This is a genomic window from Catenulispora sp. MAP12-49 (assembly GCF_041262705.1).
Taxonomy (GTDB): Bacteria; Actinomycetota; Actinomycetes; order Streptomycetales; family Catenulisporaceae; genus Catenulispora.
Genome location: NZ_JBGCCP010000017.1, coordinates 171206 through 228876, shown reverse-complemented (window position 1 = coordinate 228876; position 57671 = coordinate 171206). Strand labels below are relative to the sequence as shown.

50 protein-coding genes (2 of these 50 running past the window's edge) are annotated in these 57671 nt (G+C 71.7%); 39 read left to right on the top strand and 11 right to left on the bottom strand.

Going from position 1 to position 57671, the window contains the following annotated elements:
- Nucleotides 1-357: the 3' portion of a histidine phosphatase family protein gene (locus tag ABIA35_RS28560; RefSeq protein WP_370341849.1), read on the top strand. Its footprint begins 150 nt before the window's first position; 357 of the gene's 507 nt are visible here — the last part of the coding sequence; its start codon lies off the left edge, out of view; its stop codon occupies nt 355-357.
- 57 nt (nt 358-414) lie between these two features.
- Here the strand turns inward: ABIA35_RS28560 and serB are convergent, their stop codons facing one another.
- Complete coding sequence (serB, locus tag ABIA35_RS28555; RefSeq protein WP_370359915.1) at nt 415-1686, bottom strand: phosphoserine phosphatase SerB; 1272 nt, start codon at nt 1684-1686, stop codon at nt 415-417.
- 204 nt (nt 1687-1890) lie between these two features.
- Here serB and ABIA35_RS28550 point away from each other — a divergent pair, with 204 nt between their 5' ends.
- Nucleotides 1891-2334 (top strand): DUF3592 domain-containing protein, encoded by a 444-nt coding sequence (locus ABIA35_RS28550; protein ID WP_370341847.1) that lies wholly within the window; start codon nt 1891-1893, stop codon nt 2332-2334.
- Between the two features lie 99 nt (nt 2335-2433).
- Here ABIA35_RS28550 and ABIA35_RS28545 read toward each other — a convergent pair whose 3' ends face one another.
- Nucleotides 2434-3207: a hypothetical protein gene (locus ABIA35_RS28545; RefSeq protein WP_370359914.1), complete on the bottom strand. Its 774-nt coding sequence runs from the start codon at nt 3205-3207 to the stop codon at nt 2434-2436.
- Between the two features lie 142 nt (nt 3208-3349).
- Between ABIA35_RS28545 and ABIA35_RS28540 the strand changes: the two genes are divergently transcribed.
- From ABIA35_RS28540 to ABIA35_RS28530, 3 genes are all read left to right on the top strand, one after another.
- The gene (locus ABIA35_RS28540; RefSeq protein ID WP_370341844.1) at nt 3350-4171 is read left to right on the top strand and encodes an ABC transporter ATP-binding protein; all 822 of its coding nucleotides are present in this window, start codon (nt 3350-3352) and stop codon (nt 4169-4171) included.
- A gap of 42 nt (nt 4172-4213) precedes the next feature.
- The gene (locus ABIA35_RS28535) at nt 4214-4633 is read left to right on the top strand and encodes an NfeD family protein (protein WP_370341843.1); all 420 of its coding nucleotides are present in this window, start codon (nt 4214-4216) and stop codon (nt 4631-4633) included.
- Between the two features lie 173 nt (nt 4634-4806).
- Nucleotides 4807-5853: an SPFH domain-containing protein gene (locus tag ABIA35_RS28530; protein WP_370341842.1), complete on the top strand. Its 1047-nt coding sequence runs from the start codon at nt 4807-4809 to the stop codon at nt 5851-5853.
- A 52-nt stretch (nt 5854-5905) separates the two neighbouring features.
- Here ABIA35_RS28530 and ABIA35_RS28525 read toward each other — a convergent pair whose 3' ends face one another.
- Entirely contained in the window at nt 5906-6781 is an 876-nt protein-coding gene (locus tag ABIA35_RS28525; RefSeq protein WP_370359913.1) for a DMT family transporter, read from the bottom strand.
- A gap of 285 nt (nt 6782-7066) precedes the next feature.
- Here ABIA35_RS28525 and ABIA35_RS28520 point away from each other — a divergent pair, with 285 nt between their 5' ends.
- The 9 genes from ABIA35_RS28520 to ABIA35_RS28480 all read left to right on the top strand — a co-directional run bounded on the left by ABIA35_RS28520 (nt 7067) and on the right by ABIA35_RS28480 (nt 19333).
- Nucleotides 7067-7891: a sulfite exporter TauE/SafE family protein gene (locus ABIA35_RS28520; RefSeq protein ID WP_370359912.1), complete on the top strand. Its 825-nt coding sequence runs from the start codon at nt 7067-7069 to the stop codon at nt 7889-7891.
- Nucleotides 7892-8148: 257 nt separating this feature from the next.
- Nucleotides 8149-8679, top strand: coding sequence for a GNAT family N-acetyltransferase (locus ABIA35_RS28515; protein ID WP_370359911.1), 531 nt, complete (start codon nt 8149-8151; stop codon nt 8677-8679).
- 249 nt (nt 8680-8928) lie between these two features.
- On the top strand, nt 8929-10215 hold the full coding sequence (locus tag ABIA35_RS28510; protein ID WP_370341835.1) for a precorrin-6Y C5,15-methyltransferase (decarboxylating) subunit CbiT: 1287 nt from the start codon (nt 8929-8931) through the stop codon (nt 10213-10215).
- A gap of 185 nt (nt 10216-10400) precedes the next feature.
- On the top strand, nt 10401-14756 hold the full coding sequence (gene cobT, locus ABIA35_RS28505) for a nicotinate-nucleotide--dimethylbenzimidazole phosphoribosyltransferase (RefSeq protein ID WP_370359910.1): 4356 nt from the start codon (nt 10401-10403) through the stop codon (nt 14754-14756).
- A 38-nt stretch (nt 14757-14794) separates the two neighbouring features.
- Nucleotides 14795-16012 carry a uroporphyrinogen-III C-methyltransferase gene (gene cobA / locus ABIA35_RS28500; protein WP_370359909.1) on the top strand — a complete coding sequence of 406 codons (1218 nt, stop codon included), beginning with the start codon at nt 14795-14797 and terminating at the stop codon, nt 16010-16012.
- Between the two features lie 148 nt (nt 16013-16160).
- Complete coding sequence (locus ABIA35_RS28495; RefSeq protein WP_370359908.1) at nt 16161-16805, top strand: hypothetical protein; 645 nt, start codon at nt 16161-16163, stop codon at nt 16803-16805.
- 57 nt (nt 16806-16862) lie between these two features.
- On the top strand, nt 16863-17879 hold the full coding sequence (locus ABIA35_RS28490; protein WP_370359907.1) for an aldo/keto reductase: 1017 nt from the start codon (nt 16863-16865) through the stop codon (nt 17877-17879).
- A 9-nt stretch (nt 17880-17888) separates the two neighbouring features.
- Nucleotides 17889-18494 (top strand): TetR family transcriptional regulator, encoded by a 606-nt coding sequence (locus ABIA35_RS28485; RefSeq protein ID WP_370359906.1) that lies wholly within the window; start codon nt 17889-17891, stop codon nt 18492-18494.
- A 29-nt stretch (nt 18495-18523) separates the two neighbouring features.
- Nucleotides 18524-19333, top strand: a complete 810-nt coding sequence (locus tag ABIA35_RS28480) for a TrmH family RNA methyltransferase (RefSeq protein ID WP_370341829.1) — start codon at nt 18524-18526, stop codon at nt 19331-19333.
- 366 nt (nt 19334-19699) lie between these two features.
- Here ABIA35_RS28480 and ABIA35_RS28475 read toward each other — a convergent pair whose 3' ends face one another.
- Nucleotides 19700-20152, bottom strand: a complete 453-nt coding sequence (locus tag ABIA35_RS28475; protein ID WP_370341828.1) for a WhiB family transcriptional regulator — start codon at nt 20150-20152, stop codon at nt 19700-19702.
- A 1123-nt stretch (nt 20153-21275) separates the two neighbouring features.
- Here ABIA35_RS28475 and ABIA35_RS28470 point away from each other — a divergent pair.
- The 3 genes from ABIA35_RS28470 (at nt 21276) to ABIA35_RS28460 (ending at nt 24959) form a co-directional block, all read left to right on the top strand.
- Nucleotides 21276-22334, top strand: coding sequence for a transcriptional regulator (locus tag ABIA35_RS28470; protein WP_370341827.1), 1059 nt, complete (start codon nt 21276-21278; stop codon nt 22332-22334).
- Nucleotides 22335-22506: 172 nt separating this feature from the next.
- The gene (locus tag ABIA35_RS28465; protein WP_370341826.1) at nt 22507-23961 is read left to right on the top strand and encodes an FAD-dependent monooxygenase; all 1455 of its coding nucleotides are present in this window, start codon (nt 22507-22509) and stop codon (nt 23959-23961) included.
- 53 nt (nt 23962-24014) lie between these two features.
- Nucleotides 24015-24959 (top strand): TIGR03621 family F420-dependent LLM class oxidoreductase, encoded by a 945-nt coding sequence (locus ABIA35_RS28460; RefSeq protein WP_370359905.1) that lies wholly within the window; start codon nt 24015-24017, stop codon nt 24957-24959.
- 90 nt (nt 24960-25049) lie between these two features.
- On the opposite strand, the gene ABIA35_RS28455 is transcribed toward ABIA35_RS28460, so the two are convergent.
- Nucleotides 25050-27242, bottom strand: a complete 2193-nt coding sequence (locus ABIA35_RS28455) for an MMPL family transporter (protein WP_370359904.1) — start codon at nt 27240-27242, stop codon at nt 25050-25052.
- 226 nt (nt 27243-27468) lie between these two features.
- Here ABIA35_RS28455 and ABIA35_RS28450 point away from each other — a divergent pair, with 226 nt between their 5' ends.
- The 3 genes from ABIA35_RS28450 to ABIA35_RS28440 all read left to right on the top strand — a co-directional run bounded on the left by ABIA35_RS28450 (nt 27469) and on the right by ABIA35_RS28440 (nt 31502).
- Nucleotides 27469-28218 (top strand): class I SAM-dependent methyltransferase, encoded by a 750-nt coding sequence (locus tag ABIA35_RS28450; RefSeq protein ID WP_370341821.1) that lies wholly within the window; start codon nt 27469-27471, stop codon nt 28216-28218.
- A gap of 51 nt (nt 28219-28269) precedes the next feature.
- Nucleotides 28270-28776, top strand: a complete 507-nt coding sequence (locus ABIA35_RS28445) for a nucleoside-diphosphate kinase (protein ID WP_370341820.1) — start codon at nt 28270-28272, stop codon at nt 28774-28776.
- 248 nt (nt 28777-29024) lie between these two features.
- Nucleotides 29025-31502, top strand: a complete 2478-nt coding sequence (locus ABIA35_RS28440; protein WP_370359903.1) for a Tex family protein — start codon at nt 29025-29027, stop codon at nt 31500-31502.
- Nucleotides 31503-31573: 71 nt separating this feature from the next.
- Here the strand turns inward: ABIA35_RS28440 and ABIA35_RS28435 are convergent, their stop codons facing one another.
- Both ABIA35_RS28435 and ABIA35_RS28430 read right to left on the bottom strand, forming a co-directional pair.
- Nucleotides 31574-32419: a site-2 protease family protein gene (locus ABIA35_RS28435; protein WP_370359902.1), complete on the bottom strand. Its 846-nt coding sequence runs from the start codon at nt 32417-32419 to the stop codon at nt 31574-31576.
- Nucleotides 32420-32545: 126 nt separating this feature from the next.
- Nucleotides 32546-35083, bottom strand: coding sequence for a DEAD/DEAH box helicase (locus ABIA35_RS28430; RefSeq protein ID WP_370341816.1), 2538 nt, complete (start codon nt 35081-35083; stop codon nt 32546-32548).
- 102 nt (nt 35084-35185) lie between these two features.
- On the opposite strand from ABIA35_RS28430, the gene ABIA35_RS28425 reads away from it, so the two are divergent.
- Both ABIA35_RS28425 and ABIA35_RS28420 read left to right on the top strand, forming a co-directional pair.
- Nucleotides 35186-35764 (top strand): HIT domain-containing protein, encoded by a 579-nt coding sequence (locus ABIA35_RS28425; RefSeq protein ID WP_370341815.1) that lies wholly within the window; start codon nt 35186-35188, stop codon nt 35762-35764.
- A 4-nt stretch (nt 35765-35768) separates the two neighbouring features.
- The gene (locus ABIA35_RS28420; RefSeq protein WP_370341814.1) at nt 35769-36200 is read left to right on the top strand and encodes a thiol-disulfide oxidoreductase DCC family protein; all 432 of its coding nucleotides are present in this window, start codon (nt 35769-35771) and stop codon (nt 36198-36200) included.
- Between the two features lie 90 nt (nt 36201-36290).
- Here ABIA35_RS28420 and ABIA35_RS28415 read toward each other — a convergent pair whose 3' ends face one another.
- Complete coding sequence (locus ABIA35_RS28415) at nt 36291-38480, bottom strand: elongation factor G-like protein EF-G2 (RefSeq protein WP_370359901.1); 2190 nt, start codon at nt 38478-38480, stop codon at nt 36291-36293.
- A 277-nt stretch (nt 38481-38757) separates the two neighbouring features.
- On the bottom strand, nt 38758-39438 hold the full coding sequence (locus ABIA35_RS28410; RefSeq protein ID WP_370341811.1) for a FadR/GntR family transcriptional regulator: 681 nt from the start codon (nt 39436-39438) through the stop codon (nt 38758-38760).
- Nucleotides 39439-39606: 168 nt separating this feature from the next.
- On the opposite strand from ABIA35_RS28410, the gene leuA reads away from it, so the two are divergent.
- The 4 genes from leuA (at nt 39607) to ABIA35_RS28390 (ending at nt 44345) form a co-directional block, all read left to right on the top strand.
- Nucleotides 39607-41316: a 2-isopropylmalate synthase gene (leuA, locus tag ABIA35_RS28405; RefSeq protein WP_370359920.1), complete on the top strand. Its 1710-nt coding sequence runs from the start codon at nt 39607-39609 to the stop codon at nt 41314-41316.
- Nucleotides 41317-41407: 91 nt separating this feature from the next.
- Nucleotides 41408-42097: a phosphatidylinositol phosphate synthase gene (pgsA, locus tag ABIA35_RS28400; RefSeq protein WP_370359900.1), complete on the top strand. Its 690-nt coding sequence runs from the start codon at nt 41408-41410 to the stop codon at nt 42095-42097.
- A complete protein-coding gene (locus tag ABIA35_RS28395; RefSeq protein ID WP_370359899.1) occupies nt 42094-43182 on the top strand; it encodes a phosphatidylinositol mannoside acyltransferase in 1089 nt (362 codons plus the stop codon). The genes pgsA and ABIA35_RS28395 overlap by 4 nt, the downstream gene beginning before the upstream one ends.
- On the top strand, nt 43179-44345 hold the full coding sequence (locus ABIA35_RS28390) for a glycosyltransferase family 4 protein (RefSeq protein ID WP_370341807.1): 1167 nt from the start codon (nt 43179-43181) through the stop codon (nt 44343-44345). Before ABIA35_RS28395 ends, ABIA35_RS28390 begins: the two co-directional genes overlap by 4 nt.
- Nucleotides 44346-44484: 139 nt before the next feature.
- On the opposite strand, the gene ABIA35_RS28385 is transcribed toward ABIA35_RS28390, so the two are convergent.
- Entirely contained in the window at nt 44485-45192 is a 708-nt protein-coding gene (locus tag ABIA35_RS28385) for a hypothetical protein (RefSeq protein ID WP_370359898.1), read from the bottom strand.
- Between the two features lie 64 nt (nt 45193-45256).
- Between ABIA35_RS28385 and ABIA35_RS28380 the strand changes: the two genes are divergently transcribed.
- Nucleotides 45257-45745 (top strand): CGNR zinc finger domain-containing protein, encoded by a 489-nt coding sequence (locus ABIA35_RS28380; RefSeq protein WP_370341804.1) that lies wholly within the window; start codon nt 45257-45259, stop codon nt 45743-45745.
- Nucleotides 45746-45853: 108 nt separating this feature from the next.
- On the opposite strand, the gene ABIA35_RS28375 is transcribed toward ABIA35_RS28380, so the two are convergent.
- Nucleotides 45854-46243, bottom strand: a complete 390-nt coding sequence (locus tag ABIA35_RS28375; protein ID WP_370359897.1) for a hypothetical protein — start codon at nt 46241-46243, stop codon at nt 45854-45856.
- A gap of 161 nt (nt 46244-46404) precedes the next feature.
- Between ABIA35_RS28375 and ABIA35_RS28370 the strand changes: the two genes are divergently transcribed.
- From ABIA35_RS28370 to ABIA35_RS28315, 12 genes are all read left to right on the top strand, one after another.
- The gene (locus ABIA35_RS28370; protein ID WP_370341802.1) at nt 46405-46947 is read left to right on the top strand and encodes a hypothetical protein; all 543 of its coding nucleotides are present in this window, start codon (nt 46405-46407) and stop codon (nt 46945-46947) included.
- A gap of 208 nt (nt 46948-47155) precedes the next feature.
- Nucleotides 47156-48067 (top strand): pyridoxal 5'-phosphate synthase lyase subunit PdxS, encoded by a 912-nt coding sequence (pdxS, locus tag ABIA35_RS28365; protein WP_370341801.1) that lies wholly within the window; start codon nt 47156-47158, stop codon nt 48065-48067.
- Between the two features lie 4 nt (nt 48068-48071).
- Entirely contained in the window at nt 48072-48734 is a 663-nt protein-coding gene (gene pdxT, locus ABIA35_RS28360; RefSeq protein ID WP_370341800.1) for a pyridoxal 5'-phosphate synthase glutaminase subunit PdxT, read from the top strand.
- 28 nt (nt 48735-48762) lie between these two features.
- The gene (locus ABIA35_RS28355) at nt 48763-49518 is read left to right on the top strand and encodes a YebC/PmpR family DNA-binding transcriptional regulator (protein ID WP_370341799.1); all 756 of its coding nucleotides are present in this window, start codon (nt 48763-48765) and stop codon (nt 49516-49518) included.
- A gap of 123 nt (nt 49519-49641) precedes the next feature.
- Nucleotides 49642-50154, top strand: a complete 513-nt coding sequence (gene ruvC / locus ABIA35_RS28350) for a crossover junction endodeoxyribonuclease RuvC (RefSeq protein ID WP_370341798.1) — start codon at nt 49642-49644, stop codon at nt 50152-50154.
- Between the two features lie 48 nt (nt 50155-50202).
- On the top strand, nt 50203-50829 hold the full coding sequence (ruvA, locus tag ABIA35_RS28345; protein WP_370341797.1) for a Holliday junction branch migration protein RuvA: 627 nt from the start codon (nt 50203-50205) through the stop codon (nt 50827-50829).
- A 75-nt stretch (nt 50830-50904) separates the two neighbouring features.
- Nucleotides 50905-51918, top strand: a complete 1014-nt coding sequence (ruvB, locus tag ABIA35_RS28340) for a Holliday junction branch migration DNA helicase RuvB (RefSeq protein WP_370341796.1) — start codon at nt 50905-50907, stop codon at nt 51916-51918.
- Between the two features lie 294 nt (nt 51919-52212).
- The gene (yajC, locus tag ABIA35_RS28335) at nt 52213-52710 is read left to right on the top strand and encodes a preprotein translocase subunit YajC (RefSeq protein WP_370359896.1); all 498 of its coding nucleotides are present in this window, start codon (nt 52213-52215) and stop codon (nt 52708-52710) included.
- A 172-nt stretch (nt 52711-52882) separates the two neighbouring features.
- Nucleotides 52883-54835, top strand: coding sequence for a protein translocase subunit SecD (gene secD, locus ABIA35_RS28330; protein WP_370341794.1), 1953 nt, complete (start codon nt 52883-52885; stop codon nt 54833-54835).
- Nucleotides 54835-56001: a protein translocase subunit SecF gene (gene secF / locus ABIA35_RS28325; protein ID WP_370341792.1), complete on the top strand. Its 1167-nt coding sequence runs from the start codon at nt 54835-54837 to the stop codon at nt 55999-56001. Before secD ends, secF begins: the two co-directional genes overlap by 1 nt.
- A gap of 90 nt (nt 56002-56091) precedes the next feature.
- On the top strand, nt 56092-56655 hold the full coding sequence (locus ABIA35_RS28320) for an adenine phosphoribosyltransferase (RefSeq protein WP_370359895.1): 564 nt from the start codon (nt 56092-56094) through the stop codon (nt 56653-56655).
- Between the two features lie 803 nt (nt 56656-57458).
- Nucleotides 57459-57671, top strand: partial view of a bifunctional (p)ppGpp synthetase/guanosine-3',5'-bis(diphosphate) 3'-pyrophosphohydrolase gene (locus ABIA35_RS28315; RefSeq protein ID WP_370341790.1) — the 5' portion only. The gene runs 2139 nt beyond the window's last position; the window shows 213 of its 2352 coding nt (coding positions 1-213); the start codon lies at nt 57459-57461; its stop codon lies off the right edge, out of view.

Here is a 57671-nt window from a genome sequence, read left to right as displayed (position 1 = left end):
GCCGCGGTCTCGACCGCGCTGCGCACGCAGGAGACCTACGAGCTGGTCGCCGAGGCGTTCCCGTCCAGCCCCGAGATCCAGCTCACCGACGATCTCTACGCCGCCTCGGCCGGGGAGATGCTGGAAGTGATCCGCCGGACGCCCGAGGGTGTCGGCACCCTGATGGTCGTCTCGCACAACCCCGGGATCCAGTACCTGGCCCTGGCGTTGGCCGACGAGACGCATCCGGAACTCGTGGCCAAGGCGCACGCCGGTTATCCGACCAACACGGTGACCGTGCTGGAGTTCGACGGCGAGTGGGCCGCGCTGGACCCGGCCGCGGCGGCGATCGTGGCGGTGGAGTCCCCGCGCGGTTGAGGTCGAAGTTGAGGCTTTGAGGCTGGGGCCGAGGTCGAGCGGTGCGGGCGCGGTGGCTCAGGCGGCCGGCTGAACGTTCCGCGCACCGTCCGAAGACGACGTCGTCTCGATCGTCTCCTCGGCGGCGTCCGCGGCCTCCACCTCCTCGCGGGTGATCCCGAGCAGGTAGAGGATCGTGTCCAGGAACGGCACGTTCACCGCGGTGTCCGCTTGCTCCCGAACCACCGGCTTGGCGTTGAACGCCACCCCGAGCCCGGCCGCGGCCAGCATGTCCAGGTCGTTGGCGCCGTCGCCGATGGCCACGGTGTCGGTGGCCGGCACCCCGGCCGCCTCGGCGAACTCCCGCAACGCCGTCGCCTTGCCCGCGCGGTCCACTATCGGCCCGACCACGCGGCCGGTCAGCCGGTTGTCCGGGCCGATCTCCAGGGTGTTGGCCAGGGCGAAGTCCAGGCCGAGCTCGTCCCGCAGCGAGTCGGTGACGTGCGTGAATCCGCCGGAGACGATGCCGACCAGGTAGCCGAGCCGCTTCAGGGTGCGGACCAGGGTGCGGGCGCCGGGCATCAGCCGGACCGAGGCGCGCACGTCCTCCAGCGCGCCGGCGTCCAGCCCCTCCAGCAGCGCGACCCGCTCGCGCAGCGACCCGGCGAAGTCCAACTCGCCGCGCATGGCCCGCTGGGTGATCCCGGCGACCGCGTCCAGGCAGCCGGCGCGGGCCGCCAGTTCCTCGATGACCTCGCCCTCGATGAGCGTGGAGTCCACGTCCATCACCACCAGCCGCTTGGCCCGCCGGCTCAGGCCCGCCGGCTGCACCGCGATGTCGGCGTGCTCCTCGGCGGCGACCCGCGCCAGCCGCTCGCGCAGCAGGTCGGGGTCGGCGCCGGAGACGTCCAGCTCGATCGCGGTCACCGGGTACTTGGCCAGCCGCACGATGCGGTCGATGTTGCCGCGGCACTCGGCGATCTGCCGGGCCAGCGCCGCCATCGCGGCCGGCTTGAGCGGGGCGCCCAGGACGGTCACGTGCGTGCGGCCCTCGCGGCGCTTGCGGTTGTCGCCCAGGCCCGTGACGACCTCGACGTCCAGCCGCTCCTCGGCGGCCCACTTGTGCAGCAGCAGCCGCAGCGTCCGCTCGCCGTCCGGCTCCTGCGGCGCGCCGACCAGCACGGCCAGCACCAGGCGGCCGCGCACGACGACCTGCTCCACGTCCACGACCGGGACGTCGAAGGCCTCCAGTGCGGAGAACAGGCTCGCGGTGACACCGGGACGGTCGGCGCCGTACACGGTGACCAGGACGGTTTCGCCGGGCGGCGGCAGAGCGTGCGCGGTGTTCATGGTGTGATCCACGGTACCGTCGCCGGGCCGCACGGCCGAGCAGTGTCCGGGTGGTGAGCCGCAGGAGTTGGTTGAAGCGGCCGGAGCCGGGGGAGTCGGCCGTGCTGTCCAGGACAAGGCGCTGATCAGGCCCTGGTGTCCCATACGGGTGATGTCTGCTCTGTGAACAGGCTCAACGGGGCGAGGCGGCCCTAGCATTGAAGTATGGCCGCGGACGACACGTCCTTCGTCGCCGGGTTCCTCGCCGCGTCCGGCCTGTTCTGGATCGGGGGCGGGGTCCTCTGGCTGAGCGCGTGCGCCCGCAGACTGGCGCGGCTGCGGCTCAGGCTGGTCGGAGTACCGACCCACGGCGAGGTCATCGGCATGGTCGTGTCCTGCGACGCCTCCGGAGCGGTCCGCAACGCGCCGCGAGTCCGCTACTTCGCCTCGACCGGCCCGCCGGTCGTCACCCGCGCCTACGGCTACCGGCCGCGCCAGAGCGTGGCCACCGGCGCGCAGGTGCGGCTGTGGTACGACCCGCTGCGGCCCGAGCGCATCCTGGTGTCGCGCTTCGACCTGAAGCTGCGCGACTGGCTGGAGCTGGTCGGCGCGCTGGCGGTACTGGCCGTCGGCTTCGCGATGGAGTTCGCGGCGCTGACGATGGGCTGAGGTGGGTCAGGCGGGGCCAGGCTGCGCTGAGTCAGGCTGCGCCGAGCCAGTTCGAGCTGAGCCGGGCCGTGCCGAGCCGAATCCGAGCAAGCCGCCCGCCTATTTCCCCGGCTCCAGGATCGAGTGGTAGGCCGCCAGCTGCGCGCGCCGCGTCACCCGCTCCAGGTCGACCAGGGCCGAGGCGCGGAGGCGGGACTCCATCGCCGTGACGCTGCCGCCCTCGTCCTGCCCGGCCAGGTCGGCGATCGCGGCCAGGCGCTGGGCCTGGGTCAGGACCTTGACCGCGCGCGGCGGGTAGCCCGGTGCCAGCACCGCCTTCGGGGCGCGGCCGTGGCCTCGGATCGCGGCCAGTGACTCGGCCAGTTCCGGACGCCAGCGCGCCACGTCCAGGCGGGCCAGTTCCTCGGCGGCCTCGCGCAGTGCCGCGTTCAGTTCGCGTTCGGCCTCCGACAGGGTCGGGGTCGCGGGCGCGCCGTCGGGGACCGGGGTCACCGTCCAGCGGACCGCGTGGCCGCGGTCGCCGGCCGGGCCGTAGCCGTCCACCGAGGGCACGATGCCCAGGGCCGGTCCGTCGGTCAGGACCGCCTCGCCGGCGGCGATCGCCGCCTGGTTGAAGGCCGCCGGGCCCTTCAGGCCGAGCGGGTCGCCGGGCCGGGGCAGCGCCAGGCGCAGGCCCGTGACCCCGGCGGCGCGCAGCCGGCCCAGCGCCACGGTCCAGCCCACATCGCCGTCCTCGCCAGGCACGCCGGCCACCCGGTGCGGCTCGTCGCCGTCCGCCCGGACCTGCTCGGCGGCCGAGTCCAGACTGGTGTGCCCGGCGAGCCACGCGTTGCCCCAGGCGACCAGGCGCCCCGACCGGTGTTCGCTCAGCATGAGGACCAGGGTACGTGGCGGTACCGACGCGGGGCCGGGTGAACAGCCGGGGCGCGATGCTGCGACGAGGTGTCCACATGCGTCCTCTAAGCTAGGCGCGCGAAGATCGAGGCCTGCCCGCGTGAGGAAACTGGTGCCGAACATGACCACCGAAGCCCTGTCCGTCGACCCCGACAGCGTCCTCGACCTCGTCGACGTCTCCGTGGTCCGCGAGGGCCGCAAGCTGCTCGACGCCGTGAACTGGACGGTGGGCGAGGGCGAGCGCTGGGTGGTGCTCGGGCCGAACGGGGCCGGCAAGACCACGGTCCTGAACATCGCGGCCACCTCGCTGTTCCCGACCGCCGGCGCGGTCGGCGTGCTCGGCGAGCGGCTCGGCGCGGTCGACGTCTTCGAGCTGCGGCCGCGCATCGGCTACTCCTCGGCCGCGGTCTCCGAGAAGCTGCCGCGCGGCGAGACGGTCCGCGACGTGGTGATGACCGCCTCCTACGGCATGGTCGGCCGCTGGCGCGAGAAGTACGACGAGGCCGACGCGCAGCGCGCCGACGAGCTGCTGGCCTGGTGGGGCATGCACGCGTTCGGCAAGCGCACCTTCGGCACGCTGTCCGAGGGCGAGCGCAAGCGCGCGCTGATCGCCCGGGCGCTGATGGCCGACCCGGAGCTGCTGCTGCTCGACGAGCCGGCCGCGGGCCTGGACCTGGGCGGCCGCGAGGATCTGGTGCACCGGCTGGCCCGGCTGGCCTCCGACCCCTACGCGCCGGTCACCATCCTGGTCACGCACCACGTCGAGGAGATCCCGCCGGGCTTCTCGCACATCCTGCTGGTGCGGGCCGGCGCCGTGGTCGCGGCCGGGCCGATCGAGGCCGCGCTGACCTCGGAGAACCTGACCACGACGTTCGGCCTGCCGCTGAGCGTGGAGCGGTATCAGACCGCGTCGGGCGACCGCTGGTACGCGCGCGCCGTCTGACAGAGGTTTGATAGCCGCTCCGCCTTCCGTAGCATGGGTTCCATGCACGCCATGGTGTGGGCGGTCGTCGCGGCCGTGCTGGTCCTGCTGGAACTGACCACGACCGCGTTGGTGTTCGTGATGCTCGGCATCGGAGCGGCGGCCGCAGCGGTCGCCGCCGGAGCGGGCGGCGGCGTCGTGGTGCAGTTCGCGGCGTTCGGCGCGGTCTCCATAGCGACTTTGGTCTTCGCCCGCCCGACCGCGATGAAGCGGCTGCACGGCGGGCCCGAGCACCGCCAGGGCATCGACACGCTGATCGGCCGCGAGGCGCTGGTCGTCGAGAAGGTCGACGGGCACGACGGCAGAGTCCGGATATCCGGTGAGATCTGGAGTGCCCGCGCGTATGACGGGCAGACTGAATATGAGGTCGGAGACCGCGTGGACGTCGCCCAGATCGAGGGTGCGACCGCGCTGGTCCTGTAGGCCTGTTCTCTAAGCGCCGCCAGGGATTCCGCAACCCGTAACGCGGGCAGGACAATCCTCGACGGAACGGTGTGTGCGCTATGCGTTCCCGGCCTTAAGATCGAGCACTGTCACCGGGGGGTGCCTGCCGCCTCCTGACCGCCGGACATCGAAGTGTTGGAGGAGGAGTCGACATGGTCGCCACGATCGTCGTCCTCATCTTGATCGCCGCCGCGATCGCGGTGAGCCTGTTTCAGTCCGTGCGCATCGTCGGGCAGGGGACCGTCGCCGTCATCGAGCGCTTCGGCCGCTACACCCGCACGCTGACGCCGGGACTGCGGATCCTGATGCCGGTGGTGGACCGCGTGCGCGCGATCATCGACGTGCGCGAGCAGGTCGTGCCCTTCCCGCCGCAGCCGGTGATCACCCAGGACAACCTGACGGTCTCCATCGACACCGTCATCTACTTCCAGGTCACCGACGCCCGCGCGGCGGTCTACCAGATCACCAACTACATCCAGGCGATCGAACAGCTCACGGTCACCACGCTGCGCAACATCGTCGGCGGCATGGACCTGGAGCGCACGCTGACCAGCCGCGACTACATCAACAACGAGCTGCGCGGGGTCCTGGACCAGGTGACCGGCAACTGGGGCATCCGGGTCTCCCGGGTCGAGCTGAAGGCGGTGGAGCCGCCGGCCTCGATCCAGGACTCGATGGAGAAGCAGATGCGCGCCGACCGGGACCGCCGCGCGGCGATCCTGTCGGCCGAGGGTTTCAAGCAGTCGCAGATCCTCACCGCCGAGGGCGAGAAGCAGGCCGCCGTGCTGCGCGCCGAGGGTGAGGCCAAGGCCCGCGCGCTGCAGGCCGAGGGCGAGGCGGCGGCGATCCGCAAGGTCTTCGACGCCATCCACGAGGGCCGCGCCGACGACCAGGTGATGGCCTACCAGTACCTGCAGCAGCTGCCGAAGATCGCCGAGGGCGGCAGCAACAAGCTCTGGATCATCCCCAGCGAGTTCGGCAAGGCGCTGGAGAACGTCGGCGGGGCGCTGGGCCGGGTCGGCATGCCGGGGATGCCCGTCGCGGCGGCCCCCGAGCCGGTGGCCGCCAACGGCAACGCGCTCGGGCCGAGCGGGGACGCGCCGCCGAAGGGGCCGGCGCCGCGCGCCGACCGGCCGCCGCGCCAGCGCGGGACGTCCAGCCCGGCCGACGACGTGTTCTTCAACCAGGACGAGGACTGAGTTTCAACGGGAAAGGGGCCGGTCGCCAGACCGGCCCCTTTCTTCTGCCCTTCTAGGCTGCGGCCCGGGTCCGGGCCTGCCAGGTCTCGGCGGTCACCGACACCGCGAGCAGTGCCGCGCCGACGGCCCCGATCGCCGTGAGGCGGTCGCCGAGCAGGATGACGGCCAGGGCCGTGCCGGTCAGCGGCTCCAGCAGCGCCGTGACCGTGCCGGTGCTGGCCGCCGCGTGACGCAGGCCGATGAAGTAGCAGCCGTAGGCGACAGCGGTCGGGACGAGCCCCAGAACCAGCAGCAGCCCGACGGCGCCGGGGCGCGGCGTGAATCCGACGCCGGTGGTGGCACCGGCGACGACCATCAACGCCAGGCCGCCGAGGGTGAAGCTGTACCCGGTCATCGCGACCTCGTCCAGGCCCGGGACCGGGGTCTTGCCGAGCAGGCTGATCGCCGAGAACCCGGCGGCGCTGGCGATCGCGCAGCCGGCGCCGGCGGCCAGATGCGCGGCGGTGATGCCGTGCGGCGGCTCGCCGACCAGCAGCCCCAGGCCCATGACCGCCAGGGACACGGTCGCCGCCACCCGGGCGTCCAGGCGCCGCCGCCCGGTGGCCTGCTCGAAGGCGACGACCAGGACGGGAGCCGCCCCGATGGTGAGCAGCGTGGCCAGGCTGACGTCGGTCAGCGCGACCGCGGCGAAGTAGCCGGCCTGGAAGCCCGCCGACAAGGCGCCGACGACCATGATCCGCAGCCACGCCGCGCGTCCTCGCGGGCGGCGGCGGCCCGTGGTCGTCGCGAACAGGATGAGCAGGGTGCCGCCGAGCAGCAGCCGATAGCCGGCCACGGCGGTGGGGGACAGGTGGGTGTGCAGCGACAGCAGTCGGCCGGTGAGGCCGCCGGTGCCCCAGAGCACGCCGGAAAAGACAAGGTAGATCAAGGGATCGCTCCTGCGACAGAGAAGACTGTGCTCGGTGACGAGCGGGGAATCAGTCGCGGGAAGCGGGGTGTGACACATGAACCCGTCGGCTCAACACGCCGACAGGCGGTCCCTGATGATCAGGTCGACCCCGCTTCTAGGATCCCGGCGGCGGGGTGACCGGGAACAACCGGTGCACGTTCGCGATCCTAACCGCCGGACGCGGCGCGGCCAACCGATCTTCCGCCCGCTACGCTCGACCGGAGCGCAGGACAGCGGGAGGCGCGAGCCGGCGGGAGGCAAGCGGTGGGCATCGGCGAGGTGGCGGCGCTGCTGGGCGCGGGCATGGCGGCCGGCACGATCAACACGGTGGTCGGCTCCGGCACGCTGGTGACCTTCCCCACGCTGCTCGCCTTCGGCTACAGCCCGGTGGTCGCGAACGTCACCAACACCGTCGGCCTGGTGCCCGGCTCCCTGTCCGGGATCCACGGCTACCGCGCGGAGATCGCGAAGTTCCGCGCCGTCGGCGGCCGCCGGCTGCTGAGGCTGGTGCTGGCCTCGCTGTGCGGGGCCACGATCGGCGCGCTGCTGTTGTTCCTGCTGCCGGCCAAGGCCTTCAAGGCGATCGTGCCGGTGCTGATCGCCCTGGCGCTGGTGCTGATCGTGCTGCAGCCGCGGCTTTCGAAGCGGGTCGCGGCGCGGCGGGCCGCCCGCGAGGAGGCGGACGGCGCCGAGGCCGAGGGCGCGCACAGCGGCGGCTGGGGCGTCCTGCTGGCCGTGTTCGGCAGCGGGATGTACGGCGGCTACTTCGGCGCCGCGCAGGGCGTGCTGCTGATGGCGATCCTCGGGCTGACCTACGGCGACCACCTGCAGGTGCTCAACGGCGTGAAGAACGTGCTCGCCTGCGTGGTGAACGCGATCGCCGCGGTGGTGTTCATCATCGTCGGCGCGCTGGGGCTCGGCGGGTCGCAGCACCCCTCGGTGCAGTGGGGCGCGGCCCTGGCGATCGCCGCCGGCGCGCTGGTCGGCGGGAAGATCGGCGCGAGCGTGGGACGCCGGCTGCCGCCGCGGGTGCTCAGGGGGCTGATCATCGTGGTGGGCCTGGTCGCCATCGCATCGCTGGTGCTTTGAGGCCGCGCGACTGCTTTGAGGCCGCCCGACTGCTTTGAGGCCGCACGACACCGAGGCATAACCGGACAACAGTCTGCAATCCGGCGCATACGTGATTTTCGCCGAATCGGCAGTGTATCCAGCTGATACTACCTATCCTGGAGGCAGTCCCGGCACCGTGCCGCACGTGCATGGCGTCCGTGCACCCGGGTCAGTATTCTGCCGGTGAAGGGGGTCACGGGTCTGGCGGTCAGGGGCGGGGCACCGGGATCGGCACCTTGATCGGCAGGTTCGACACCACCGGCGCGGCGGCTCGCCGCGTCACCACGACATCCGGCGCACCGGCGCCGGCAGGCCCGTTTCGGAGATTCGTCTTGGGCAAGGTCTCCTATCGCTACGCGCACATCGAGGACCTCGACGCGCCGACCATCTACGCCCTGCTGCGGCTGCGGCAGGAGGTCTTCATCGTCGAGTGGGGCAGCTCGCATCTGGACATCGACGGCCGGGACACCGAGCCGTCCAGCGTGCACCTGTGGGCCGAGCGCGACGGGGACGTGCTGGCCGCCGTGCGCGTGGTCCAGGAATCGGACGACACCCTGCGGATAGAACGGCTCGCCACCCGCTTCGGCGCGCGCGGGCGCGGCATAGCCGGCCGGCTGCTGGACTACGCGGTGAAGATGGCCGGCGAGCGGCGGCTGCTGATCGACGTCCCGACCGCGCTGGAGCCCTGGGCCGAGCGCTTCGGGTTCGCCCGGGCCGGCGACCCCTTCATCGCGGAGGGTGTCCAGCAGGTGACCATGTCCCACTGATGCACGTGCCTTTGCACGTGCGTCCCCGGTCCGCCCGCGCCACCGGCGCGCGAGATGAGATCCGCGCCACGGCCCGACGGGATTGTTCGCTGCCTGATTTACCCGCTTTTGACTGATTCGCCGCCTCACTTGTGGAACAGGCGGTGTTAGTGTGCGTTGAAGTTCCTACAGACGTAACGCGGAGGACCTCTCCATGCCCGATCCACGGCGCGCCCCCGGCTTCGCCGTGGCTTTGTGCGGGGGGCCGGCGTGACCGCCGGCCGGCACGGGGCCGCGGGGCCGGCGATAGCCCAGGCCGCCGCGGCGGTCGCGGTCGTCGGCTACGACGGATCGCTGCCGGGGCCGGTGGTCCGCCGGGTCCTGGAGTCCTCCGAACTTGTCGTGGGGGTGGCGCGCCACCTCGACGGGATCGGCGTGCCCGAGCACGTGCGGCGGATCCTGCTGGGCGATGACAACCGCCTGGCCTACGCCCGGCTCACCGCGCACCTGACCGATCCCAAGGCCGGCCCGGCCGTGGTGGTGACCGCCGGGGACCCGGGGTTCTTCGGCGTGCTGCGCGATCTGCGCGAATCAGGCTTCGAAGTCGTCGGCTACCCCGCGCCGGGCCCGGTCGCGGCCACCCTGGGCCGCCTCGGGCTGCCCTGGGACGACGCGGTCGTGGTCTGCGTCACCGACGACCGCTCGCTGCAGCGCGCCGCCAACACCGCCCGCGCGCACCCGAAGGTCGCCATCGTGGCCGCCCCGGAGTTCCCGCCGCACCGCGTCGCCGCGGCCCTGCGCGGGGCCCAGCGTGCCTTCATCGTGGCCCAGCACCTCGGGGAGCCCGACGAGCGGATCGAGAAGGTCTCGCCGACCGAGGCGGCCGCCCGGGTCGTCTGGGGCGCCGCGGACGCCATCCTGGTGCTGGACGAGGAGCGGCTGAGCCCGGACTCGCCGCACGACCCGCGCTGGGGCTCGGGCTGGGTGTCGGCCTGGGCCGGGCCCTCGGCCGGCTGGGCGGTGCCGGACAACGCGTTCGTGGCCCGCGGGCCGCAGGTGCTCCCCGCCGAAGTCAGGGCCTTGATATTGGCGCGGCTGGCGCCGCGGCTGGGCGCGATGGTGTGGGAGATCGCGGCCGGGGCCGGGGCGCTGGCCGTGGAGTGCGCGCGGCTGGGCGCGGCGGTGATCGCCGTGGAGCGCGATCCGGACGCCTGCGAGCGGATATCGCTGAACGCGGTGATGCACGGCGTGGACGTCGAGGTGGTCAGCGGCCTGGCGCCGGCGGCCCTGGCCACGCTGCCGCGCCCGGACTCGGTGTTCGTGGGGACCGAGCGGGCCGAGATCGTCCGGGCGTGCGCCACCACCGGCGCGCGCACCGTGGTCACCGCGGTCACCGCGCTGGACCGGCTGCCGGCCATCCGGCAGGCGCTGCGGATCGGCGACCGCCGGGTGGACGGCGTGCAGTTGCAGGCCTCGCGCCTGGCCCCCCGCCCGGGGGACGCGCTCCGGCTGGCGCCGGCGGCGCCGGTATTCGTTCTTTGGGGTGAGCTTGGGTGACAGACCCGGCTTTTTAGTCAACCCGATCAGGGGCTGCGTATGCTCTTCCGGGCTCGCGCGTGCCGTCGACAAGCGATACTTGGCAGCGCCCACGCGAACGCGAACCCCCGCTGACAATGGGGGACACGGGGAACGGGAGCGGGATACGAACCATGGTATGGAACGACAGGATCGAGGAACCCACGGTGACCGGTGCCGACGATTTCGGGCGTGACGGCTCCGGGAGGCCGCCGTTCGAGGACGGCTTCCCGCCCGGCGCGGGACCCTACGACGACAGCGCGCCGACCACCGAGTTCAGCAGGCTGGTGTTCGACGACGAAGCCGAGTTCCCGGGGCCGCGCAACGGCTCCGCGGGACCGGGTGGGCCGGGTGGACCCGGCGGACCGAACGGACCGGGTGGACCGGTCGGCGCGCGGATGCGCGACGGCCGGGACCCGCGCGGTGCGTTCGGCGGGCCGGAGCAGCCGGGCCGGCCCGGCTCCGGCGGTCCGGGCGGTCTGGGTGGCCCTGGCGGCCCCGGCGGCATGCCCGGCGGTCCTGGCGGCCAAGGCGGCCCCGGCGGACCTCAGGGCCCGGAGTCGGCGAACCGCCCCACGCGCCCGATCCGTCCGCGTCCGGCCGGCGCGCCCGGCGGCCCCGTGGTGCCGCCCGGCTCGGCGTTCCGCGACCAGCCGCCGGCCGGCGGCCGCGGCCCGGCCGAGGGCGGCCGCGCTCCCGGCGAGCCCGGCCGTGCTCAGCGCCCGATGATGCCGCAGATGCAGCCGCCGCCCGGCCGCGGCCCGCAGCCCGGGCCCCGCAATCAGGGTCCTGACGGCCGCGGCGCCTTCGGCGTGCCGCAGCAGCGCGACGCCAACGCCGACTCCGGCCCCACCCCCCGCCGCTCCCCGGGCGCGCGCGGTGCCGAGGCCCTGCGCCAGGCGCAGCAGTTCGACGTCTTCCGCCGCGACCCGGTGGTCCCGCAGCAGGCGTCCCCGGCCGACGGCAACGACTTCGACGAGGCCGCCGACCGGACCCCGCTCCCGCGTGACGAGCGCGACCCCCGCGAGCAGCGCGACCAGCGCGACCAGCGGGACCCCCGCGAGCAGCGCGGCCAGGTCGACATCAGCGTCTTCGACGCCGCCCCGGAACCGCCCGAGCGCCCCGGCTTCGACCTGCGCGCACCGCTGCGCGGCCCGGCGTCCTACGACCAGCCGACGGACATCATCCCGGCGATCATCGACGAGCCCGGCCAGGACTCTTTCGGCCAGGACTCTTTCGGCCAGAACTCCTTCGGCCAGGACTCCTTCGGCCGGCATCCCGGCGGTCAGAACACCGACAGCCACGGCTTCGGTGCCGAGGAGGCGCAGGGCTTCGGCGCACCGCAGGGCTTCGCGGCGCCGCAGCCCGAGGAGCAGGCGTTCGGGGAGCAGGGTTTCCCGGGCGCGAACAACGTCGGTTTCGGTGCGCCGCAAGGCTTCCCGCCCGCCAGCGGCCCCGGGTTCGGCACGGACAATGCCGACACCGGGTTCGGTGCGCAGGGCTTCGGCCACGAAAGCGCTGAGGCTGGTTTCGGCGCTCCGCAAGGCTTCCCGCCCGCCGGTGCGCCCGGTTTCGGCGCGGACAACCCCGATGCCGGGTTCGGTGCGCACGGCTTCGGTCACGAAGGTGCCGAGGCTGGTTTCGGCGCGCAGCAAGGCTTCCCGCACGCCAATGCACCCGGTTTCGGCGCGGACAACGCGGACGCCGGTTTCGGCGCGCAGGGCTTCGGCCAGGAAGGTGCCGAGCCCGGATTCGGTGCGCCGCAAGGCTTCCCGCCTGTGGGGGGCCCGCAGGGCTTCGGTAGCGAGCGCGAGGATGCTGTCGGGTTCGACGGCCAGCAGCGCTTCGGCGAGCCCGGTTTCGGCGCGCCGCAGAACTTCCCGCCGGCCGGCGGCTTCGGTGCCGACGAGGCGGTCTTCGACAACCAGCAGGGCTTCCCGCCGGCCGGCGAGCCCTCCTTCAATTCCCGGCAGCACTTCCAGGGCGAGGCGCAGGGCTTCCAGGGCGAGGCCCAGGGCTTCCCGCCCGCGGCCCCCGCTCCGCAGCCGTTCGGCGCCGAGAACGCCGAGCCCGTCTTCCCCACCGCGCAGGACGCGCACTCGGCGGGCATCGACCCGCAGGCGACCTTCGGCGGCCCGCAGGCCTTCGCGCCGCAGGCCGGGAACGACCCGTCGTTCGGGGCCCGGCCGGTCGAGGAGACGCCTTTCGGTGCCGCCGAGTCCGCGCCGAGCGCGCCCGCCGCGCCGAGCGCGCCCGCCGGGCCGGCCGCGCCGGCCGCGCCGGCCGCGCCGATCTTCGGCGCGCCGGAGGGCGGGATGCCGTCGTTCGGCGACCGGCCGCTGACCCCGAACACCAGCCCTGACTACGGTCTGGGCGCCGGCAACAACGCCGGCAACAACCCCGGTGCCGCCGAGCCGCAGGCCGAGCCGCCGCTGGCCGCGCACCTGGACCCGCCGCGCTTCGAGCCGGCGCCGCCGGTGTTCGACGACCCGGCCGAGGGCGTCGAGTTCGGCGGGGCCGGGGAGGAGCCGGGGCCGGTGTTCGCGACGCCGACCGTGGCGATCACGCCGGCCGAGGCGGTCGGCGAGTACGACGACTACGACGGTGAGGACGAGCTCGACGAGGACGCCGACGGCGACGCCGAGCCCGAGATGCTCGTCCCGTGGGCCAACGCCGGGTCCGAGAACGCCGACGCCGGCGAGCTGGAGAACCAGGCCGGCGCCGACGACCTCTACGACACCGACGGCGAGCCCTACGACGACGTCCCGCGCGTCCCGCCGTACGACGACGCCGAGCTGGCCGCCGTGCACCGGGTCATCCGCGAGCGCCGCGACGTGCGCTCCACCTTCCTGCCCGACGTGATCCCGGACGAGGTGCTCACCCGCGTCCTGGAGGCCGCGCACACCGCGCCGAGCGTCGGCTTCTCGCAGCCCTGGGACTTCCTGGTGCTGCGCAACCGGGAGACCCGGCAGGCCGTGCACGACCTGGCCGCCCGGCAGCGCGACGCGTACTCCGCCTCGCTGCCCAAGGCGCGCCAGCGGGCGTTCAAGGACCTGAAGATCGAGGCGATCCTGGACACCCCGGTCAACATCGTCGTGACCTGCGACCCGACCCGGGGCGGCCGGCACACGCTGGGCCGGCACTCGCAGCCGCAGATGGCGCCGTACAGCGCCGCGCTGGCGGTGGAGAACCTGTGGCTGGCGGCGCGGGCCGAGGGTCTGGGCGTGGGCTGGGTGTCCTTCTTCGACGAGCGCGAGCTCACCCGCACCCTGGACCTGCCCGACCACCTGTCGGTGGTCGCCTACCTGTGCGTCGGCTACGTCCACGAGTTCCCGGGCGAGCCGGAGCTGTCCGGGGCCGGCTGGGCCAAGCGCCGGCCGCTGGCCTGGGCCGTGCACGACGAGCAGTACGGCCGCCGGGCGCTGCCGGGCAGCAACCCGGTGTCGCTGCTGGAGGAGACCCTGGCCGCGATCGAGCCGCTGGACAAGGCCGCGCGCGACGCGGCGATCGCCCGGCAGGAGGTCATGACCAAGCCGGCCGGGGCGCTGGGCGTCCTGGAGGACGTCTCCGTGCAGCTGGCCGGGCTGGCCGGGGTCTTCCCGCCGCCGATCCCCGAGCCCGCCGCGGTCGCGATCTTCGCCGCCGACCACGGGGTGCACGCGCAGGGCGTCACGCCCTGGCCGCAGGAGGTCACCGCGCAGATGGTGATGAACTTCCTGTCCGGCGGCGCCGTGGTCAACGCCTTCGCGCACCAGATCGGCGCCGAGGTGTGCGTGGTGGACGTCGGCGTGAACGCCGAGCTGCCGCAGCAGACCGGGCTGGTGCCGCGCAAGATCCGGTACGGCACCGCGGACCTGGCCGAGGGGCCGGCGATGACCCGCGAGGAGGCGCTGGCCGCGCTCGAGGTCGGCGTGGAGACCGCGCGGGACCTGGTCGCCGCCGGGAACAAGGTGCTGCTGACCGGCGACATGGGCATCGCGAACACCACCGCGAGCGCCGCGCTGATCGCCGCGTTCACCGGCGCCTCGCCGACCCAGGTCACCGGGTACGGCACCGGGATAGACGAGCAGACCTACGCGCACAAGGTTGACGTGGTGCGCCGGGCCCTGGACCTGCACCGGCCGGACCCCGGCGACCCGCTCGGGGTGCTGGCCGCGGTCGGCGGCCTGGAGCACGCGGCGCTGGCCGGCTTCATCCTGGGCGCGGCGAGCCTGCGGATCCCGGTGATCCTGGACGGCGTGATCGCCGGCGCCGCGGCGCTGGTGGCCCAGGCGCTGGCCCCGGAGGCCACCGACGCCATGGTCGCCGGGCACCGTTCGGCCGAGTCCGGGCACCAGCTCGCGCTGGAGGCCCTGGGCGTGGTCCCGCTGATCGATCTCGAATTGCGGTTGGGGGAGGGCAGCGGCGCGGTGCTGGCCCTACCGTTGGTGCAGGCGGCCGTGCGGGCGCTGCGGGACGTGGCGACCTTCGAGTCGGCCGGCGTCGCCGAGCGCGCGGACGACGACGACGAGAACGCCGCCTAGCCGACGCCCCTGCGAACGACACGGGAACTGACCGACACATGAGCGCCATGACCGACCCCGCCTCCGTCTACCCCGCTGCGCTGCGGCTGGCCGGCAGACGGGTGGTGGTGGTCGGAGCCGGCCCGGTGGCCCAGCGCCGGGTCCTCGGGCTGCTCGACGCCCGCGCCGACGTGCTGGTCGTGGCCCCCGAGGCGACGCCGGCGATCGAGGCGCTGGCCAACGGCGGCGAGATCGTCTGGGAGCGGCGGCCGTACCGGGAGGGCGATCTGGCCCGGGCCTGGTACGCCGTGGCCGCCGCCGACGACCCGGAGGTGAACGCCGCGGTGGCGCGCGAGGCGGAGGCCGGACGGGTGTTTTGCTCCCGGGCCGACTCCGCCGAGGACTCCAGCGCGTGGACCCCCGCGGTGGGCCGGCACGACGGCGTGACGGTCTCGGTGATCGGCGGCGGCGACCCGCGGCGCGCCGTGGACGTCCGCGACGGCGTCCTGGAGGGACTGCGCGACGGCACCCTGGCCGCCCCGCACCACCGCGGCCGCACCGCGGGCGTGGCGCTGATCGGCGGCGGCCCCGGCGACCCGGACCTGATCACCGTGCGCGGCCGGCGGCTGCTGGCCGAGGCCGACGTGGTGGTGGCCGACCGGCTCGGGCCGCGCGGGCTGCTGGACGAGCTGGCGCCCGACGTGGAGATCATCGACGCCTCGAAGATCCCCTACGGCCGCGCCCTGGCCCAGGACGCGATCAACGAGGTCCTCATCGAGCGCGCGAAGGCCGGCAAGTTCGTGGTCCGGCTCAAGGGCGGCGACCCGTTCGTCTTCGGCCGGGGCTTCGAGGAGGTGCTGGCCTGCGCCGAGGCCGGCGTGCCTTGCTCGGTGGTCCCGGGCATCACCAGCTCGATCTCGGTGCCGGCACTGGCCGGCATCCCGGTCACGCACCGGGGCGTGGCGCACGAGTTCACCGTGGTCTCCGGCCACGTCGCCCCGGACAACCCGAAGTCCCTGGTGGACTGGACCGCGCTGGGCCGGATGACCGGCACACTGGTGATCCTGATGGGCATCGAGCGTATAGGCGCGATCGCGGCCACCCTGGTCGCCGGCGGCCGCGACCCGCAGACCCCGGTCGCGGTGATCCAGGAGGGCACGATGCCCGGCGAGCGCCGGGTGCAGACCACGCTCGGGCTGATCGAGGCGGCGGTGGCCGAGGCCGGGATCCGGCCGCCGGCGATCGTGGTGGTCGGGCCGGTCGTCGGGCTGACCTGAGGCGACACCGGGGCGCCGGCCGTTGCCGGCCGGACCGGGCTGAGCCGAGCTGCGGCAGGGTTCCGCCTGCCGGCCCCGGCCGGTCCCGCGCTTCTTTACATCGGGCTTATTGACCACCGGCTTATCCGCGAGCCGTTGTAATGCCACCATGAGCCAGGACCAGGACCCGTTCGACGCGACCCGGCGCTTCGAGCCGGTCGACCCGTACAACATCCCCGCGGAGGGCGGCTACCAGCAGGGCTTCGAGCAGCAGCCCTTCGAGGAGCCGCAGCCTCAGCGGCCGGGCTTCAAGCAGCGTCTGACCCGCCTGGGGCCGTTGAAGCTGGCCCTGCTCGGCACGGCCGGGGTGATCGTGCTCGGCGGGGCCGCCTGGGGCACGACGGCGGCCTTCCAGTCCTCCGGCTCGTCCTCGAACACCGCGGCCGCGGCTCCCGCCACGGACCAGAGCCAGCCCGGCGCCGGGGCGACGACCGGCGGGACCGGCAAGCACGGCAAGACCGGCAAGACCGGCAAGCTCGCCCGGGTCACGATCACCCAGGTCGGGTCCGGGAGCTTCACCGGGACCGAGGTCAAGGGCACGACGGTGACCGTCGACTACGACGGCAAGACCAAGTTCGGCTCCAAGGCGCACGCCCTCACCGCCGCCGACCTCAAGGTCGGGATGACCGTCACGGTGCTCGGGCCGCTCCACGGCGACACCATCACCGCCACCGCCATCGCCGTGCCTGCCAAGACCGCCAAGAACCCGGGCGCGCCGACCGACCCGGCGAGCCCGCAGGGCGGTGCCGCCTGACGATTGGCGAATGACAAAACTTGAAATCTGTCAGCTGTCAGTCGTATCGTCGAAAGCATGACGACGACTGACAGCCCCTTCGCCCCCCGCCGCCTCGGCGCCGACGGCCCCGAAGTCTTCCCCCTCGGTCTCGGGGCCATGGGCATGTCCGCCCTGTACGGGCCGACCGACCGCGACGAGTCCATCGCCACCGTGCACGCCGCCCTGGACGCCGGGATGACCCTGATCGACACCGGCGACTTCTACGGCATGGGCGACAACGAGCTCCTGCTGGCCGACGCGCTGCGCGGCATCCCGCGCGACCGCTACCTGCTCAGCGTCAAGTTCGGCGCCCAGCGCGACCCGGCCGGCGCCTTCATCGGCTACGACACCAGCCCCAACGCCCTGAAGACCTCCCTGGCGTACTCGCTGCGGCGGCTCGGCGTGGACCACCTCGACGTCTACCGTCCGGCCCGGCTGGACCCGAAGGTCCCGATCGAGGAGACCATCGGCGGCCTGGCCGAGATGGTGCAGGCCGGCTACATCCGCCACATCGGCCTGTCGGAGGTCGGCGCCGAGACCCTGCGCAAGGCCGCGGCCGTGCACTCGATCTCGGACCTGCAGATCGAGTACTCGCTGATCTCGCGCGGCATCGAGGCCGCGATCCTGCCGACCGCCCGGGAGCTGGGGATCGGGATCACCGCCTACGGCGTGCTCTCCCGCGGCCTGATCAGCGGCCACTGGACCAAGGACAGCACCGGCGGCGCCGGTGACTTCCGCGCGCACTCGCCGCGCTTCCAGGGCGACAACCTGGACCACAACCTCGCGCTGGTCGACACCCTGCGCTCGATCGCCGAGGAGAAGAACGTCACCGTCGCGCAGCTGGCGATCGCCTGGGTCGCGGCGCAGGGCACGGACATCGTGCCGCTGATCGGCGCCCGCCGCCGGGAGCGGCTGGCGGAGTCGCTGGGCTCGCTCGGCGTCACGCTGACCGCCGACGACCTCGCCCAGATCGAGAAGGCGGTGCCCGCCGGCTCGGCCGCCGGCACCCGGTACGCCGCCGAGCAGATGGCCCACCTCGACTCGGAGAAATAGAGTTCAGCGGTGAGTACCAGCACACCTGGCGGGCCCCTGACCTCCGAGCGCATCCTGGAAGCGGCGGAGGAGACCCTGCGCCGCTTCGGCCCGGCCAAGACCAGCGTGGTCGACGTCGCGCGGGCGCTCGGGGTCAGCCACGGCTCGGTGTACCGGCACTTCCCGACCAAGGCGGACTTGCGGGACGCCGTGGTGGACCGCTGGCTCCAGCGGATGCACCCGGCGCTCGCGGCCGTCGCCGACGGCGCGGGGGAGGCCGCCGAGCGGATCCGGCTGCTGCTGTGGACGCTCGCGGAGACGAAGTGGTCCCGGGCGCAGGACGACCCGGAGTTCTTCGCGGCGTTCGCCGAACTGGCCGAGGACGCGCGCACCCCGGTCGTCGCGCACATCGAATTCGTGGTGGACCAGCTGACCAGGGTCATAGCCGAGGGCGTGGAACGCGGCGAGATCGCCTCGCCAGACCCGAGGCAGACCGCGCTGGCGGTCTTCGACGCCATGGCCAAGTTCCACAACCCGGCGGCGCGCGCGGCCTGGATCCGGCCGGAGGTCGACGAGTCCTTCGCGAACGTCTGGGCGCTGCTGCGCGACGGCCTGCTCCCGCGCGATTCGGGCTGAGGGCCCCGGATGCGGAAGGATGCAGCATCGTGGGAGAACTGATCGAAGTCACCGACCCGTCCGACCCGCGCCTGCACGACTACTCCGGCCTCACCGACGTCGAGCTGCGCAAGGTCCGCGAACCCGCCGAGGGCTTGTTCCTGGCCGAGGGCGAGAAGGTGATCCGCCGCGCGCTGGCCGCCGGCTACCCGATGCGCTCGACGCTGCTGTCGCCGAAGTGGGTCCAGGCGATGCGGCCGCTGATCGACGCCGTGGACGCCCCGGTGTACGTCGGCAGCGAGCCGCTGCTGGAGGCGGTGACCGGCTTCCACGTCCACCGCGGCGCCCTGGCCTCGATGCAGCGCACCCCGGTCCTGGATGCCGGGAGCCTGCTGGAGCGGGCCAAGCGGGTCGTGGTGATGGAGGACATCGTCAACCACACCAATCTCGGCGCGATCTTCCGCAGCGCGGCGGCGCTCGGGATGGACGCCGCGGTGCTCACGCCGAGCTGCGCGGACCCGCTGTACCGCCGCTCGGTCCGGGTTTCGATGGGGACGGTGTTCGCGCTGCCCTACGCGCGGCTGGACTCCTGGCCCGGCGGGTTGGAGACGCTGGCTGAGCACGGTTTCCGGACGATCGCGCTGACGCCCGGCCCCACCGCGATCGACGTGCGGGATCTGCGGTTCGGTCCGCGGGACAAGGTGGCGTTGCTGCTGGGGACCGAGGGGGACGGCCTGTCGGATCCGGCTTTGGCGGCCGCGGATCTGCGGGTGAGAATTCCCATGGCGGCCGGGGTGGATTCGCTGAATGTCGCCGCCGCCGCGGCCGTCGCCTGTTATGCGATCGGCGCCGCCGAATGACTTTCGGCGAAGGCCGTCGGCGTTTCCCGCGAAGGGCGATCGGAATGCGGTCCGGCGCCCCGCGATATGCGTTCTCCGGTGCCGATATTCGTTAATCCGTCGCGCATGGGCCCACCGGAGCAGGTGCAGGAGATCCGGAGCCGTCGCGGGGACGGGCGCGTGTCCGGGTCTTGGGCGGTGTTCTTCACCGCCGCCGCGATTGCGCCGAATGTGCGCCGCGATGTGCGCCCCGATGTGCGCCGCGACGGTTTTCCGCCAGCGGGTCCCGGACCCGGGAAAACCAAGCGCCGGGTGGGCCTCCCCGGCCCGCCCGGCGCTTGTTCCGTACAGTGGCTGCTGTTGTGCGGTAAGGCTTTTCGGCGGCTCTCACGCCGCCACTTCGGTCCCCTCCCTGGTGGCCGCCTGTGCGTCGGCGAATCCCCGGTCCCGCGGCGTGCCGATGCGAATCGGTACCACCACCGGCCGGGCGCCGGTCGCGGCGCCGCGGCGGCGGCGGGACTCCTCCGCCCGCTCCACCTCGGTCAGTCCGCCCCAGATGCCGAACTGTTCCGGCAGCGCCAGCGCGTGCTCCAGGCACTGCTGGCGGACCGGGCAGTCGTCGCACACCCGCTTGGCGGCCGTCTCACGCTTCTCCCGTTCGCGGATCCGCTCCGAATCCGGCGCGAAGAACACCGTCGCGTCCCCGGACTGGCACAGTCCGCGCTCCTGCCAGCCGAGCTTGAGCTCGGCGATCGGCGGGATCCGGGCCGCTGTCCGTGCCGACGACGACCGGACCGGTATCGGTCCGACGGCTCCTCGCACCGTGGTCTGCTGAGCCATGGTCGGCTCACCCCCTCCAATTGAACTCCGCGCACCTGCCGTGACCCACCCGGCGGTTCGCACCGCCCCTCAGCTGGACGCCGTCAGCGGCAATGCCGGGTTACGGGTGTAACGGATCACGGGGGCCTGGTGTTCCCGCCGAACGAGGGGAAATCTTCTCAGCTCGTTTCGATGAACGGTGCGGGACGGGTGGTCACGGCACCTGCACGGGCGGTTGCACGAGCATCGGCGGATTCACTCGGGAAGGCGGTCTGGCGGCCTGGAGGGGTTTGCGGCGGCGGGTCGGGATAAACCTTGAGGGGGTGAGAATTCTTCACGGGATGTTATGAGCGGGGAGATAGGCCAGTTGGCCGCAGCGGGGTCGGCCGTCCGTTCCGCTTCGGCGCCGGAACGGAATGTCGCAGGCCGGAGTGCCTCAAGGGGGCGCGACGAGGGTGGGAGAAGGAGATTTTTTAGCAAAACCGGCGCTCCGACACAGGGCGCTGATCAGGCTGATCCTGGTTTTCGCAGGTATTCGCCATAGTCCTTTCGGGTGGTTGTACTACCATTGGAGGCTTGTTCGGGTCTAACGTCTGAACCAGCCTTCTGCGACGGCCGGCCACCAGGCCGCCGCCGAATCGGGCTGCGGTCGGCGCGGGGCCGGGCGCTCCAGGCGCATGGACCGAAGGGTTCTGCCATGCAGGTGGATCCAAGCTCTTCCCCGGGTAGGAAGCCGGCAGGCAACACGGCACTGAAGGCCTTGCGGCTGTCTCGGCACTGGACGCAGGCGGAATTCGCCGCGGAGTTCGAGAAAGCCTCCCGCGCGCTTGGTAAGGTGCTGTCACTTTCCGTCCGGCAGGTCCGCCGGTGGGAGAGTGAGGATCCGCCGTGTCCGCTCCCGGCGTACCAGCGGGTTCTCGAAGAGGTCTTCGGCGTCTCCGTCGCGCAGATGGGGTTCCAGGTCGGATGGTCGGTGCCGTGGGCGCCGCGGCCGGAATCGTCACAGCCACCGACCGCCGCTCCTGGGCGTGCTCCGGCAAGTGAGCTCGACGACGACGGTGCAGCTGGGGGAGCCACGCAACACGGACGGATGGCAGGGCTGTGCCGCACGCGGCCCGCCGACCGATCTGGAGGGCACGACCCAGTGAAGCGCCGAGAATTCGTCGCCAGCGCCGCCGCGGCGCTGACCGTGGCCGGGGCGGGTGAGAGCACCGCGTACGGGGCAGAAGCCTCCGACCGGCTCCCGGCCGCCGCCGACCCGGCCGGCCGCGCGGTCCCGTTCGACCGGCAGATGGTGGACGGTTATGAATTCATCACCAGTCAACAGCGATCGCTGTATTACACAGTCCCCCCGGCCCGCATGTACTCCCCGGCCGTCGCGCACGCCCAGCTCGGGGCGGCGCTGCTGAGCGGCACCGGGCCGCAGGCCCAGCGCTCCCGGCTGGCCGGCTCGCTGGCCGAGGCCTCGCTGCTGGCCGCCCGGCTGGCGTTCTTCGACCTGAAGAAGGCCGAGCCGGCCCGCATGCACTACCGCAACGCCCTGGTCGCCGCGCGCGAGGCCGACGATCACCAGCTGGGCTCGGCGATCCTGGCCCACCTGGCCTTCATCCCGGCCTGGGACGGCAAGGCCGGGGAGTCCCGCGACCTGATGCGCGCCGCCTACGCGCACGCCGCCCGCGGGGTCAGCGCCGTCCAGCGCTCCTGGCTGCACGCCGTGGACGCCGAGATCGAGGCCCGCCTGGGCGACCACAAGCGCGCGGTCGACCTGATCGGCCGGGCCGAGGAGGCCCTGTCGGACGCCGACCGCTCCACCGTCCCGGACCCCGAATGGCTGGACTACTTCGACGCCACCCGCCTGAACGGCTTCAAGGGCTTCTGCCACATCAACGGCGGCAGCCCGGAGCTCGCGCAGGAGGCGCTGCTGTGCTCGCTGATGGCGCTCAAGCCCAACGAGGCCAAGCAGCGCACCATCGTGCTGGCCGACATGGCCGACATCCACGTGCGCACCAAGGAGATCGAGCAGGCCTGCACCACGCTGGAGCGGGCCCTGGTCAACCTGGACAAGCACTGGTACGGCATCGGCTGGGACCGGATCTACAACGTGCGCCGCAAGATGGACACCTTCGACGACACGCGGTCGGTCCGTGAGCTGGACATGCGGATGAACTCCTCCTGGGGCGCGACGATGCGCCTGGCGACCTGAGGCCGCTGACGCCAGAAGGTTCGGATCCGTGTACGGGGGTCCGCCGCGACGACGGCCGCACGGCTGTCCCGGCGGGCCCCTGCCGCTGCCTGCACGATCGCACCGTGTTCGCCGGTGTCCGCGGTGTCCGCACTCTGGACGCCAAGCGCTTGCGGACGCTACGTTCCGTGGCGTGCCAGAGAACGTTACTAAGGACATTGATAGCCGCGGCGTGGTCGTGGTCGGTGCCGGTCCCACGGGGATGATGCTCGCCGGGGACCTGGCGGAGGCCGGGATCCCGGTGACGCTGCTGGAGCGCCGGCATCCCGGACTGTCCAATCTGAGCCGCGCGCTGGTCGTCCACGCCACGACCCTGGAGGCGTTCGACGCCCGGGACATCGCCGCGCCGCTGATCGAGCGGGGCGCGCCGGTGCAGTCGCTGCGCTTGTTCGACACCGCGGTCGTGGACGTCTCGGAGCTGCCGACGCCGTATCCGTACCTGCTGGTGGTGCCGCAGTACGAGACCGAGGCGGTGCTGCACGGGCGGCTGGAGCGGCTCGGCGTCGAGATCCGCTACGAGACCGAGGTCGTCGGACTGCGGCCGGACGCCGACGGGGTGACCGTGACGATCCGCGACGGGTCCGGCTCGCGGGAGGAGCGCGCCGCGTATGTCGTCGGCACCGACGGCAGCCGCAGCTCGGTGCGGTCGCTGCTCGGCGTGGAGTTCCCCGGCCACACCGTGGTCGCCTCGGTGATGCTCGTCGACGCCCGCCTGTCGCAGCCGCCGGAGACGCGTATCGCGACGAACACCGACGGCGACAAGTTCGCCTTCGTGGCCCCGTTCAAGGACGGCTACCACCGGATCATCTGCTGGGACCAGAAGCACGCCAAGGCCGAGACCGAGCCGGTCGAGCTCGGCGAGGTCCGGGAGATCCTGCGCGAGACGCTCGGGACCGACTTCGGCATGGGGGAGCCGCGCTGGTCCAGCCGCTTCCACAGCGACGAGCGACAGGCCGAGCGCTACCGCGTCGGCCGGGTCTTCCTGGCCGGCGACGCCGCGCACACCCACAGCCCGGCCGGCGGGCAGGGGATGAACACCGGACTGCTCGACGCCGCGAACCTGTCCTGGAAGCTGATCGCGGTGCTGCGCGGCCGCGCGGACGAAGCGCTGCTGGACAGCTACGAGGCCGAGCGCTATCCGGTCGGCAGCGCGGTGGTCAAGGGATCGGGCCGCCTGCTGCGCGCCGCCCAGATCAAGGCGACCCCGGCGCGCAAGGCCCGGAACCTGGCGATGCACTTCGCGCTGGCGCGGCCGGCGGTGAACCGGAGGCTCGGCTTCGCCTTGTCGGGACTGTGGATCTCCTATGCCGCACCGCACGGCGCGCATCCGCTGACCGGGCACCGGGCCGGCGACGTGCCGTTGACCGGCACGCCGTCCCGGCTGCTGGAAGCCCTGCGCGGCGGCGGGTTCGTGCTCCTGGCGCCCGCGGACCTGCACGAAGCCGCGGCGAAGGCCGGGGTGCGGGCGGCGGTGCCGGCGGACGGCGGGCCGGTGCGCCTGATCCGTCCCGACGGCTACATCGCCTGGGCCGCCGACGGCCCGAGCGCCGAGGACGTCGCGCAGGCGATCGGCGCGGCCGGCGCATGATCGGGAACCAGGCACCGAGCGCCGCCATCGAGAAAATCGAGAAAGATGGCGGGATGCGTCCCTTCCGCTTCCTGGCGACCATCGCCGACAACGACGGGTACTCCGACCTCATCCCCTTCGCCCGCAAGGCCGAGGCGATGGGCTGCGCGGGCTTCGTGATCCCCGACCACCTCATGGGCCTGGCGCCGCTGTTGCCGCTGGCGCAGGTCGCGGCGGTGACCGAGCGGCTGCGCGTCGGCACCTTCGTGCTCAACAACAGCCTGCGGCACCCGGCGGTGCTGGCCCAGGAGCTGGCCACGCTCGACCGGCTCTCGGACGGCCGGCTGGACATCGGGATCGGCGCCGGCTGGAACAAGCCCGAGTACGACGCGATCGGCATCCCCTTCGAGCCGGTCGGGGTGCGCATCAAGAAGCTGGCCGAGGCGATCACGGTCATCAAGGGCGCCTTCACCGAGGGGCCCTTCTCCTTCGCCGGCGAGTACTACACGATCACCGAGCTCGACGACATCCCCACGCCGGTGCAGCAGCCGCATCCGCCGTTCTTCCTCGGCGGCGGCGGCAAGCGCTTCCTGACGTTGGCGGCGCGTGAGGCCCACATCATCGGCTTGGCGCCGCGCATCCTCGCCGGCGATGTGCCGCGGCTGGACGCGCCCAGCATCACCGCGGCGGCGACCGAGGAGAAGATCGGCTGGATCCGCGAGGCCGCGGGGGAGAGGTTCGCCGAGATCGAGCTGAACACGTATCCCACCGGCGGACCCACGGTCATCACCTCCGACCCGCGCGCCGAGGCGCAGCGGCGCGCCGACCGGATCCGGGAGAAGACCGGCGCGGAGCTGACGGTGGAGGAGGTCCTGGAGTCGCCGCACACCTACATCGGCAGCACCAAGGAACTCACGGCCAAGTTCCTGGAACTGCGCGAACGCTTCGGGATCAGCTCGTTCCTGATCGACGATCTGGACGCGCTGGCCCCGGTCGTGGAGGCGCTGGCCGGGCAGTAGGCGGTCAAGGCCAGTGTGCGCAAAGCGATGGGGAGGCTCCCGGCCGGGAGCCTCCCCATCGCTTTGCTTCACTGCGGAACTACATCAGCGCTACACCAGCACGCTGTCGTCCGCCGAGCGCGCCGCGTCCAGCGTCCCGCCGCCGGGCTCGTCGGCGGTGGCCAGCTTCGACGGCCACCACATGCGCTTGCCGATGTCCAGCGTCAGCGCGGTGACCAGCACCGAGCGCACGATCATCGTGTCCAGCAGCACGCCGAGCGCGACCGCGAAGCCGATCTCGGCGAAGGTGACGATCGGCAGCCCGGCCAGCACCCCGAAGGTGGCGGCCAGGACCAGGCCGGCCCAGGTGATCACGCCGCCGGTCGCGGACAGGCCGACCAGTGCTCCGCGCCTGGTGCCGCGCCGGACCGACTCCTCCCTGATGCGGGTCATCAGGAAGATGTTGTAGTCGATGCCCAGTGCGACCAGGAACACGAACGCGTAGAGCGGCATGCTGGTGTCCACGCCGTTCCAGCCGAACGCCTTGAACGCCAGTGCGCTGATGCCCAGCGAGGCGCCCAGGGACAGGATGACGGTGAGGATCAGCAGCAGCGGGGCGATGAAGGCCCGCAGCAGCAGCCCCAGGATGATGAACACCGCGATCAGCGTGATGGGGATGATCCACTCGCTGTCGTGGCGCGAGGCGCTGTCGATGTCCACGAGCATCGCCGAGCCGGCGCCGACCTTGGCGTCCGCCCCGGGGACCGCGTGCACCGCGGCGCGGACCAGGCTCACGGTGTGCTTCGCGGCCGAGGAGTCCGCCGGGTCCTTCGGCATCGCCTCAAGGTAGAAGCGCCCCGCCACGATCTGGTGCGGCACGGCGCTCGGGGTGCCGACCGACGCCGGGTCGATGCCCGGGACCGTCTTCAGCGCCGCGGTCACCGCGTCGACCTTGTCGGCGTTGCCGATGATGTCCAGCGACTGGCCCGAGGACGGCGGGAAGTACTGCGCCTGGACCTGGGCGCCGATCACCGAGTCCGGCTTGTTCACGAAGGAGTCGGCCGAGGACATCTGGTGCGCGTGCAGCTGGGTCATCCCGGCCGCGCCGGCGAGCAGCAGCAGCGCTGTGACGATCCACACCGCGCGCGGACGGACGGCGATGCGCTTGCCGATCCGGGACCACACGCCGCGCTGGGTCGGCTCCTCCGAGCCCACCGTCGGCTTGGACGGCCAGAAGATCCAGCGGCCGCAGATGACGACCAGGGCCGGCATCAGGGTCATCATCGCGAACAGGTCGACCAGGACGCCGATGGCCAGGACCGGGCCCATGCCCTTGGTCGAGTTCATCTGGGCGACCAGCAGGATCAGCATGCTGACGGCCACGGTGCTGGAGCTGGCGACCAGCGCGGGCCCGGCGCGGTGCAGGGCGTGCGCCATCGCCTCGTGCCGGTCCTCGTAGCGTCTGAGCTCCTCCCGGTATCGGGCGATGAGCAGCAGCGCGTAGTCGGTGCCCGCGCCTATGAGCAGCACGATCAGGATGAACGCGGACTGGCCGTTGACCGTCAGGCCGGCGTGCTTGGCCAGCAGGTAGATGATGCCCTCGCCGACGAACAGGGCGGCGCCGGCCGACAGGATCGGGATGAACCACAGGATCGGGCTGCGGTAGGCGACCAGCAGGATCAGGATCACCGCGAGGAGTGTGAAGCCGGTGAGCGAGCCGTTGATGTTCTTGAAGGAGTTGGCCTCGTCGGCCGCCTCACCCATCGGGCCGGTCACATAGGCCTTCTCGCCGGCGCTGGCCGGCCCCATCGCGGCCTTGATCTGCTTGATCGTGTCCGGCAGTTTGTTCCAGCCGTCGTTGCCCATGTCCATCGGGACGATGACCTGGACCGCCTTGCCGGCGTTCGGCCCGTCCTTGACGTCCTGGGTCAGGATCGCGTTGTGCACGACCATGTTGATGGCCGCGGGCTTGGCGTCGTCCCGCAGCGCCGCGACCGTCTTGTCGATCTGGGCGTGGTCGGCGTCGGTGAGCCCGCTGTCCCGTTCGAACAGCAGGATCGCGGGCACCCAGCTCGGGTGGAACGCCGTTTCCAGCTTCAGTTCCTGCGTCGATTCGGCGCTCTTGGGCAGCCAGGACGAACTGTCGTTCTTCTCGACGCCTTGCAGTTTGGAGGCGAAGCCTCCGAGGGCGAATATCAGGAGTACCCAGACCCCGAACACCACCCATTTGGACCTTCGTCCGGACACGATCCGGGCGAAACCGCCCGGCTCCGAATCCGCGTTGGTCAACGCGTTACCACTCACGAAAGAGCCCCCTCAGGCTATCGCGACCTCCGTCCGCGGACGGCTTCCCACCCCTATGTGCGGGTCCGCCTCGCGGACTCGTTACCCGCCTATTGTGACACGCGATACAACGCGAAATTGCAACAGGGGGACGAACTTTTCCCCCTTCGGGTGCGAGCAGCGAAGTTCCTGGTAGGTATAGCGAAAACGGGTGGACGGGCCCTGATTCCGGGCGAAGGCTGGCGGGGTGACAGCAGACGCGTACACCTTCACCGACGCCGACTCGGCGCTCCTGTACGACATCGAGAACCCCTGGGACACCGACGGCTCGACCTGGGAGGGCTACATCCTGCAGTGCGCCACGCTCCTGGACGCGGTGCTCGACGTCGGCTGCGGGACCGGCAGCATGCTGCATCTCGCGCGCGAGCACGGGGCCGCCGGCCGGCTGGTCGGCGTCGACCCGGACGAGGCGATGCTGGAGCGGGCCCGGCAGCGCACCGACATCGAGTGGTCGCTGGCGACCGCCGCGGAGATGGCCTACGAGGCCGAGTTCGACCTGGCCACCATGAACAGCAACGCCTTCCAGTGCTTCGTCACCGACGAGGAGCTGCGGGCCTCGCTCGCGGCGATCCGGCGGGCCCTGAAGGACGACCGGGTCTTCCTGTTCGGCACCCGGCACCTGCAGGCCCGCGCCTGGGAGTCCTGGAACTCGGGCAACGGCGGCATCGTCACGTTGCCCGACGGCCGGCGATTCCGCTCCTGGTTCGAGGTGGAGAAGGTGGACGGCCCGCTGGTGACGTTCACCGAGACGATGGCACTGATGGACGGCACCCCGGTGCGCGTGGCCGGCACCACCCTGCGCTTCCACACCCCCGAGACGCTGAACCCGTTCCTGGTCGAGGCCGGTTTCCGCGTCGAGTCGCAGTACGGCGACCAGAAGACCGGGCCGCTGACCCCGGACAGCCGCGAAATCATCACCGTCGCGCGCGCCCAATAAGATGCTCATAGCAGTCCTGCAAACGACCGTCGAAAGCGAAGGACCACGCATATGACCGACACCGGCGCCCCCGTCGAGCGGACGCTCGTCCTGCTCAAGCCCGACGCCGTGGCGCGCGGCATGATGGGTCGGGTCCTGACCCGGTTCGAGGACGCGCTGCTGAAGGTCGTCGGCTCCAAGATGGTCTGGATGGACGCCGACCTGACCCGCAAGCACTACTTCGACCTGGAGGAGCGCTTCGGCGCCGGCGTCTACAACGCCACCGCCGCCTTCATGCAGTCCGGCCCGGTGCTGGCCCTGGTCCTGGAGGGCATCGACGCGGTCAAGACGGTCCGCAAGATCGTCGGCTCCACCTACCCGAACGAGGCCGCCCCGGGCACCATCCGCGGCGACTACGCGCACCAGAACAAGGCCTACGCCACGGCCAACGGCATCGCGGTGGCCAACCTGGTGCACGCCTCGGGCAACATCGACGAGGCCAAGCAGGAAGTCGCGCTGTGGTTCCCCGACGAAGAACTCTTCGAGTACTCCACGGTCGCCGAGAAGTTCGTGCTGTAGTCGTTAGACGACTGATTCCTGGGGGTACCGGCGCGAAACGGCTGATCAGCGGCGCCTGGCCGCCCCGGCCGACCACCCACGGCCAGACCAGGATGAGGGAGGTCGGCCGTGTCGCCCATGCTTGCTGCTGAGCCGTTTCGCAAGACTGCTTTTGGCTGGCGGTCCTGATTGCCGGAACCCCCAGGAATCAGTCGTCTAGGATCGCTCTCGCGAGATAGCAGGCTTTTCACCTGGCGGGAGTACCACGCGTGGCAGCGACAGCAGCGTCCATCCACCTGCGCATCGCCGAGGAGCTCGGCGTCGTCGACCGGCAAGTCCGGGCGGCCGTCGAGCTCCTGGACGGCGGCGCGACCGTGCCTTTCGTCGCGCGGTACCGCAAGGAGGTGACCGAGGGCCTGGACGACGCGCAGCTGCGTACGCTGGAGGAGCGGCTGCGCTACCTGCGTGAGATGGAGGAGCGCCGGGAGGCGATCCTGGAGTCCATCCGCGGTCAGGGCAAGCTCGACGAGGCCCTGGAGGCGCAGATCCTCGCCGCGGACTCCAAGTCCCGGCTGGAGGACATCTACCTCCCCTTCAAGCCCAAGCGGCGCACCAAGGCGATGATCGCCCGCGAGGCCGGGCTGGAGCCGCTGGCCGACGCGCTGCTCGCGGACGCCTCCCTGGATCCGGCGGCGACCGCCGCAGGCTATGTGGACGCTGACAAGGGCGTCGCGGACGCCCCGGCGGCGCTGGACGGCGCGCGCTCGATCCTGGTCGAGCGCTTCGGCGAGGACGCCGACCTGATCGGCGGGCTGCGCGAGCGCATGTGGGAGAGCGGCCGCCTGACCTCCAAGGTCCGCGAGGGCAAGGAGGAGGCCGGGGCGAAGTTCTCCGACTACTTCGACTTCGCCGAGCCCTTCACGGCGCTGCCCTCGCACCGCATCCTGGCGCTGCTGCGCGGCGAGAAGGAGGAGGTCCTGGACCTCACCTTCGACCCCGAGCCGCAGGACGCCGAGCCGGGCGCGCCGGTGACGCAGAGCGGCTACGAGGTCCGCATCGCCAAGGCCTTCGCCATTCCGTCGCCGACCACCGCCGGGGCCGGTGTGAAGTGGCTGAACGACACCGTGCGCTGGGCCTGGCGCACCCGGATCCTGGTGCGGCTGGCCGTGGACGTCCGGATGCAGCTGTGGACGCTGGCCGAGGACGAGGCGGTCCGGGTCTTCGCCGCGAACCTGCGCGACCTGCTGCTGGCCGCCCCGGCCGGCACCCGCGCCACCATGGGCCTGGACCCGGGCTACCGCACCGGGGTGAAGGTCGCGGTCGTGGACGCCACCGGCAAGGTGGTGGCCACCGACGTGATCTACCCGCACGTGCCGGCGAACAAGTGGAACGAGGCGCTGGCCAAGCTGGCCTCGCTGGTCAAGGTGCACAAGGTCGAGCTGATCGCGTTCGGCAACGGCACCGCCTCCCGGGAGACCGACAAGCTGGCCCAGGAACTGGTCGCCAACATGCCGGAGCTGAAGCTGACCAAGATCATGGTCTCCGAGGCCGGCGCCTCGGTGTACTCGGCCTCGGCCTTCGCCTCGCAGGAACTGCCCACCATGGACGTCTCGCTGCGCGGCGCGGTCTCGATCGCCCGCCGGCTGCAGGACCCGCTGGCCGAACTGGTGAAGATCGATCCCAAGTCCATCGGCGTCGGCCAGTACCAGCACGACCTGGCCGAGGGCAAGCTCTCCCGTTCGCTCGACGCGGTGGTCGAGGACTGCGTGAACGCCGTCGGCGTGGACGTGAACACCGCCTCGGCGCCGTTGCTGACCCGGGTCTCGGGCATCGGCTCCTCGCTGGCCGACAACATCGTCGCCTACCGCGACGCCAACGGCCCCTTCTCCACCCGCACCGCCATCAAGGACGTCCCGCGCCTGGGCGCGAAGGCCTTCGAGCAGTGCGCGGGCTTCCTGCGCATCCCCGGCGGCGCCGACCCGCTGGACGCCTCCTCGGTGCACCCCGAGGCCTATCCGGTGGTGCGCCGGATCCTGGCCGGCACCGGTACCGGCATCAAGGAGTTGATCGGCGACACCAAGACGCTGCGGTCCCTGAAGCCGGCGGAGTTCGCCGACGACACCTTCGGCGTCCCGACCGTCACCGACATCCTGGCCGAACTGGAGAAGCCCGGCCGCGACCCCCGCCCGGCCTTCAAGACCGCGACCTTCAAGGAGGGCGTGGAGAAGATCGGCGACCTCCAGCCCGGCATGCTCCTGGAGGGCGTGGTCACCAACGTCGCGGCCTTCGGCGCCTTCGTCGACGTCGGCGTCCACCAGGACGGCCTGGTGCACATCTCGGCCCTGTCCAAGACGTTCGTGAAGGACCCGCGCGACGTGGTGAAGCCCGGCGACGTGGTGCGGGTGAAGGTGCTGGACGTGGACGCGGTGCGCAAGCGCATCGCGCTGACGCTGCGCCTGGACGACGAGGCCGGCGGCGGCTCCGGCGGCCCGGGCCGCCAGCGGCAGTCGGGCGAGAACGGCGGCGGCGGTCGCGGGCGCGACGGCCGCGGTGGTGGCGGCGGCGACCGGCGGGGCGGCCAGGGCGGCCAGGGCGGCGGCAACGGCGGCGGCGACCGCCGGGGCGGCGGCAACGGTGGTGGTGGTGGCGGCGGTGGCGGCGGTGGCCGTGGCGGCGACCGGCGCGGCGGGAACAGCGAGCCGCAGGGTGCGCTGGCCGACGCGCTGCGGCGGGCCGGGCTGGCGTAGGGCTCAGCAGCGCCGGAAAAGCACAAGCGCCCGCCGCGGACTCCGGTCCGCGGCGGGCGCTGCGTGGATGGTCAGTTGTACAAGCTGCCCCAGAACCGGAACAGGTGGTACCCGAAGTACTGCCCGTTCTGCGGGGTGCGGCCTTCGAGAATGTCCTGTGCCCACCGCGCGATGAAGTTCCGGTCCGGACCCAGTGCGTAGAGCAGGGCGAACACCAGCAGGATCCCGTAGGGCGCGATCTGCGCCCCGATGCGGCGCCAGTCGTTGCTCAGGAACGGCTCGATGATCCCGTAGCCGTCCAGGCCGGGGATCGGCAGCAGGTTCAGGATCGCGCTGGCGACCTGGATGTAGGCCAGGAAGGTCAGCGCCGACCAGAGTGCCGCGCCGTGCGCGGGCGTGCCCGGGTACCAGATGAAGCCCGGCCCCCAGGTGTCCAGCACCACGATCAGCACGATCGAGAAGACCACGTTCACCGCCGGCCCGGAGGCCGACACCAGCGAGTCCTTCCACTTGCCGCGCAGCCGGTGCGACTCGATCGACACCGCGCCGCCGGGCAGCGGCAGGCCGCCGATGAGCAGGAAGAACAGCGGCAGGACGAAGGTCAGCACCGGGTGCCCGTACACGCGCGGGTCCAGGCGCAGGTACCCCTTGCCGGCCACCGTGTGGTCGCCGCCCCAGTAGGCCGCCGCGGCGTGCATGAACTCGTGCAGGCACAGCGATATCAGCCAGCCGCAGAGCACGAAGATGAACACGCCCGCGCGGTCGCTCCCGAACCCCTTGTACAGCGCGATGCCGCTGGCCACGAAGCCGGCGACGAGGGCCAGGAAGATCGGCGAGATGCCGCCGCCACGGGCCGACTGCGACCAGTCGGGCCGGTATTCGCCGGGCTTGAGCAGGCGCAGGTTGGTGCGGGCCATCGGGTCACTCACCTCGGGGGTCGGCTGGGTCGGCTGTTCGCGGGGCGTTCGTCATCATCTGGGCGCTCGTCATCGTAGGTCTTCCATACGACCAACGGTGCGGCGTCGCCGAACGATCCCGGCCCACTACAGCTGGTTCACATCCGTGACGACCACCACGGCGGTCCCGGCCTCGTCGCTGGCGGCCAGGTCGACCTCGGCGCTGATGCCCCAGTCGTGGTAGCCCTCGGGGTCGTCGAAGATCTGCCGGACCAGCCACTTGCCGGGCTGGTCGTCCGGTGTCTCGTCGATCACCAGCAGCTTCGGGCCGCGGGCGTCCGGGCCGGTGCCGAGCTCGTCGTGGGTGTCGAAGTAGTCCTCGATCGCGTAGTAGTACTTCTCGGAGTCCCAGCCGGAGCCCGCGTCCAGCTCGCCGAGGTCGTCGTACTTGCGCAGCGCGAACAGCTCGACGCGGTGGAACAGCTCGTTGCGGACCATGACCCGGAACGCGCGGGCGTTCGCGGTGACCGGCGGCGGGCGCTCGTCGAAGTTGTGCGGGGAGATCGCGGGGGTCTCCTCGCCGGGGTTGACGAGTTCCTCCCACTCGTCGAGCAGCGAGGAGTCGACCTGCCGGACCATCTCGCCGAGCCACTCGATGAGGTCGTCGACCTCGTCGTTGCGCATCTCTTCGGGCACTGTGTGCTTGAGCGCCTTGAAGGCGTCCGCGAGGTAGCGCAGCAGGAGGCCTTCAGAGCGGGGGAGCGTATAGAAGCTCACGTACTCCGCGAACGTCATAGCGCGCTCGAACATGTCCCGCGCGACGGACTTCGGGGCGACCTCGTAGTCGGCGACCCATGGGGAGCTGCGCTTGTAGACCTCGTAGGCGGCCTGGAGCATCTCGTCCAGCGGCTTGGGATAGGTGACCTTCTCCAGGAGCTCCATGCGCTCCTCGTACTCGATCCCGTCCGCCTTCATTTCCGCGACCGCCTCGCCGCGTGCCTTGTTCTGCTGCGCGGACAGCACCTGGCGCGGGTTGTCCAGCGTCGACTCGATGACCGACAGCGCGTCCAGCGCGTAGGTCGGCGACTCCGGCTCCAGCAACTCCAGCGTGGCCAGTGCGAACGGCGACAGCGGCTGGTTCAGGGCGAAGTCGAACTGCAGGTCCTTGGTCAGGCGCACGGTCCGGCCCTGCTCGTCGGCTGTGTCGAGGCGCTCGACGATCCCGGCGGCCAGCAGCGCGCGGTAGATGGCGATGGCCTTGCGGATCAGCTTCAGCTGGGACTTGCGGTCCTCGTGGTTGTCCTCCAGCAGGTGCCGCATCGCGTCGAAGGCGTCGCCGGGGCGGCTGATGACGTTCAGCAGCATCGCGTGGCTGACCTGGAAGCTGGAGGTCAGCGGCTCCGGCTCGGCGGCGACCATGCGCTCGAAGCTGGGCTTGCCCCAGGACACGAAGCCCTCCGGCGCCTTGACCCGGACCACCCGCGAGAGCTTCTTCTTGTCGCCGCCGGCCTTGGCGACGCGCTTGGCGTTCTCCACCTCGTGCTCGGGCGCCTGAGCCACGACATATCCGGCGCTGTCGTAGCCGGCGCGGCCGGCCCGGCCGGCGATCTGGTGGAACTCGCGGGCCTTGAGCTGGCGGGTCCGCACGCCGTCGTACTTGGTCAGGCCGGTGAACAGCACGGTGCGGATCGGCACGTTGATCCCGACGCCGAGGGTGTCGGTGCCGCAGATCACCTTCAGCAGGCCGGCCTGCGCCAGCAGCTCCACCAGGCGGCGGTACTTCGGCAGCATGCCGGCGTGGTGCACGCCGATGCCGTGCCGGACCAGCCGCGAGAGCGTTTTGCCGAAGCCCGCGGTGAACCGGAAGTTGCCGATCATGTCGGCGATCGCGGCCTTCTCCTCCTTGGTGCACACGTTCACGCTCATCAGCGCCTGCGCGCGCTCGATGGCCGCGGCCTGGGTGAAGTGCACGACGTAGATCGGCGCCTGGTTGGTCTGCAGGAGCTCCTCGAGCGTCTCGTGCAGCGGCGTCTCGGAGTAGGAGTAGTACAGCGGCACCGGACGCTGCCCGGAGGAGACCACCGCCGTCGGGCGGCCGGTGCGCCGGGTGAGGTCCTTCTCGAAGCGGGTGACGTCGCCGAGCGTGGCCGACATCAGGATGAACTGCGCCTTGGGCAGCTCCAGGATCGGCACCTGCCAGGCCCAGCCCCGGTCCGGCTCGGCGTAGAAGTGGAACTCGTCCATCACGACCTGCCCGATGCCGGCCTCGACGCCCTCGCGCAGCGCGTGGTTGGCCAGCACCTCGGCGGTGCAGCAGATGATCGGCGCGTTCGGGTTCACGCTGGCGTCGCCGGTGAGCATGCCGACCTTGTCCGCCCCGAACATGGCGCACAGCGCGAAGAACTTCTCGCTCACCAGCGCCTTGATCGGCGCGGTGTAGAAGGTGCGCTGTGTGGGGTCCTCCCGGTAGCGCGCCAGAGCGGCGAAGTGCGCACCGGCCGCGACCAGCGACTTGCCGGAGCCGGTCGGCGTGGACAGGATCAGGTTCGCCCCGGTCACCACCTCCAGCAGCGCCTCCTCCTGCGCCGGATAGAGGGTGATCCCCTGCTCGCCGGCCCATGCGCTGAAGGCGTCGAAGAGAGCGTCGGGGTCGTCGGTGGCGGGCAGGCGATCGGTGAGGGTCATAGTGCGTTCAACAATATGCGCTCCGCGTCTAAGCCCGGGGCACCATGAAGATCCTCAGGCCGCTATTCCGTCCCGAAAGCCGCACCGCCTAAGCTTCGTTCCATGACCACGCCCGATTCGCCCGACGACCCGAACGACGCGGCCGGCCGACAGGTGCAGGACGGTGTGGGGGAGCCGGACGGCTTCCAGCGGCTGTGGACGCCGCACCGCATGGCGTACATCAAGGGCGAGAACAAGCCCACGGGCCCCGACGCCGGCCAGGACCCGTTCTGCCGCATCCCGTCGCTCAGCGACGAGGACGGGCTCATCATCGCCCGCGGGGAGCTGGTGTACGCGGTGCTGAACTTGTACCCGTACAACCCTGGCCACCTGATGGTGGTCCCGTATCGCCACGTGGCGGACTATACGGACCTGACCATTCCGGAGACCGCCGAGCTCGCCGACTTCACCAAGCGCGCCATGACCGCGATCCGCGCCGCCTCCGGCGCCCAGGGCTTCAACATCGGCATGAACCAGGGCGACGTCGCGGGGGCCGGCATCGCGGCGCACCTGCACCAGCACGTGGTCCCGCGCTGGGGCGGCGACACCAACTTCATGCCGGCCGTGGGTCACACGAAGGTGCTCCCACAGCTGTTAGGGGAAACCCGCAAGCTGTTGGCGGATGAGTGGCCCGTAGACTGATGGTATGGACGAGGGCAGCTTCCCCAAGCCGGTTCTGATCTATGACGGAGACTGTGGCTTCTGCACGCGCTCGGTCAACGTTCTCAAGCGCCTCCCCATCGACGCGGAGGTGACGGCTTACCAGTTCACAGACCTCGAGCTGTACGGGACAAACCCCGAACGGGCATCCCACGAAGTGTTGTGGGTGGACCCGACAGGGCGGATCCACGGAGGCGCGCAGGCCATTGCGCGCCTTTTGGTTTCTGCGGGCGGGGTTTACGCGGCGGCCGGCTACGTGCTGCGCACGCCGCCGATCCGCTGGATCGCGGCGGGCGTGTACCGCGTGATCGCGAACAACCGGCAGCGGATGCCCGGAGGCACCGCTGCCTGCGCGCTGCCGCCCGCCGGGCGGTCGCGTGCGCTGCCGCCGCCGGCGCGCGGAGGCGCGTCGGGCTGACGGCCGGGCAAGTATCGGACGGGGCCGGCTGGATTTTCTCCAGCCGGCCCCGTCGCTCGACTCCACCGTCAGGACCGAGACGCAGAAGCCTTACTCCTCCTGCTCGGCCTCCGACTTCATCTTCGAGGCCAGCTGCGGCGGCATCGGCTCGTGGGCCAGGTAGCTGCGGGTGAACGTCCCCGTTCCGTGCGACAGCGAGCGCAGCTCGATCGCGTAGCGCCCGATCTCGACCTCCGGGGCGTCCGCGCGGATGATCGTGCGGCCGTTCTCGCCGGGCTCGGAGCCGGACACGCGGCCGCGCCGGGACGACAGATCGCCCATGATCGCGCCCACGTATTCGTCGGCGACCAGGATCTCCAGGCTGTCCACCGGTTCCAGCAGCAGGACGCTGGTCTTGGCCGCCGCGTCCTTCAGCGCCAGCGCGCCGGCGGTCTGGAAGGCCATGTCGCTGGAGTCCACCGAGTGCGCCTTGCCGTCGTACAGCGTCACGCGCAGGTCGATCACCGGGTAGCCGGCCGCGACGCCGCGCTCCATCTGCGCCCGCACGCCCTTCTCCACCGAGGGGATGAAGTTGCGCGGGACCGCGCCGCCGACCACCTTGTCCACGAACTCGAACCCGCTGCCGGAGGGGAGCGGCTCGACCTCGATGTCGCAGATGGCGTACTGGCCGTGGCCGCCGGACTGCTTGACGTGCCGGCCGTGGCCCCTGGCCGCGCCGCCGAAGGTCTCGCGCAGCGAGATGCGGTGCGAGACGGTGTCCACGGCCACGCCGAACTTGTTCTTCAGCCGGTCCAGGACCAGGTCCATGTGGGCCTCGCCCATGCACCACAGCACCAGCTGGTGGGTCTCGGGGTTCATCTCCAGGCGCAGCGTGGCGTCCTCGGCGACCAGGCGGGACATCGACTGCGAGAGCTTGTCCTCGTCGCTCTTGGCGTGCGCGCGGATCGCGATCGGCAGCAGCGGGTCGGGCATCAGCCACTGCTCGATCAGCATCGGGTCGTCCTTGCCGGACAGCGTGTCGCCGCTCTCGGCGTGCAGCAGCTTGGCCACCGCGACGATGTCCCCGGCGATGCCGGCGTCGATGCCGCGCTGCTGCTTGCCCAGCGGGCTGGACAGCGCGCCGACGCGCTCGTCGATGTCGTGGTCGGCGTGGCCGCGGGCCTCCTGGCCGTGCCCGGAGACGTGGACCGGGAGGTCGGGGCGCAGAGTGCCGGAGAACACCCGGACCAGGCTGATCCGCCCGACGTAGGGGTCGGTGGAGGTCTTCACCACCTCGGCGACCAGCGGGCCCTCCGGGTCGCAGGCCAGCGGCCCCTTCGGCTTGCCCTCCGGCGTGGTCACCGGCGGCACCTCGTGCTCCAGCGGCGAGGGGAACGCCTTCGTCATCAGCTCCAGCAGCTCGATCGAGCCCAGCGCCGGGGGAGTGGCCACCGCTCCCGAGGTGATCGCGGAGTAGGGGAGCACCGGATAGAAGGACCCGCGCGCCACCGCCTTCTCCAGGTCGGCGACCAGGATGTCGACGTCCAGCTCCTCGCCGCCCAGGTAGCGGTCCATGAGGGTCTCGTCCTCGCTCTCGGCGATGATCCCCTCGATCAGGGCGTTGCGGGCGTTCTCCACGCCCTCGCGGTGCGCCTCCTCGGAGTCCCGCTCCTCGCGCTCGCCGTCGGCGTACTCGTAGATCTTCTGCGTCAGCAGCCCGATCACGCCGCCGACGTGCTCCTCGTCGTCCAGCAGCGGCAGGTACAGCGGCTGCACGCCGTCGCCGAACACCCGCTGGCAGATCAGCACCATCTCGTCGAAGTCGGCGCGCGCCGAGTCCAGCTTGGTGACCACCACGGCGCGCGGCATCCCGACCGCCGCGCACTCCTCCCACAGCAGGCGCGTGGAGCCGTCGACTCCGTCGGCGGCCGACACGACGAACAGCGCGGCGTCCGCCGCCCGCAGTCCGGCGCGCAGGTCGCCGACGAAGTCGGCGTAGCCCGGGGCGTCCAGCAGGTTGACCTTGATCCCCTCGAACTCCACCGGTGCCAGCGCCAGCGCCACCGAGCGCTGCTGCCGCTGCTCGACCTCGTCGAAGTCGGTGACGGTGGTGCCCTCCTCGACCCGGCCGGGCCGGTTCACGCCGCCCGTGGCCGCCAGCAGCGACTCCACCAGCGTGGTCTTGCCGGCGCCGGTGTGCCCGACCAGGACCACGTTCCGGATCTGCTCGGGCCGGGAGGGCGTCGGCACCCTGCCGGCGGCCCCGGCGTGGCCGCCCTGTCCACCTGATTTGTCTGCCATCGAGCGTGCTCCTTTTCCTGTGTCAGGGCGGCTCGTCGCCGAGCCGGAGCCGATCTTGTCATGACACTGGGGTAGCGGTTGTACCAGCTGTACATACTTCGTTACCCGGCTGTTCCTAGCAGCCAACTCCTATATGCGGGAGGCCACAAGGGGGCGGCGCCCGAGTGGTCCACCCCGGCGCTCAGGCGATCAGCTGCTCAGCGGGCCCGCCGGGCGCGGACGGGCGCTGACGGGCGCGGACAGGCACCGACGGGTCCGTCCTGCGCGGTGCCGCGGCTCAAATCAGCCGGCGCAGGGGCGTGGCCGCGATCTCCTCGGAGACCACGGTCTCGGCCCGGTCCGGGTTGCCCTCGACGACCGCCGCGACCAGGGCCGCGTGCGCGGCGTGCCCGAGGTTCTCGTCGGCCCGGCCGCTGCGCTTGACCAGGTCGGCCAGGCCGTCGCGCAGGGTCGGGACGAACTGCTCGAACAAGGCGGTGAGCACCGGGTTCCCCGCGGCGGCCACTACGGCCGTGTGCAGGGCGATGTCGGCGTCGATGAATTCGGTGTCGGAGCGGCGCGCGGCGCGCGTGCGGCGCTCCAGTGCGGCCTCCAGCGCGGCGGCGTCGGCCGGGGTGCGGCGCTCGGCGGCCAGCCGCGCGGCGCGGGTCTCGATCATCATCCGGACCTCGTACAGGTCTCCGACCGAGGCCTTGCGCAGGTGGTCGGCCAGGTCGGCCCGGGTCTCGGTGGCCAGCACGAACACCCCCGCGCCCTGCCGGGGCTGGAGCAGCCCCTCGCCGGCCAGCGCGCGGATCGCCTCGCGCACGGTGGAGCGGCCGACGCCCAGGGACGCGGCCAGCGTGGTCTCGCCGGGCAGCTTGGTGCCGACCGGCCACGCCCCGCCGGTGATCTGCTCGCGCAGCTGCTCGGCGGCCTGCTCCACGAGCGGGCTGGGCTGGATGGATCGCAGGCTCACGGCCCCAGTTGTACCACCGCCCGGGCACCGCTCAGCAACTCAGGTGCTCAGCTTGTCTGAGGAGTGCTAGCCTTCGGAGGCATGACGACCCGAGCCGCGACCCCGCCCGTGACCTCGCCCATGACCTCGCCCATGACCCCGCCGTGGAACCCCCAGCAGCCCAGCCCGATGCCCTCGTACCGCTACCGGAACGTGTTCGAGCGGGTCGAGGTCCCGCTCGCCGATGCGGCACACCCCGCGCGCACGTGGCCCGACAACCGGTTCACCGCCGCGCCGCTGTGGGTCCCGGTGGACCTGCGCGACGGCAACCAGGCGCTCGCCGAGCCGATGGACACCGCGCGCAAGACGAGGATGTTCGACCTGTTCCTGCGGATGGGCTTCAAGGAGATCGAGGTCGCCTATCCCTCGGCCAGCCAGACCGACTTCGACTTCGTGCGGTCGCTGGCGGCTCGGCACCAAGAGGGAGCCGTCCCCGAGGACGTGACCATCTCGGTCTTCACCCCGGCCAAGCCCGAGCTGATCGAGCGCACCTTCGAGGCCGTCGAAGGCCTGCCGAACGTCCTGGTCCACCTGTACACCGCGACCGCCCCGGCCTGGCGCGACCTGGTGCTGCGCGGCAGCCGCGCCGAGGTCCGGACGATGATCGAGGACGCCGCGGGACTGGTCGCCAAGCTGGCCGAGCAGCGGAGCGGCGCTGAGAGGACGAGGTTCCAGTTCAGTCCGGAGGTGTTCATCCTGACCGAACCGGACTATGTGATCGAGGTCTGCGACCGCGTCACCGAGATCTGGGACGCCTGCGCCGACCGCCCGGTCGTGCACAACCTGCCGGCCACGGTCGAGGTGGCCACGCCGAACGTCTACGCCGACCAGATCGAGTACATGAGCCGCCACCTGGCCCGGCGCGAGCACGTCATCCTGTCCGTGCACCCGCACAACGACCGCGGCACCGGCGTGGCCTGCGCCGAGCTCGCGGTGCTGGCCGGGGCGCAGCGCGTCGAGGGCTGCCTGTTCGGCAACGGCGAGCGGACCGGCAACGTCGACCTGGTCACGCTGGGGCTGAACCTGCACGCCCAGGGCGTGGACCCGATGATCGACTTCTCCGACATCGACGCGATCAAGGACGTGGTCGAGGACTGCAACCGCATCCCGGTCCACGTCCGGCACCCCTACGGCGGCGACCTCGTCTACACCGCGTTCTCCGGCACGCACCAGGACGCCATCAGCAAGGGCATGGCGCACCACGCGGCGCGCGCCGCGGAGCTGGGGGTGCCGGAGAGCCGGGCGCCGTGGGACGTGCCGTACCTGCCGATCGACCCGGCCGACGTCGGCCGCGGCTACCGGGGCGTGATCCGGGTCAACAGCCAGTCGGGCAAGGGCGGGATCGCGTACCTGCTGCGCACGCACTACGGCGTCGATCTGCCGCGCGACTTCCAGCCCGGGTTCTCCAAGGTGGTGCAGCGCGCGACCGACGAGCACGGCCGCGAGATGGCGCCGGAGGATCTGTGGGAGCTGTTCCGGTCGGCCTACGTGGCGCCGGGGGAGGACGGCCGGTGGAAGCTGACCGAGACCGCGTTCCAGGAGCTCGGGGACGGCGCGCACCGCGCCGAGGCCACCGTCGTGCGCGCCGACGGCAAGGTGATCCCGGTGGCGGGCATCGGGAACGGGCCGCTGTCCGCGCTGACCGTGGCCCTGGCGAAGGCCGGGATCGGCTTCGAGATCCTGGACTACTCCGAGCACGCCCTGGCCGAGGGTGCCGACGCCGCGGCGGTCTGCTACATCCGCTCGCGGGTGGACGGCCGGGAAGTGTGGGGTGTCGGAATGGACACCTCGGTGCTCACGGCGATGGTGCGGGCGGCGGTCTCAGCGCTGAACCAGTAGGCGGCAGCGGCGGGCCCCTATGATGGCCTCGCGGTCGGCTGGCCGTGGATCCACGCCCCACCGACCCCACGTACCCGATTTCAGGACGGTCATGCTCAACCGTTACGCGCGTGCCTTCTTCACTGCCATCTTCACCCCGACCGCCCGATTCTTCCTGAGCAAGGGGATCAGCCCGGACGCGGTGACGCTGGTCGGCACGCTCGGCGTGATCGCCGGCGCGCTGTGCTTCTACCCGCGGGGGTCGTTCTTCGTCGGGACCGTGGTCATCACCGCGTTCGTGTTCTCCGACCTGGTCGACGGGACCATGGCGCGGATGGTGCAGCGCGAGGACAAGTTCGGCGCCTTCTGGGACTCCACGCTCGACCGGCTCGCGGACGCGGCGATCTTCGGCGGCCTGGCGTGGTGGTTCGGGCGCGGCGGGAACCAGCCGGTCCTGTTCGGGGTCTGTCTGGCGATCATGGGGCTCGGCGCTGTGGTGTCGTACGCCCGGGCCCGGGCCGAGGGCCTCGGGGTGGACGCGAACGTCGGCTACGTCGAGCGCAGCGAGCGGCTCGTCGGGTCGCTGGTGGCGACCGGGCTCGCCGGGCTCGGCGTGCCCTACATCCAGGCGGTCGCGCTGTGGGCCATCGCCATCGGGTCCCTCGTCACACTCACGCAGCGGGTGTGGCTGGTTCGCACAGAACTGCTGGTCAAGGCCCGGCCCGAGCAGAAGGCCGAGGCCGAGCAGAAGGCCCAGGCAGAGCAGAAGGCCGAGGCCGAGGAGGGGGAGACGTCGGCGTGAGCGGGGAGAGCACCAAGGAGCGTTTCGTCAGCTGGGGCTACGGGGCGGCCTGGACGGCGGTGAAGCTGCTGCCGGAGCGCACGGCGTACCGGCTGTTCGATTTCATCGCCGACCGGCTCTGGGCCAAGCGCGGCGGCGGGGTGCGGCAGCTGGAGAAGAACCTGTTGCGCGTCCTGGGCAAGGACACGCCGGAGAAGGAACTGCGGGAGATGTCGCACCGGGCGATGCGCTCGGCGTTGCGGCAGTACTGCGAGCAGTTCCGCGCCCCGACGTGGAGCCGCGAGCGGATCATGGACAGCGTCGACTTCCCCGCCGAGGACATCAAGCGGCTCCAGGACGCGCTGGACTCCGGGCGCGGCGTGATCATGGCGCTGGGCCACACCGGCAACTACGACCACGCCGGGGTGTGGCTGGTGAACTACATGGGCGAGGGCTTCACCACCGTCGCCGAGCACCTCAAGCCGGAGTCGGTGGCGGAGAAGTTCCTGGACTACCGGCGGGGCCTGGGCATGGAGGTGCTGCCGCACGACGGCGGCCCCTCGGTCTTCGGCACACTGGCCCGGCGGCTGCGGGCCGGCAAGTCCGTGGCGCTGGTCGCCGACCGGGACCTGAGCGCCAGCGGCGCGCAGGTGACGATGTTCGGGGAGGCCACGCGGATCGCGGCGGGGCCCGCGGCGCTGGCGGTGCAGACCGGCGCGGTGCTGCTGCCGGTGCAGCTCTGGTATCCGTCGTATGGTCGGATGAGCGTAAGGGTGCGCCCCGAGATCCCGGTCCCGGAGGACGGCAAGCGGCCCGAGAAGGTGGCCGTGATGTGCCAGCAGCTCGCCGACAACTATGCCGAGGGCATCGCCGCGCATCCCGCGGACTGGCACATGATGCAGAAGTTCTTCCTCGCCGACCTGGACCCCGCCAAGGCACCCAAGGCCACGGCGGTGGTGGTGCCGGAGCAGTCGGCGGCGGAGGCTGCGGAGCCTTCGGAGTCCGCAAAACCCCCAAAGCCCGCAGAGCCCGCAGAGCCCGCAGAGCCCTCAGAGCCCTCAGAGTCCGCAGAGCCCGCGGAACCCTCCGCCCAGGAGGCGCCGTGAAGATCGGCGTGGTCTGCCCCTACGCGTGGGACATCCCCGGCGGCGTGCAGAACCACGTCCGAGACCTGGCCGTGCACCTGATCCGGCTGGGCCACGAGGTCTCGGTGCTGGCCCCGGCCGACGACGAGGCGGCGCTGCCGGCGTACGTCACGCACGCCGGCCGTGCGGTGCCGGTGCCGTACAACGGCTCGGTGGCGCGCGTGAACTTCGGCTTCCTGTCCGCCGCCCGGGTCCGGCGCTGGCTGCACGACGGCGCCTTCGACGTGCTGCACGTGCACGAGCCGTCCTCCCCGAGCCTGTCGATGCTGGCCTGCTGGGCCGGCTCCGGGCCGATCGTGGCCACCTTCCACACCGCCAACCCGCGCTCGCGCGCGATGACCGTCGCCTACCCGATCCTGCAGCCCACGCTGGAGAAGATCAGCGCCCGCATCGCGGTGTCCGAATACGCCCGCCGCACCCTGGTCGAGCACCTGGGCGGCGACGCCGTGGTGATCCCCAACGGCGTGGACGTCGGCTTCTACGAGCGCGCCGAGCCCAAGGCCGAATGGCAGACGCAGCCCGGCCAGGGCGGCACCCTGGCCTTCATCGGCCGCCTGGAGGAGCGCAAGGGCCTGCCCACGCTGCTGGCGGCGTTCCCGGAGATCGCGGCCGCGCGGCCCGGCGTCCGCCTGCTGGTCCTCGGCGGCGGCGACATCGAGGAGGCGGCGGACCTGCTGCCGGAGGACGTCCGCGGCCAGGTGGAGTTCCTGGGCCGGCTCTCCGACGTGGACAAGGCACGCCTGCTCTCCAGCGTGGACGTCTACGTCGCCCCCAACCTCGGCGGCGAGAGCTTCGGCATCATCCTGGTCGAGGCCATGTCGGCCGGCGCCCCGGTGCTGGCCAGCGACCTGGACGCGTTCGGCCTGGTCCTGGAGGGCGGCACGGTCGGCCGCATGTTCCCCACCGGCGACGCCCAGGCCCTGGCCAAGGCCGCGATCGAGCTGCTGGGCGACGCCGCCGACCGCGAGCAGCTCTCGGCCGCCGCGTCGCTGGCGGTGCGGCGCTACGACTGGTCGGTGGTGGCCAAGGACCTGCTGGCGGTGTACGAGATGGTGACGACGGCGCCGGTCGGACGGTCCGCGGTGGTGGACGTGCTGCGGATCGACGAGGCGCTGGAGCCGTGAGGTGCTGGGCGCTGGAGCTGTGAAGTGCTGGGCGCTGGACCTCTGAGCCGCTGGAGCTCTGAGGCGGTCTTACCTCAACACGCTGTGTCGGCCCGGGTGATGCGATCGCCCGGGCCGAATTGTTTCTGCCGGCCGCGCCTCAGTCCTTGAAGTCCTCGGTGGACCCGGTCCCGCCGCCGAGCAGCCACACGATTCCCAGCGCCTCCGCGCCGGCGAGGTAGGCCTCGGTCAGGTCGGCGCGCTCGGGGTCGTCCTCGGGCAGGGCGGCGGCCAGGGTGGCCTGCGCGGCGACCGAGTACGCCCGGGCGCCGAGGGCCGTCCGCAGGTGCAGCGAGCGTCGCAGCATCCGGATCGCCCCCGCGGGGTCCTGGTACGGCGCCAGGTGACGGACGGCGATCGCCTCCAGCGCCGCGTCGCCGTGCTTCACCGCGAGTTCGAGCGCTGTCTCGAAGTGCGGGCGAGCGGCGTCCGCGTCCTCGTCGATGTTGTCGAGCAGGGTGCCCCAGTGGAACTCCGCCCAGCCGAGTGCGGCGCCGTCGCTGAGCTGCACGGCCTCCTGATAGCCGGCCTCGGAGGCGGCGCGGTCGTCGGGGCGCGGGTCGCGGCGGAAGAGCAAGCGGCTGTAGGCCAGCCGCGCCCGCAGCACCTGCGCCGCCGGGGTGCCCTGGTCCAGGACGGCGACGGCCTGCTCGGCCTCGTCGTGCCCGGCCCATTGGAAGAACCAGCGCTCGACGGCTATCTCGGCACGCAGCTCGGGGTCCGCGTCCGGGCCGAGGGCGGAGAGCGCGGCGTCCCACTCCCCGAGCAGCCACAGGCGGCGAGCCGTGTAGGTGGTGTCAGCTATCATGGTGCCTACCTTAGGAATCCACGATGTAGGCGGTCAAGTGCAATACGGTGACTACATTGGCAACGTGACCCGGCTGGCCGTGGAGCTGGCCAACACCGGCACCCTGGACCTGGGCGGCGAGCTGGTCGCGGACTTCTTCGACCAGCACGAGGTCACACCCCCGCCGGACGGCGCCTACGGAGGCCTGCCGCACCTGGTCGCCACGGCGCTGGCCCAGCTCGTCGACGGCACCGCGCCCGACGCGGTCCACCGGCTCCTGCGCGACTACCCGCCGGAGATGCACCTGTCCGACCACGACGGCACCGGCTTCTGGCACATCCACTTCAGCCGCAACGGCGCCCCCGCCGAACGCTGGCTCGGCCAGCTCGTCGCCGCCAAGCTGGCCCTGGTCGCGGCCGGCGACCCGGCCGTGACCCTGGGCCGCTGCGCCGCCGACGGCTGCGGGAACTACTTCGTGGACCAGTCCCGCAACCGCACGCGCCGCTTCTGCGGGAACGCGTGCGCGAGCCGGACGACGGTCGCGGCGTACCGGGCGCGGGCCGCGAAGGAGTGAAGGAGTGAACGACGCCTGAGCGAGGCGGCGAAGCGGCTCAGGACTCTTCGGGCGGCGGTTCCGACCCGGTCGCGGACTGGACCTCGTCACCCCCTGCATGCTCATCGTCTACAGGGCGGCGTTCCGCCCCGCAACGGGAATATCGATCGTGATGATCAACCCGCCGAAGTTGGGGCCCGATGCCACGGTGCCCTTGAGCGCCGCGATGCGTCCGGCGACGGCCTCCCAGCCGGCCGCGGTGGCGATGTGCGCGATGTCAGTGGTCTCCGGATCGAACAGGACGACGCCGAGCCGGCCGTCCCTGGCCGACACCGAGATCAGGACCCGTGTCCGGCCGTCCGGCCAGCCGCGCAGCAATGTCGCCAGGCAGAAGTGGACGCCGTCCTCGACGCGCGCGGGGAATCGCGGCAGGTCGGCGGCTTTCAGCGTGGTGCGGCGCCGCACGGTTTCCAGCAGACTGCCGAGCGCCGGGCCCAGGCCGGATGCCTTGTCGCACATGCTTCCAGCATCGGGAACCCGCAGCCGCCGCACGATCGTGCAGGCATGCCGAAACGGCGGGGGTGCGTGCACCCCCACGGACCTGTCCGCGCCCCGTCCGCACCCGTCCACTCCTCAACCACGCAGCCCAGACCCGTCCGGGCCCACTAGGCTGACCCTCCGTGTCCGTCCTCGTCTACGCCGCAGCGGTCGTCCTGCTCATCGGCGTCTACCTCAGCTGGACCGCCAACCGGCTGGACCGGCTGCACACCCGCCGGGACGCCGCGTGGGCCGCGCTCGACGCGCAGCTCGTGCGGCGCGCGTCGGTCTCGCTGGACCTGGCGGCCTCGCGGCTGCTGGATCCGGCCGCCTCGATCCTGCTCGACGACGCCGCGCACACCGCGCGCGAAGCCGCCGCCGAGTCCCGCGACCTCGCCGAGACGAATCTGACGCGGGTGCTGCGGGACGTGTTCGACGATCCGAAGGAGAGCCTGGGGCTCAAGGAGCGGCCCGGCGGGGGCGCGCTGCTGGTCGAGCTGGACTCCTCGTGCCGGCGGGTGCAGTTGGCGCGGCACTTCTACAACGACGCGGTGCGGGTCACCTGGGTCCTGCGGCGGCAGCGGCTGGTGCGGTGGTTCCGGCTGGCCGGGCACGCGCCGTTCCCCGACACCTTCGAGATGGATGACGAGGAACCCCTCGGTTTGCGGGGCATGGCCGCGGCGTAGCCGAGGGTGGTGGGGGACTGGCGCGAGTGTAAGGACCGTCACCGACCAGCAAATATGACAAGCCTCATCGGACGCAAGCCGCCTCACCGTCCACTCCCGCATCCTGACCTGGCCACATTGTCAGGTGGATCACGCTTGCGCGCCCTCTAGGATGGTGCTCCGGGAGCAGTCCGCTCATCCGACAATCCTTCCCCCTGTGAGGTCCTCCGTGTCCGTGAACGAGAACAGCGCTCAGGCACCCGAAGTCGGTACCGCCCGCGTCAAGCGCGGCATGGCCGAGATGCTCAAGGGCGGCGTGATCATGGACGTCGTCACCCCCGAGCAGGCCAAGATCGCCGAGGACGCCGGCGCGGTCGCGGTCATGGCCCTGGAGCGGGTGCCCGCCGACATCCGCAAGGACGGCGGCGTGGCGCGGATGAGCGACCCGGACATGGTCGACGGCATCATCGAGGCCGTCTCCATCCCGGTCATGGCCAAGGCCCGGATCGGCCACTTCGTCGAGGCCCAGGTGCTGCAGGCGCTCGGCGTGGACTACATCGACGAGTCCGAGGTGCTCACCCCGGCCGACGAGACCCACCACATCGACAAGTGGGCCTTCACCGTCCCCTTCGTCTGCGGCGCCACCAACCTGGGCGAGGCCCTGCGCCGGATCGCCGAGGGCGCGGCGATGATCCGCTCCAAGGGCGAGGCCGGCACCGGCAACGTGGTCGAGGCCACCCGGCACATGCGCCAGCTGCGCGCCGACATCCGCAAGCTCACCACCCTGGACGAGTCCGAGCTCTTCCTGGCCGCCAAGAACCACCAGGCGCCCTACGAGCTGGTCAAGGAGGTCGCGCGCACCGGCAAGCTGCCGGTCGTGCTGTTCACCGCCGGCGGCATCGCCACCCCGGCCGACGCCGCGATGATGATGCAGCTCGGCGCCGAGGGCGTGTTCGTGGGCTCGGGCATCTTCAAGTCCGGCGACCCGGAGAAGCGCGCCAAGGCCATCGTCGAGGCCACCACGCACTACGACGACGCGGACCTGATCGCCAAGGTCTCCCGCAACCTCGGCGAGGCGATCGTCGGGATCAACCTGGACACGCTGCCGGCCGAGCAGCGCTACGCCTCCCGCGGCTGGTAACCGCATGGCGGAGACGGCAACACAGACGCCAGCACAGACGACCACCAAGACGATCGGCGTGCTCGCGCTGCAAGGCGACTTCCGCGAGCACGTCGCGTCCCTGAAGGCGATCGGCGCGACCACCGCGCTGGTCCGCCGCCCGGCCGATCTGGACGCGGTCGACGCGCTCGTGGTCCCGGGCGGGGAGTCCACCGCGATGTGGAAGCTCGCCACCAACGCCGACATGTTCGCCCCCGTCCGCAAGCGGATCGCCGAGGGGATGCCGGTCTTCGGCACCTGCGCCGGAATGATCATGCTGGCCGACCGGATCACCGACGCCGCCGTCGGCCAGGAGACCTTCGGCGGGCTGCCGATCACCGTGCGGCGCAACGCTTTCGGACGGCAGACGGAGTCCTTCGAGGAGCCGATCTCCTTCGACGCCCGCGGCGAAGTCGCTGATAAGTACAGTGGCGAACTGACCGGCGTCTTCATCCGCGCACCGTGGGTGGAGGAGCTCGACGAGGGTGTCGAGGTGCTGGCTCGCGTCACCAGTGGCCCGGCTATCGGTAGGATCGTCGCGGTCCGGCAGGGAAACCTGCTGGCGACGTCCTTCCATCCGGAGCTGACCGCGGACCACCGCGTGCACGAGTACTTCGTGGCGATGGTGCACGGACGCGGCGCAGCCTGAATGAATTCGTAGTTAGGGAGCAGGGGTAATGTCCGGCCACTCCAAATGGGCGACCACCAAGCACAAGAAGGCGGTCATCGACGCCAAGCGCGGCAAGCTGTTCGCCCGGCTGATCAAGAACATCGAAGTCGCGGCCAAGACCGGCGGCGGAGATGTCACGGGTAACCCCACGCTCTTCGACGCGGTACAGAAGGCCAAGAAGAACTCGGTCCCGGCCGACAACATCGACCGCGCGATCAAGCGCGGCTCCGGTGCCGAGGCCGGCGGCGCCGACTGGCAGACCATCATGTACGAGGGCTACGCCCCGAACGGCGTGGCGGTCCTGATCGAGTGCCTGACCGACAACCGCAACCGCGCCGCCTCCGAGGTGCGCGTGGCCATGACCCGCAACGGCGGCTCGATGGCCGACCCGGGCTCGGTGTCGTACATGTTCGCCCGCAAGGGTGTCGTGCTCGTCCCCAAGGCCGGGAACCTGACCGAGGACGACATCCTGATGGCCGTGCTCGAGGCCGGCGCCGAGGAGGTCAACGACCTCGGCGAGTCCTTCGAGGTGGTCAGCGAGGCCGGGGACCTGATCCCGGTCCGCACCGCGCTGCAGGGCGCCGGGATCGACTACGAGTCGGCCGAGTCGCCCTTCCTGCCCTCGGTGCAGGTGGAGCTGGACGAGGACGGCGCGCGCAAGGTCTTCCGCCTCATCGAGGCGCTGGAGGACAGCGACGACGTGCAGAACGTCTACGCCAACTTCGACGTCTCCGACGAGGTCATGGAGAAGATCGACGCCTGATGGGCGCGGGTTTTGACGGAGCCGGGCGGCTGAGGCGGCCCGGCTCCGTCGTTCTGGTGGCCCACGACGCTAGGCTTCCCTGAACAAGAGAACTGCTGTTCCAGGCGACGGAGGTCGGCGCGCGTGCGGGTGCTGGGGGTCGATCCGGGTCTGACGCGATGCGGCGTGGGGGTCGTCGAGGGGCGGCCCGGGCGGCCGCTGACGCTGGTCGGGGTCGGCGTCATCCGCACCCCGGCGACCATGGACCTCTCGCGGCGGCTGCTGGAGATCGAGAAGGGGCTGGAGGAGTGGCTCGCCGAGCACCGGCCCGAGGCGGTGGCCGTCGAGCGGGTCTTCAGCCAGCACAACGTCAGCACCGTGATGGGCACCGCGCAGGCCAGCGCGGTGGCGATGCTGGTGGCCGCGCGGCACGGGCTGCCGGTCGCGCTGCACACTCCCAGCGAGGTCAAGGCGGCGATCAGCGGGTCGGGGCGGGCGGACAAGAGTCAGGTCGGGATGATGGTGGCGCGGGTGCTGCGGCTGACCGAGCCGCCCAAGCCCGCCGACGCCGCCGACGCCGCGGCGCTGGCCATCTGCCACATCTGGCGGGGGACGGCGCAGAGCCGGCTGGCCGCGGCGATCGCCAAGCAGCGGTGACTTCGAAGAACGTGCACAGCAGGTGAACAGCACAGTGAGGAGTGGCGCGTGATCGCCTTCGTGTCCGGCCCGGTGGCCATGGTGAACCCGACCAGCGCCGTGGTCGAGGTGGGCGGCGTCGGGATGCTCGTGCACTGCGGCCCCGGCACGCTGGCCGGGCTGACCGTGGGGGAGAAGGCCAAGCTCTTCACCGCGATGGTGGTCCGCGAGGACTCGCTGACCCTCTACGGCTTCGCCACCGACGACGAGCGCGCCGTCTTCGAGCTCTTGCAGACCGCCAGCGGCATCGGCCCGAAGGTGGCGCAGGCGATGCTCTCGGTGCACGCGCCCGACACGCTGCGGACCATCTTCATGACCGGCGACGAGGCCGCCCTGACGCAGGTCCCGGGGATCGGCAAGAAGGGCGCGCAGCGGCTGCTGCTGGAGCTCAAGGAGCGCCTGGGCCCGCCGACCGGCGCGGTGCCGGGGCAGGCGCAGAACGGCTGGAGCCGCGCGGGCCTGGGCTCCTGGCGCGTGCAGCTGCTGGAGGCGCTGACGGGTCTGGGCTGGTCGGCGCGCGAGGCCGACGACGCGGTGAGCGCGGTCGGCCCGCTGGCCGCCGAGCAGGAGGCGGCGGGGCAGACCGTGCAGCTCGGGCCGCTGTTGAAGGCGGCGCTGCGGACCATGAAGAAGTAGGGTCGCCACGCCCTGACACGATGGACCCCGAGCCCGTCCCGAGCACCCTGAACAGATCGTAGGAGAACCGCCGCCGTGGACCACGAAACCGAACGCCTCGTCTCCGGCACCGCCGTCACCGGCGACGCCGAGGAGCAGGCGGCCGAGGCGGCGCTGCGGCCCAAGCGGCTGGCCGAGTTCGTCGGGCAGCCCAAGGTGCGCGACCAGCTCTCGCTGGTGCTGGACGCGGCCCGGATGCGCCAGGCGTCCCCGGACCACATCCTGCTGTCCGGGCCCCCCGGGCTCGGCAAGACCACGTTGTCGATGATCATCGCCAACGAGCTGCAGACGCCGATCCGCATCACCTCCGGGCCGGCCATCCAGCACGCCGGGGACCTGGCGGCGATCCTTTCCTCGCTGTCCGACGGCGAGGTGCTGTTCGTCGACGAGATCCACCGCATGTCCCGGCCCGCCGAGGAGATGCTCTACATGGCGATGGAGGACTTCCGGGTCGACGTGATCGTCGGCAAGGGCCCCGGCGCCACCGCGATCCCGCTGGAACTTCCGCCGTTCACGCTCGTCGGCGCCACCACGCGCTCCGGGCTGCTGCCGGCGCCGCTGCGCGACCGCTTCGGGTTCACCGCGCACCTGGAGTTCTACTCCGCCGCCGACCTGGAGTACGTGGTCAACCGCTCGGCGCGGCTCTTGAACGTGCGGATCGACACCGATGGCGCGAAAGAGCTGGCGGGGCGCTCGCGCGGCACCCCGCGCATCGCCAACCGGCTGCTGCGCCGGGTCCGGGACTACGCCGAGGTGAAGGCCGACGGCGCGGTGGACCTGGGCATCGCCAGGGCCGCCCTGGACGTCTACGAGGTGGACGAGCGCGGCCTGGACCGCCTGGACCGCGCGGTGCTGCACGCCCTGCTCAAGCTGTTCGGCGGCGGCCCGGTGGGGCTGTCCACGCTGGCCGTGGCGGTGGGGGAGGAGTCCGAGACGGTCGAGGAGGTCGCCGAGCCGTTCCTGGTCCGCGAGGGCCTGCTGGCGCGCACGCCGCGGGGCCGGATCGCGACCGCCGCGGCGTGGGCGCATTTCGGGCTCAGCGCACCGTGAACCGGTGAACGCCGTCAATACCCATTCGATATCGGACATCTCACGCGAACTGGTGGCACACCATCGGGAACATCGTCCCCACCAGCCATCGGCCGGCTCATGCGGCTCTGGGGGTTCACAAGTTCCGGATGATTTCGACTACGTTGGGTCACGGGAACCGGCCGTAGGCCCCGGACCGTTGTTCGGGGCGTATCCGCTCGCATAAACTCCCGCGAGTCGGGCGGTGCCCCCCACCGCCCATCAACGACCTCCCGGCCCGGCGCCGGCGGTCTTCACCAAGGACCAGCGACACCTATGGGATCTCCCGTCTTCCTGATCTGGATCGTCCTGATCGGGGCCATGTTCTACTTCATGATGATCCGTCCGCAAAAGCGTGCGCGGTCGCAGCAGTCCGACATGCTGCAGCACCTCCAGCCCGGTGCCCAGGTGCGGACCACCGCCCAGATCATGGGCACCATCGTCGAGGTCGGTGACGACTGGGCCATCGTGGAGACCACCCCGGGGACGCGCATCAAGTTCGGCAAGCCCGCGATCGTCGGCATCATCCTGGACGACGAGGCCGAGACCGAGGCCGAGGGCGACGCCGAGAGCGACGCCGTGGACGGCCAGGACGCGCCGACCCCCGGCGGCATCGGCGACGCGCCGCACTCCGTGCAGGACGCCGTGCCCGCTCAGGACGCCGCGCCGGCCGACGACGAGCCCGCGGCCAAGGCCGCGGACGGCTCCGCCGGGCAGGCCGCGACGGCCGAGGCCTCCGAGGAGGTCAAGGACGCCGAGCCGGCGAAGTCGTGACCCAGGTCGCGACCAGGCTCACCGACACAAAAGGTTTCGACAGCCAAAACCTGTAAGGTCGCACCGCCGCCACGGACCGTGAACCCCGGTCCGGTGCGGCGGGGCGGCGTGGGGTGTGACCGACGCGCCGGCGCCGGACACGACACGACACACGAAGAGACGGACGAATCCCTTGGCCGGATCGAAGGCTCCGCGGTCCCGCAACCGCAAGACGAGCCCATGGACCCCCCTGACGGCGCTGGCCGCCGTCATCATGGCGCTGGTCGGCACCATGATCGGCACCGGGCACCGCACGCCCCAGCTCGGTATCGATCTGGCCGGCGGCACCACCATGGTGATGACCGCCCACGGCAACAAGGCCCCGGCGGCCAGCGACATGGACACCGCGCTGCAGATCATGCGCAACCGCGTCAACGGCCAGGGTGTGTCCGAAGCCGAGGTGACCAAGCAGGGCAACAACGCGATCGAGGTCGACCTGCCGGGCAAGAACTCCTCGGAGCTGCTCGCCGAACTCGGCCAGACCGCGAAGCTGTACTTCCGGACGGTCGTCCCCGACGTCACGCAGTACGGCATCCCGCAGCGCCAGAGCGTCACGCCGAACACGCCGCAGGCCTCCACGCCGAGCCCGAGCCCGTCGGGCACCTCCGGCGCGCCGTCCGGGTCCTCCAGCTCCAAGCCGTCCTCCTCGGCGACCTCGCCGGCGACCAAGAGCAGCGGCAGCGAGTCCAAGCCGAGCACGCCCTCCTCGCCGTCGGGCACCTCGACGTCCACCCAGCACCGGGTCGCCGACTCCGGCCTGAAGGACTCCACCAGCGGCAGCGGGAACACCCCGACCACGCCGAGCGGCAGCGCGACCGCGACCGCGAGCTCCAAGAGCGCGGCCTCGACGCCGTCGACGCCCGCGACCCCGAGCTCCCCGGCCCCGTCCGCGCCGAGCTCCTCGGCGCCCTCGGTGGCGACCACCGCTCCGGACGGCTCGGTCAAGCAGACCCAGCCGGACGCCGCCACGCTGAACCTGTACGAGACCATCGACTGCACCAAGCCGCCGTCGAACCTGGGCAACATGTTCGCCGCCAACCAGTACGCGGTCGGCTGTGACTTCACCGCGAAGGTCCCCTACCTGCTGGAACCGGCCGACGTCGACGGCAAGAACCTGAGCAGCGCCTCGGCCAACCCGGTGACGGCCGGCGGGGCGAACCAGTTCCTGACCGGCGCCTGGCAGGTGAACCTGTCCTTCGACAAGAAGGGCACCGCGGACTTCGGCCGCGTCACCACCGCGCTGAACGCCGACGGCGGCCAGTTCGCCGTCGACCTGGACGGCGTCGTCTACAGCGCGGCCACCGTGCAGCAGCCGATCACCGACGGCAACGCGCAGATCACCGGCAACTTCACCCAGAAGACCGCCGAGAACCTGGCCGACGTGCTGAAGTACGGCGCGCTGCCGATCACCTTCGACCAGGGCAACGTCTCGCAGATCTCGGCCTCGCTGGCCGGCAACCAGCTGGAAGCCGGCCTGATCGCCGGCGCGATCGGCCTGGCGCTGGTCGTCCTGTACCTGATCGCCTACTACCGCGGCCTGTCGATCGTCGCCGTGTCCTCGCTGGTGATCTCCGGGATCCTCACCTACGCCCTGGCCAGCCTGCTGGGCCCGGCGATGGGCTTCCGGCTCTCGCTGGCCGGCGTCGCGGGTCTGGTGGTCGCCATCGGCATCACCGCGGACTCGTTCGTCATCTTCTTCGAACGACTCCGCGACGAGGTCCGTGAGGGCCGTACCCTGCGCACAGCCGTGGACCACGGCTGGGTCCGGGCCCGGCGCACCATCATCTCCTCGGACTTCGTGTCCTTCCTGGCCGCCTTCGTCCTGTACGAGGTCTCGATCGGCACGGTGAAGGGCTTCGCCTTCACCCTGGGTCTGACCACGCTGCTGGACATCGTCGTGGTGTTCATGTTCACCAAGCCGGTCGTCACGCTGCTGGCCCGCCGCAAGTTCTTCAACGACGGCCACCCGTGGTCCGGGCTGGATCCCAACCGCCTGGGCGTCAAGAAGTCGCCGGGCATCCGCCAGACGATCGTCGACCGCCGTGCCGCCGCCCGCCGGGGCTCCGCGGAAGGGATGGAAGCCTGATGTCCGCCTCCAACAGCTGGGGCAACCGCCTGTACCGCGGCGAGGTCTCCTACGACTTCATCGGCAAGCAGAAGCGCTGGTACACCATCTCCGGCGCGCTTCTGCTCATCTCGGCCGTGTCCCTGGTGGTGTTCGGCCTGAACTTCACCCTGGACTTCCGGGGCGGGTCGCAGTTCGACATCAAGTCGCCCACGGCCAGCACCAAGACCATCACCGACTCCGTCTCGGCGATCGTCAAGGACCCCCAGGTCGTGACCTCGAGCGACTCCACCGGCCGGCACGTGATCGTCAAGACCACGCCGCTGAGCCAGAACCAGCTGTCCGAGGTGCGCCAGGCGATCGCGACCGACGCCGGCCAGAAGGACAACCCGAACGCGGTCACGGTCACCCTGGTGTCCGGCTCCTGGGGCCATGAGATCACCCAGAAGGCGATCACCGGTCTGATCATCTTCGTGGCGCTGGTGATGGTGTACCTGGCGATCTTCTACGAGTGGAAGATGGCGCTGTCCGGCATCATCGCCCTGATCCACGACCTGGTGATCACCGCCGGCATCTACGCCCTGATCGGCTTCGAGGTCTCCCCGGCCACGGTCATCGGCTTCCTGACGATCCTGGGCTACTCGCTGTACGACACCGTCGTGGTGTTCGACAAGGTCCGGGAGAACACGAAGGGCCTGGGCTCCACCAAGACCGACCAGAGCTACACGCAGTCGGCGAACCTGGCGATCAACCAGACCCTGATCCGCTCGCTGAACACCTCGCTGATCGCGCTGATCCCGGTGGCGGCGCTGCTGTTCGCCGGCACCGTGGTCAGCGGCGGCGCGGGCGTGCTCCAGGACCTGGCGCTGGCCCTGCTGGTCGGTATCGCGGTGGGCACCTACTCCTCGATCTTCATCGCGACGCCGCTGCTGGCCGACCTGAAGGAGCGCGAGCCGGAGATGCGCACCCTCAAGCGCAAGGCGACCGGCGCCCAGGCCAAGGCCGCGGCCCGCGCCGAGCGCAACCCCGTGCCGACGCAGGACCGGCTGGCCGGCGAGTACGAGGGCGACGCGGAGGACCTGGAGGCGGCCGGCGCCGGCGAGGTGCGGGACACCCCCCGCGGCCCGCGCAACCAGCCGGTGCGCGGCGACCGGGGCCGCAACCGGCCCAGCGGCAAGCGGCGCTAGCCCGCACCGGGCCCGCCCGGACCGCCCCGCGCGGTGTGAGCAGGCCCGAGGTGGCGATCGGGCGCGAAGGCGCAGGGTAAGCTCCCTCCAGTGAGCTTCCCCGAAAACCTCGGTGGCGAGGACCTGGTTCAGGTCCTCGCCACCGGCATTCTCGACGTCCCGGACTACCCGAAGCCGGGCGTCGTCTTCAAGGACATCACCCCGCTGCTCGCCGACCCCCGGGCGTTCGCCCTGGTGGTCGGGGCGATGGCCGAGCAGGTCCGCGCGGCCGGCGCGACCCGCGTGGCGGGCCTGGAGGCGCGGGGCTTCATCCTGGCGGCCCCGGTGGCGCTGACCGCCGGCGTCGGCTTCGTCCCGGTCCGCAAGGCCGGCAAGCTCCCGCGAGCGACGTACCGCGAGGACTACGAGCTTGAATACGCCACCGCGACCATAGAGGTCCACCACGACGCCTTCGAACCCGGCGAGCGCGTGATGATCGTCGACGACATCCTGGCCACCGGCGGCACCGCCGTCGCGGCCGCCAACCTGGTCCGCGACGCCGGCGCGCTGCCGGTGGGACTGTCGGTGCTGATGGAGCTGGGCTTCCTGCACGGACGCAAGCGACTCACCGCGGCTCTCCCCGACGCCGGAATCCACACCCTTCTGGTGGTCTGACCTGGTTGTTCCCCGGAGTGGGAAACAACTTCCGCCGGGCGATCGTTACACTGGGCGCACCCACTACGCGAGAGGGGCCGCGCTTGGCGACGAAGGAGCAGGTCGGGACGACGACCGGGACCGGTGCGACCGACGGCGGAGACGCCGCGGCGAACGGCACGGCCGCCACGGGCAACGACGCTGCTGCGAAGTCGGGAAAGACCGGGCGGGGTAAGGGTTCCGGTTCTGGTTCCGGAGCCAAGGGTCCCCAGGGGACCGAGGGCGCTCAGAACGCCGAGAACGGCGCTGAGACGCCCGCGGGCAAGTCGCAGGACCACGGACAGCCTCAGGCGCCGCGGGCCGCCACGGCTCCGGCTGAGGGCGGTGGGGCGACGGATTCGGCTCGGGCTGTGCCGGCCCCCGGTGGGCCTGCTGCGCCGCCCGCTTCCTCTGGCTCCGCGCCGACCGCACCCGCTCCGCGGGCCAAGGCTCCCTCCGCGCAGGCCGCGCCTGCCACGGCGACGCCTCCCGCTCAGGCTGCTTCTGCTTCTGTCGCTTCGGCGCCGACCGCCGCTGCTCCTGCTTCCGCCACTTCGGCGCCGGCCGCAGCCGCTTCTGCTTCTACCGCTTCGGCCGAACCTGCTTCTACCGCTTCGGGGCCGACCGCAGCCGGCTCTGCTCCTTCCGCATCAGCCCCGGCGGCAGCGGCTTCCGCCTCGGCTCCTGCCTCCGGCTCATCGGCCACCGGCGGCCCAAGCCCGGCGTCCCCGTCCCCGTCGCCGTCGGCACCTTCCGCGCCCTCGGTTCCGCCGCGTCCGGCTCCCATGCCCGCGCTTCCCGCCGCGCCCCCCGTCCCGCTCAACGCGGCCGTCAAGTCCGGGCCGTCGCGCCCCAGCTCCAGCCGGGTCCGCGCGCGCCTGGCGCGCCTGGGCAGCACTCGCAGCGGCGGACCGCCGCCGGTCCTGGAGCCGCTGTTCAAGATCATCCGGGCCAACCACCCCAAGGCCGACCTCAAGCCCGTCGAGCAGGCCTACGCC

Coding starts and splice junctions, on each gene's coding strand:
- serB (WP_370359915.1), bottom strand. CDS start 1,686: ATGAACACCGCGCACGCTCTGCCGCCGCCCGGCGAAACCGTCCTGGTC.
- ABIA35_RS28550 (WP_370341847.1), top strand. CDS start 1,891: ATGGCCGCGGACGACACGTCCTTCGTCGCCGGGTTCCTCGCCGCGTCC.
- ABIA35_RS28545 (WP_370359914.1), bottom strand. CDS start 3,207: ATGCTGAGCGAACACCGGTCGGGGCGCCTGGTCGCCTGGGGCAACGCG.
- ABIA35_RS28540 (WP_370341844.1), top strand. CDS start 3,350: ATGACCACCGAAGCCCTGTCCGTCGACCCCGACAGCGTCCTCGACCTC.
- ABIA35_RS28535 (WP_370341843.1), top strand. CDS start 4,214: ATGCACGCCATGGTGTGGGCGGTCGTCGCGGCCGTGCTGGTCCTGCTG.
- ABIA35_RS28530 (WP_370341842.1), top strand. CDS start 4,807: ATGGTCGCCACGATCGTCGTCCTCATCTTGATCGCCGCCGCGATCGCG.
- cobA (WP_370359909.1), top strand. CDS start 14,795: ATGAGCGCCATGACCGACCCCGCCTCCGTCTACCCCGCTGCGCTGCGG.
- ABIA35_RS28495 (WP_370359908.1), top strand. CDS start 16,161: ATGAGCCAGGACCAGGACCCGTTCGACGCGACCCGGCGCTTCGAGCCG.
- ABIA35_RS28490 (WP_370359907.1), top strand. CDS start 16,863: ATGACGACGACTGACAGCCCCTTCGCCCCCCGCCGCCTCGGCGCCGAC.
- ABIA35_RS28475 (WP_370341828.1), bottom strand. CDS start 20,152: ATGGCTCAGCAGACCACGGTGCGAGGAGCCGTCGGACCGATACCGGTC.
- ABIA35_RS28460 (WP_370359905.1), top strand. CDS start 24,015: ATGCGTCCCTTCCGCTTCCTGGCGACCATCGCCGACAACGACGGGTAC.
- ABIA35_RS28445 (WP_370341820.1), top strand. CDS start 28,270: ATGACCGACACCGGCGCCCCCGTCGAGCGGACGCTCGTCCTGCTCAAG.
- ABIA35_RS28435 (WP_370359902.1), bottom strand. CDS start 32,419: ATGGCCCGCACCAACCTGCGCCTGCTCAAGCCCGGCGAATACCGGCCC.
- ABIA35_RS28430 (WP_370341816.1), bottom strand. CDS start 35,083: ATGACCCTCACCGATCGCCTGCCCGCCACCGACGACCCCGACGCTCTC.
- ABIA35_RS28425 (WP_370341815.1), top strand. CDS start 35,186: ATGACCACGCCCGATTCGCCCGACGACCCGAACGACGCGGCCGGCCGA.
- ABIA35_RS28420 (WP_370341814.1), top strand. CDS start 35,769: ATGGACGAGGGCAGCTTCCCCAAGCCGGTTCTGATCTATGACGGAGAC.
- ABIA35_RS28415 (WP_370359901.1), bottom strand. CDS start 38,480: ATGGCAGACAAATCAGGTGGACAGGGCGGCCACGCCGGGGCCGCCGGC.
- leuA (WP_370359920.1), top strand. CDS start 39,607: ATGCCCTCGTACCGCTACCGGAACGTGTTCGAGCGGGTCGAGGTCCCG.
- pgsA (WP_370359900.1), top strand. CDS start 41,408: ATGCTCAACCGTTACGCGCGTGCCTTCTTCACTGCCATCTTCACCCCG.
- ABIA35_RS28385 (WP_370359898.1), bottom strand. CDS start 45,192: ATGATAGCTGACACCACCTACACGGCTCGCCGCCTGTGGCTGCTCGGG.
- ABIA35_RS28375 (WP_370359897.1), bottom strand. CDS start 46,243: ATGTGCGACAAGGCATCCGGCCTGGGCCCGGCGCTCGGCAGTCTGCTG.
- pdxT (WP_370341800.1), top strand. CDS start 48,072: ATGGCGGAGACGGCAACACAGACGCCAGCACAGACGACCACCAAGACG.
- ABIA35_RS28355 (WP_370341799.1), top strand. CDS start 48,763: ATGTCCGGCCACTCCAAATGGGCGACCACCAAGCACAAGAAGGCGGTC.
- yajC (WP_370359896.1), top strand. CDS start 52,213: ATGGGATCTCCCGTCTTCCTGATCTGGATCGTCCTGATCGGGGCCATG.
- secF (WP_370341792.1), top strand. CDS start 54,835: ATGTCCGCCTCCAACAGCTGGGGCAACCGCCTGTACCGCGGCGAGGTC.